Here is a 54,743-nt window from a genome sequence, read left to right as displayed (position 1 = left end):
GCGCTGTTCGTGCTGCTGCTCGTGCGGCGCTTCATCGTCGGCGCGGAAGTGCAAGGCGTGTTCACGCTGTTCGCGATCACGTTCTTCCTGCTCGGCGTGATCATCTTCGCGCTCGGCCTGCTCGGCGAATACGTCGGCCGCATCTACCAGCAGGTGCGCGCGCGGCCGCGCTACCTGATCCAGGCCGTGCTCGAGCAGCACGACGGCGTGCCGGCGGTGCCGGCCGGCGCGAACCGCGCGGGAGCCGCGCAATGAAGCCGCGCGCGGTCGTCTTCGCGTATCACAACGTCGGCGTGCGATGCCTGCAGGTGCTGCTCGCGCGCGGCGTCGACGTCGCGCTCGTCGTCACGCACGAGGACAACCCGAACGAGAACATCTGGTTCGGCAGCGTCGCATCCGTCGCGGCCGAGCACGGCATCCCGGTCGTCACGCCGGCCGATCCCGCGGATCCGGCGCTGCGCCGCGCGGTGTCCGACGCGCAGCCGGATTTCATCTTCTCGTTCTACTACCGCCACATGCTGCCGGTGGACCTGCTCGCGATCGCGCCGCGCGGCGCGTACAACATGCACGGTTCGCTGCTGCCGAAATACCGGGGTCGGGTACCGACCAACTGGGCCGTACTGAACGGCGAGACCGAAACCGGCGCGACGCTGCACGAAATGGCCGCGAAGCCCGACGCGGGCGCGATCATCGGCCAGACCGCGGTGCCGATCCTGCCGGACGACACGGCCACGCAGGTGTTCGACAAGGTCACGGTGGCCGCCGAGCAGACGCTCTGGCGCGTGCTGCCCGCGCTGCTCGCGGGCGAGGCGCCGCACCTGCCGAACGATCTCGCGACCGGCAGCTACTTCGGCGGGCGCAAGCCCGAGGACGGCCGCGTCGACTGGTCGAAGCCGGCCGCGCAGGTCTACAACCTGGTGCGAGCGGTCGCGCCGCCGTATCCGGGCGCGTTCACGGACGTCGACGGCACGCGTTTCGTGATCGCGCGCGCGCGCCTCGCGGCGCCCGGCAGCGCGGCGGCGGCTGCCGCGGCAGATTTGCCGCCTGGCCTGCACGTAAGCGATAATGCGCTATTCGGCGTCTGCGGCGACAGCCGCGCCCTATCCATTCTCGAGCTGTGGCAGCAGCGCGACGGCAGCGAAACCGTCGTGACGCCCGCGGAATTCGCGCAGTTCATTCATTCTTCCCGTCATTCATGAAAGCAAAAAAAGTCCTGATCCTGGGTGTGAACGGCTTCATCGGCCATCACCTGTCGAAGCGCATTCTTGAAACCACCGATTGGGAAGTGTTCGGCATGGACATGCAGACCGATCGGCTTGGCGATCTCGTCAACCACGAGCGGATGCATTTCTTCGAAGGCGACATCACGATCAACAAGGAGTGGGTCGAGTATCACGTGAAGAAGTGCGACGTGATCCTGCCGCTCGTCGCGATCGCGACGCCGGCCACCTACGTCCAGCAGCCGCTGCGCGTGTTCGAGCTCGACTTCGAGGCGAACCTGCCGATCGTGCGTTCGGCCGTCAAGTACGGCAAGCACCTCGTGTTCCCGTCGACCTCCGAGGTCTACGGCATGTGCTCGGACGAGCAGTTCGACCCGGATGCATCGGCGCTCACCTACGGCCCGATCAACAAGCCGCGCTGGATCTACGCCTGCTCGAAGCAGCTGATGGACCGCGTGATCTGGGGCTACGGGATGGAAGGCCTGAACTTCACGCTGTTCCGTCCGTTCAACTGGATCGGCCCGGGCCTCGACTCGATCTACACGCCGAAGGAAGGCAGCTCGCGCGTCGTCACGCAGTTCCTCGGCCACATCGTGCGCGGCGAGAACATCAGCCTCGTCGACGGCGGTTCGCAGAAGCGCGCGTTCACCGACATCGGCGACGGCATCAGCGCGCTGATGAAGATCATCGACAACGCGAACGGCGTCGCATCGGGCAAGATCTACAACATCGGCAATCCGAAGAACAACTTCTCGGTTCGCGAGCTCGCGCACAAGATGCTCGAACTGGCGGCGGAATACCCCGAGTACGCCGATTCGGCCAAGCAGGTGAAGCTCGTCGAAACGACGTCGGGCGCCTACTACGGCAACGGCTACCAGGACGTGCAGAACCGCGTGCCGAAGATCGACAACACGATGCAGGAGCTCAACTGGGCGCCGCAAGCGACGTTCGACGACGCGCTGCGCAACATCTTCGAAGCGTATCGCGGCCACGTCGCCGACGCGCGCGCGCTCGTCGAACAGCAAGGCTGATCGGGTCGTTCGCTTGGCTCGCATCGTTCTCAAGATCGACGTCGACACGCTGCGCGGCACGCGCGAAGGCGTGCCGAACCTCGCGCGCATCTTCGACCGCTTCAGTGCGCGCGCGACCTTCCTCTTCAGCCTCGGGCCCGATCACACGGGCTGGGCGCTGCGGCGCGTGTTCCGCCCCGGCTTCCTGAAGAAGGTGTCGCGCACGTCGGTGGTCGAGCACTACGGCGTGAAGCAGCTGATGTACGGCGTGCTGCTGCCGGCCCCCGACATCGGCCGCCGTGCGATCGCCGACATGCGCGCAATTCACGAGGCCGGCTTCGAATGCGGCATCCACACGTGGGATCACGTGTACTGGCAGGACAACGTCCGCGCGCGCGATCGCGACTGGACCGCGCGTGAAATGCAGAAGAGTCACGCGCGCTTCATCGAGATCTTCGGCGCGCCGCCCGTCACGCACGGCGCGGCCGGCTGGCAGATGAACGATTCCGCGTTCGAGCAGATCGACGCATGGGGGATGCGCTACGCATCCGACGGTCGCGGCCATTCGCCGTACCTGCCCGTCGTCGGCGGCCGCACGCTGTCGCACGTGCAGATGCCGACGACACTGCCCACGCTCGACGAAGTGCTCGGCATCGACGGCATCGACACGCACAACGTCGCCGCGCACATCCTCAAGTTCACCGAAACCAATCCGCACGACCAGGTGTTCACGCTGCATGCGGAACTGGAAGGCCAGAAGCTCGCGCCCGTGTTCGAACAACTGCTCGCCGGCTGGCGCGCGCAAGGCCACACGTTTGCGACGATGGGCGACTACCACGCGACGCTGGACCGCGACTCGCTGCCATCGTACCCTGTCACGTGGGGCGAAATCCCCGGCCGCTCCGGCGAACTGATCGTCCAGCCCGACTGAGTTCGCGCGCAAGCCGGCGTCGCCCGCTCCGCCCTTGCGGCGCACTGCCGCGACGCCCCGCCGAACCGCGCCGCCGCCGCGGCGCCTTTGCATAACAACAGGAGAAACACGTGTCTGTCGAAGTTGACCGTCAAGTTCCCGATTTCACCGCACCGGCCACGGGCGGCGACATTTCGCTGTCCGACCTGAAGGGCAAGAAGCTCGTGCTGTACTTCTATCCGAAGGACAACACGCCGGGCTGCACGACCGAAGGGCTGCAGTTCCGCGATCTCTATCCGAAGTTCAAGAAAGCCGGTGCGGAAGTCATCGGCGTGTCGCGCGACAGCCTGCGCTCGCATGACAATTTCAAGGCAAAACTCGAACTGCCGTTCCCGTTGATTTCCGATGCCGACGAAGCGCTGTGCGCGCTGTTCGATGTCATCAAGATGAAGAAAATGTATGGCAAGGAAGTACGCGGAATCGAGCGCTCGACGTTCCTGATCGACGCCGACGGCGTGCTCCGTCAGGCATGGCGCGGCATCAAGGTACCGGGGCATGTGGACGACGTGCTAAGTGCTGTACAAGCGCTTTGAGGCGCGTTATATTGGCCCGCAATGAATGCCAGTTCGCCCCATATTTCTCGTAGCTGCGCCGGTGCTCGTAGCGATGCTTGCCAGCACCTGACGCGCATTACGACGGTATCAGCCGAGCCGCATGCCCCTGTCGACGGGGCAGCGGCTTTTTTTATGGATTGCGCGCCGGCCCTCGGTCCGGCCCTCACCCCGTCAAGGAGCTGATCGACACTTAGGCGAACCGGCTAGACGAAATTCCTGTGCGCCACCGCGCGCAAACTGCATGCGTCTACGTCACGCAGGATGCGATCAGCGGCGCACGCCATGCGACACGATTCCTCCCGAGGGACACCATGCCTTTGCCTACTCCCCCCAGCAAGCTCGGCAGCCTTCTGCCGCCCGACGAATACAAGGCGAAAGCGCGGCCCGCGAAAGCCGCGAAGAAATCCGCCGAAGGGGACGCATCCACAGCCGGTGACTATGGCCCGGCCAGCGTGGCCCAACCGATGATCGAAGCCGCGAACACGGCCGCGCCGCTGCGCGCCGTCGCGCCTTCGGCGCAGGATGCCGCGAGCGCACCCGCCCGCGGCCGCAAGACCAAACAGACGGCTGCCCTGTTGCAGCCGATGCCGGCGCCCGCCGAACCCGCGGCACCGGTCGTCGCGCGCAACGACAAGCCGGCCGCCGACAAACCGGCCGCGGCACCCGCGCGCGATACCGGCGCGACGACGAAGTCGCGCAGCCGCAAGCCGGCCGAAGCCGAGCAGCAGAAACTGTTCGTGCTCGACACCAACGTGCTGATGCACGACCCGAGCAGCCTCTTCCGCTTCGAGGAACACGACGTCTATCTGCCGATGATGACGCTCGAGGAACTCGACAACCACAAGAAGGGGATGTCCGAGGTCGCACGCAATGCGCGTCAGGTCAGCCGCACGCTCGACGCGCTCGTCGCCGACGGCGGCCCGATCTCGGCCGGCATTCCGCTGTCGCGCCTCGGCAGCCGCGAGGCGCTCGGCCGCCTGTACTTCCAGACGAAGCTCACCGACATCGCCCCCGTCGAAGGGCTGCCCGAAGGCAAGGCCGACAACCAGATCCTCGGCGTCGTGCGCGCGCTGCAGCGCGACCGGCCCGACCGCCAGGTCGTGCTGGTGTCGAAAGACATCAACATGCGGATCAAGGCGCATGCGCTCGGCCTGCCCGCGGAAGACTACTTCAACGACCAGGTGCTCGAGGATTCGGATCTCCTCTACACCGGCGTGCGCGAACTGCCGCAGGACTTCTGGACCAAGCACGCGAAGGGCATGGAGAGCTGGCAGGACACGAAGACGGGCACCACGTACTACCGCGTGACGGGCCCGCTCGTCGCGTCGATGCTCGTCAACGAGTTCGTCTATCTCGAGCCGCAGAACGGTGAACCGACGTTCCATGCGATCGTCCGCGAACTGAACGGCAAGACGGCGCTGCTGCAGACGCTGCGCGACTACAGCCACCACAAGAACAACGTGTGGGGCATCACCGCGCGCAACCGCGAGCAGAACTTCGCGCTGAACCTGCTGATGAACCCGGAGATCGATTTCGTCACGCTGCTCGGCCAGGCCGGTACCGGCAAGACGCTCGTCGCGCTCGCGGCCGGCCTCGCGCAGGTACTCGACGACAAGCGCTACAACGAGATCATCGTGACGCGCGCGACCGTGCCCGTCGGCGAGGACATCGGTTTCCTGCCCGGTACCGAGGAAGAGAAGATGCAGCCGTGGATGGGTGCCTTCGACGACAACCTCGAAGTGCTGCAGAAGACCGACGACGCGGCCGGCGAATGGGGACGTGCCGCGACGCAGGAGCTGATCCGTTCGCGCCTGAAGGTGAAGAGCATGAACTTCATGCGCGGCCGCACGTTCGTCGACAAGTACCTGATCATCGACGAGGCGCAGAACCTGACGCCGAAGCAGATGAAGACGCTCGTCACGCGCGCGGGCCCTGGCACGAAGATCGTGTGCCTCGGCAACATCGCGCAGATCGACACGCCTTACCTGACCGAAGGCAGCTCGGGCCTGACCTACGTCGTCGACCGCTTCAAGGGCTGGGGCCACAGCGGCCACGTGACGCTCGCGCGCGGCGAACGCTCGCGGCTCGCCGACTACGCGTCGGACATCCTGTAACGCGGCAGGCCGGCCCGTCGGCCGGCTTTCGACGCATCGCGGCGCTTCGTTTCCGGAGCGCCGTTTTTATTTGGGGTCGAAAACGCAAGTAACGCATCGTCACGCAACAACCTCACTTACGCGCGAAACTTCAAGTAAATTCTCAGGAATGGTTGCTTAAGCCCCGCCGGAGCGTCTACCATCGGGTCTGTCTGTTGTCATACGATTCGCGAGCGCGCCGCACTCGCCCGCCTTGCCATGCTTCGAATCTGGGTTCCCGTCACCGTCGTTTCACTGCTTGCGGCCTGCTCGAGCGTGCCGCCGCAGTCGGCATCGCGCGACCCGGGAATGAAGATCACGACGCCGCGCGCATTCCCCGCGCCCGCCAATTTCCCGAAATTCGTCGATCACAGCGTCGGCCAGGAAGAAATCTCGATCCAGGCGATGAGCCTCGTCGGCGTTCCGTATCGCTGGGGCGGCAACACCCCGACGAGCGGCTTCGACTGCAGCGGGCTCGTGCGCTACGTGATCGGCCGCGCGGCCGACGTGAACCTGCCGCGCACGACCGCCGACATGAGCGGCCGCGGTGTGTCGATCGACCCCGACCAGGTCGCACCGGGCGACCTGATCTTCTTCAATACGACCGGACGGCCGCATTCGCACGTCGGCATCTATGTCGGCAAGCTGCGCTTCGTCAACGCACCGTCGACGGGCGGCACCGTGCGGCTCGACTACCTGACGAACCCGTACTGGGCCAAGCGCTTCGACGGCATTCGCCGCGTCGCGCCGCCGCGCACGGCGCCCGCACCGTTCGATGCGCCGACCTACGACGCACGGCGCGACGAGCCGCGCAACCCGCCGGCGGTCGCGCCCGCCCCCGTCGTGACTGCCGCCGCGCCGCGCCCGCCTGCGTATGCTTCGTCGCAAGCCGGAGCGCCCCAGTCGCCCGCTCGGGTCACGCCGGCCGTGTCGACCGCCGCAGTTGCGGTCGCACCCGCGGCCGCGCCCGCCGATCCGTACGAACCGCCGCCGCCGCGCGTTCAGGCGGCTCAGCAGCAGGCAACGTCTGTGAATGGCAGCGTAACCGCGATGACGGCAGATGCAGCGCCGGCCAGCCCGGCGGAGGTCGGTACACAGATTCCGACCACGACACTGACGGCCGCCCAGGCTGCCGCTTTCGATGCGGAACCGGCACCCGCCCCTGCCGCGACGGCTGCGCGCAGCACCGAGCCCGCCGCCGTGCAGGTACTGCGTGCATCGACACAATCCGCGCCCGTCGTCCCGCACACCGGCACGGCCGACGATCCGATCGCCCGGTTCGCGAACGGAAGTTACTAGCCCGTTTCGCCCTGCCTGCGGCCATACGGAACAGCACCCGCCGTTCGTCGCACACTCCCGCATCCTCAAAAGAAAATGCGCCGCAGCCTTTCGGCGTGCGGCGCATTTCATGTCGATCCTGCAGTGTCGGCGATCAGAAGATCCGGTGTCCGAGCCACCATCCACCGGCCGCGATCAGCGCGGATGCGGGAATCGTCAGCACCCACGCCCACACGATGTTGCCGGCAACGCCCCAGCGCACGGCCGACAGCTTGCGCGTCGCGCCGACGCCGACGATCGCGCCGGTGATCGTATGCGTGGTCGACACGGGAATGCCGAGGAACGACGCAATGAACAGCGTGATCGCACCACCACTTTCCGCGCAGAAACCGCCGACCGGCTTGAGCTTCGTGATCTTCTGGCCCATCGTGCGCACGATGCGCCAGCCGCCGAACAGCGTGCCGAGGCCCATCGACAGGTAACACGCGCCGATCACCCATGCGGGCGGCGCATCGGACGTCGCCGACGCATAACCCGACGCGATCAGCAGCATCCAGATGATGCCGATCGTCTTCTGCGCGTCGTTGCCGCCGTGGCCGAGGCTGTACAGGCCGGCCGACAGCAGCTGGAGCCGTCGGAAGCGCCGGTCGACCTTGCTTGGCGCGGTACGGAAATACAGCCACGACACGCCGAGCATGAACAGCGAACCGAGGATGAAGCCGAGCAGCGGCGAAATGAAGATGAACGCGACGGTCTTCATCAGCCCGTCCATGTTCAGCGAGCTCCAGCCCGACTTCGCGAGTGCCGCGCCGACGAGGCCGCCGATCAGCGCGTGCGACGAGCTCGACGGAATCCCGTAGTACCAGGTGATCACGTTCCAGCCGATCGCGCCGACCAGTGCGCCGAACACGACATAGTGGTCGACGATCTCGGGATCGATCGTGCCTTTACCGACGGTCTGCGCGACTTTCAGGTGGAAGATGAAATACGCGATGACGTTGAACGCGGCCGCGAACACCACGGCCTGCTGGGGCTTCAGCACCCCGGTGGACACGACGGTGGCGATCGAGTTCGCCGCGTCGTGGAAGCCGTTCATAAAGTCGAATACGAGCGCGACGAGCACCAGCGTCGCGACCATCCATAGGGCGAGTTGTATCGAATGCATCGTGGTCCGCTCAGGCGTTTTCCAGCACGATGCCTTCGATGATGTTCGCGACGTCCTCGCACTTGTCGGTGATCTCTTCGAGCAGCTCGTAGATCGCCTTCAGCTTGATGAGCGTCTTCACGTCGTCTTCTTCGCGGAACAGCTTCGACATCGCCGCGCGCAGCACGCGATCGGCCTCCGACTCCCAGCGGTCGATCTCCTCGCACTGCTTGAGGATCTGCCCCGACTGCTTCATGTCGGACAGCATGCCGACCGCCTGCTGCACGTGCTGGGCCGACTGCGTGACGATGTGCGCGAGCTGGCTCGCCTCCGACGTGACGGCACGCACGTCGTACAGCGAGACGGCCGTTGCGACGTCTTCCATCAGGTCGAGGATGTCGTCCATCGTCGTGATCAGCTTGTGGATCTCGTCGCGATCGAGCGGCGTGATGAAAGTCTTGTGCAGCAAATCGATCGCTTCGTGCGTGAGCTTGTCAGCGGCCTTCTCGGCGGTCTGCACGTTTTGCTTGTGAATCTCGGCGTCGGCGAGATTGTCGATCAGCAGTTCGAGCTCGCGGCCACCGGAAACGATGTGCTTCGCGTGCGCGTTGAAGAGTTCAAAGAACTTGCCCTCGGTGGGCATGAATCGACCGAACATGGGATTCCTGAGAGATTGTCAAACTACTGTCACGAAAACGGGCGACATTGTACCGTTTCCGGTCGCGACTCGGCGCGCGCATATACGCGCGCCGGGATTGAATACAACGTTTGGCGAAATAAGGGTTTACTTCCGGCGTTACTCGCCGTGGAAGTTCTGCGCCCCGGCGAAATTATCGAACTTCGTGTATTGCCCCAGGAACGTGAGTCGAACGGGTCCGATCGGACCGTTACGCTGCTTGCCGATGATAATCTCGGCCGTCCCTTTGTCCGGGCTGTCGGGATTGTAAACTTCATCGCGATAGATGAACAGGATCACGTCCGCATCCTGTTCGATTGCACCGGATTCGCGCAGGTCCGACATCACCGGACGCTTGTTCGGGCGCTGCTCGAGGCCACGGTTCAACTGCGACAGCGCGATCACCGGCACGTCGAGTTCCTTCGCGAGACTCTTCAGCGACCGTGAAATTTCCGAGATTTCGGTCGCGCGGTTCTCGCCCTGCGACGAGCCCGACATCAGCTGCAGGTAGTCGACGATGATGAGGCCGAGCTTGCCGCATTGCCGCGCGAGACGCCGCGCGCGCGAGCGCAATTCCATCGGGTTCAGGCCACCCGTCTCGTCGATGAAGAGTTGCGCCTCGCTCATCTTCTGCACCGCATGGGTCAGCTTCGGCCAGTCCTCGTCGGTCAGGCGACCCGTCCGCATCCGGTGCTGATCGAGCCGGCCGATCGAGCCGAGCATACGCATCACGAGCTGGGTACCCGGCATTTCCATCGAGAACACCGCGACGGGCAGCCCGTACTCGACCGCGACATATTCGCCGATGTTCATCGACAGCGCGGTCTTGCCCATCGACGGCCGCCCCGCGACGATGATCAGTTCACCACCGTGCATCCCGGAGGTCATCCGGTCGAGGTCGACGAAGCCCGTCGGCGTGCCCGTGACGTCGCTCGGGTTCGCGGTGTGGTACAGCGTGTCGATGCGTTCGACGACCTGCGTGAGCAGCGGGCCGACCTCGAGGAAGCCCTGGTTGCCGCGCGCGCCCTCTTCGGCGATCGAGAACACCTTCGACTCGGCTTCGTCGAGCAGCTGACGGACTTCCTTGCCCTGCGGATTGAACGCGTCGGCCGAGATTTCGTCGGCAACCGACACGAGCCGGCGCAGCACCGCGCGGTCGCGCACGATTTCGGCATAACGACGGATGTTCGCCGCGCTCGGCGTATTCTGCGCGAGCGCGTTCAGGTACGCGAGCCCGCCGACGTCGTCGGCCTTGCCGGACGTGACCATCGCTTCGTACACGGTCACGACGTCGGCCGGGCGTGTCGACGCGATCAGTCGGCCGATGTGCTCGTAGATGATCCGGTGGTCGTAGCGATAGAAATCGCCCTGCGACAGGAAGTCGGCAATCCGGTCCCATGCCGCGTTGTCGAGCAACAGGCCGCCGAGCACCGACTGTTCGGCTTCGACCGAATGCGGCGGGACTTTCAGCGATTCGATTTGGGGATCTTGCGGCGCGTTCATGGGTTGGGATTATCGCGAATTACACAGGACGGCGCCATACCGGCCGCCAGTGATGCGGCAATAAAAAAGGCAGGCCCCGGTTGCCCGGGCGCCTGCCCTTGTCCGGACAGCGGAAGCCGCCCGGGAAGCTTGCGTACGCTTACGCGTGGTCGCCGATCACGTTGACCGTGACGTCGACGATGACGTCCGTGTGCAGTGCGATCTGGACGTTGTGCTCGCCGATCATCTTCAGCGGGCCTTCCGGCATGCGAACTTGCAGCTTCTCGACTTCGTAACCTGCCTTCTTCAGCAGTTCAGCGACGTCGCCGTTCGTGACGGAGCCGAACAGACGGCCGTCAACGCCCGACTTCTGCGTGATTTCGAACGACTGGCCGTTCAGCTTCTCGCCGACTGCCTGCGATGCTGCCAGCTTTTCAGCGGCGACCTTTTCGAGTTCCGCGCGGCGGACTTCGAATTCAGCGATCGCTTCCTTCGTTGCACGACGAGCCTTGCGGTTCGGGATCAGGAAGTTGCGAGCGTAACCGTCCTTGACCTTGACGATGTCGCCGAGGTTGCCCAGGTTGGCGACTTTTTCCAACAGAATGATTTGCATTCGAATTCTCCTTATTGCGTCGCCTGATTACGCCTTGTGCTGATCGGTGTACGGCATCAGCGCGAGGAAACGCGCGCGCTTGATTGCCGTGTCCAGCTGACGCTGATAGTGCGCCTTCGTACCCGTCAGACGAGCCGGCGTGATCTTGCCGTTTTCGCCGATGAAGTCCTTCAGCGTTTCCGTGTCCTTGTAGTCGATCTGCTCGACGCCGGCAGCCGTGAAACGGCAGAACTTCTTGCGCTTGAAGAGCGGGTTTTGTTGCTGACGACGCTTGTCGAATTTCTTACCAGTCGGGCGGGGCATGATTTCAGTCCTTTCCAATGTCCTGCAATGCTGTGATGTGAAACACCAAGGTTCTCGCGTTGCGGCTTTTCTTTGCCAGGAAGCCCGTGAACAGCGTTTCGACGCCCATTTCACGGCTTTCCAGCTTGCCGCTCGCCTCACCGGCCGCCACCGCCTCGATCGTCATTTCGACCTGACGGGGAATGCCTGCTTCGACGACTTCCGTGCGGTGGTGCAACGTGGCGCTTGCGATCGGAACACCTGCCGGCGTATATCGCACCGGTGCGCGTTCGACGACGCTCGCCGTCAATTGCAACCTGTTCACGTGAGTGACGCGCTCCTTGATGGCTTAATGAATGACGAACTTAAGCCTGCGCTTCGGTCGGCTGAGCTGCAGCCGCCTTCTTGGCTTCTTCGCGCTGAACTTCCTTCATCATCGGCGACGGGCCGGTTTCGGCCTTCTTCATCTTGACGATGAGGTGGCGCAGCACGGCGTCGTTGAACTTGAACGCGTGTTCGAGTTCGTCGAGCGTCGTCTGGTCGCACTCGATGTTCATGCAGACGTAGTGAGCCTTCGCGAGTTTCTCGATCATGTAGGCCAGTTGGCGACGGCCCCAGTCTTCGACACGGTGGATCTGACCGCCGTGCGACGTGATCGTGGTCTTGTAACGCTCGATCATCGCGGGCACTTGCTCGCTCTGATCGGGGTGCACGATGAATACGATTTCGTAATGACGCATTACACACTCCTTGTGGATTAAAGCCACCCGGGCGTCTGAACCGGTGTGGCAAGTGAGAAGCCGAAGATTCTAACCCGGATACGGGGCTCGCGCAAGGCCAATCGACGGCTCGCGGCTGGATTCAGCCGTGTTTTCAAAGACTTGAAGGGCCGGGCCTGCGTAATCGGCTGCGTTGCGGCCTTTTTGAGATCGGGGCCGGATCCCGGGCGGACCCGTGCCCCGTCGCGCCGTCACTCGGTGCGCGTGCCGGCGAGCCGCGCGTCGAGCGCCGTCCTGAACGCCGCGAGCGCCGACGGCTCCGCATCGGTCACGGCCCACCACGTCATTCCGGCCGCGTCCCAGCGGTCGAGTGCATAACCCTGCGACACGGTCGTGTACGGCGCGTTTGCCTGCCCTTCGCCGGCCGGCCGCACGTAGACGTCGATGACGTGCTGCCGGTAGCGGTACACGAGCACCGCGACACGGCGACGCCCGACATAGTCGAGCCGGCCGCCGACCAGCGCGAAACCGCTCGCCGCAAGATCCTCGACCGGCGGCGCATAGTCGAGCCGGCCGTTGAACCACGGCTTGACCGTATGCCGGTCGGTCGAGATCACGTCGATGTCGCGCGCCGACAGGTCGGCCCGCACGTGGCTCGAGACGAGTTCGTCGACCGTGCGGTCGGTGTCGGCGTGGCGCGCGGACAGCGCCATCCCGGCCGCCGCGGCGAGCGCCACCAGCAGCGCGACGCCCCAGCCGAGCCCAGGCAGCGCAGCGACGCGCGGCCCCGTGCCGGCAGGCGCCGGGCGTGCCGGCACGCCACTGCCGGTCGGCCAGGAGAACCAGCGGCGGCCGCGCGGCGACGGTTTTGGTTGCGATTGCGGCGCGGGCCGCGGTTCCGCCCGCGATGGTTCGCTGGCCCGCCCGACGTCCGCCACCGGCAACGCCGCGAGGATGCTCGCCCGCAGCGCATCCGGCGCGCGGTGATAGTCGGCCTGCCGCACGGCCTGCACCAGCGTGACGATCCGCGCGCGTTCGCGGCGGCACGCGTCGCACCCTTCGACATGCTGCTGGACCCGCAACGCATCGGGCGCCGACAGCTCGCGGTCGACGTCCGCGTCCAGCAACGCTCGCGCTTCGTTACAGTCCATCGATAGCCTCCGATGCATTTCCACCCGCCGGCGTACGGCCCGGCTTGCCGCCGGCCGCCGGCGCCGGCGCGCCGCCCAGCAGCGCGGCCAACCTGCGACGGCCGCGCGCGAGCCGCGACATCACCGTGCCGACCGGCACGTCCGCGATCGCCGCGATCTCGCGGTAGCTCAAATCCTCCATCTCGCGCAGCACGAGCACCTCGCGGTATTCGGGCGGCAGCTTCGCGAGCGCCGCATTCACGAGCCGCACGTTCTCGCCGCGCAGCAGCTGCGCGAGCGGATCCTCGGTCGCGGGCTGCCAGTCGTCGAGCGCCTCGGTATCGTCGAGCGTGTCGGGCAGCGCGACCTCGTGCGCATGCGTGCGGCGTCGCCATTCGGTGTACCAGGTGTGGCGCACGATCGTCAGCAGCCACGGCCGCGCGTTGTCGCCGCGACACGAATCGACGAAGCGCAGCGCGCGCATGCACGCGTCCTGGACGACATCGTCCGCATCGCTGGCGCTGCCGCTCAGCCAGCGCGCGAGGTTGTACGCGGCGTCGAGATGCGGCAGCACGAGCGTGCGAAACCGCTCGCCGCGCGCTACCGCGTCGTCCGCCACCTGCTCATCGACCGCCTGTCCGGCTTGCCCCACATGACCTCCCTGGTCCCGGCGGCCGACGCCGCGCCCGTTCCGCGCACGGTGCCCGGACAGACCGGCAACGTGCACGCTCGATGACCTTACCGTCGTTGCGTCGAGTTTATTCCCGCGCCGCGCGCATGAAGCGTAAAAAATCGCCGGACGGCCTTGCGGCCCGGCCGCCCGCCCCTGCTACGGCGTGGTGCTCCAGTAGCCCGGAAGCGCGTATGCGGCGCGCAGATAGTCGATGAAATAGCGCACGCGCGCCGGCACGTAGCGCTGCTGCGGGTAGACCGCGAGGATGTCGTAGTCGGGCAGCGCGTACTCGTCGAGCACGGTCTCGAGCTCGCCCGTTTCGAGCTGCGCGGCGATTTCCCAGGTCGAGCGCCAGCCGAGCCCGAGGCCCTCGGCCACCCAGCGGTGCAGCAGTTCGCCGTCGTTGCAGTCGAGATTGCCCGCCACGCGCATCGTCGCGATCTTGCCGTGGCGCTGGAAATACCAGCCGCGGTTCTGCCCGCCCTGCAGGTTGAAGGCCAGGCAATTGTGCTTGAGCAGGTCGTCGAGCGACTTCGGCCGGCCATGCCGGCGGAAATAGTCGGGCGTACCGCACACGACGCGCCGGTTCGACGCGAGCTTCACCGCGACGAAGTTCGGATCGACGGCGCCGCCGATCCGGATCGACAGGTCATAGCCTTCGCGCACGAGATCGACGACCCGGTCGGTCAGGTTGAACGACAGCTGCATCTCGGGCTTGTCGGCGAGAAAGCCGGGCGCGTGCGGCGCGACGTGCTTGCGCCCGAACGCGGCCGGCGCGGACACGATCAGGTGCCCGCTGACCGCGCGCCGCCCGGCGGCCAGCTCGTTTTCGGCCTGGTCCCACTCGGACAGCAGCCCGCGGCAGCGCTCGAGGAACGCGGCGCCCTCCTCGCTGACCACCAGGCGCCGCGTCGAGCGGTACATCAGCTTCACGCCGAGGCGCTTCTCGAGCGCGTCGATGCGCCGCCCGAGCACCACCGGCGATACGCCCTCCTCGAGCGCCGCGGCCGCGAGGCTGCCGGCATCCGCGACCCGCACGAACGTCTCGATCTGCTTGAAGCGATCCATCTCCCGTCTCCGTCTCGGTTCCGACACCGGCGGGAAACCCCGTCCGGCCGTCATTCCATACTTTTAGTTTCGAAATAAGCGACTGCGGCTGATCTTATCAAACCTTTCCTGCATCCCTAGAGTGTTCCCAACAGACCCATTTGCAAGATCCACCCCATTCAAGGAGACATTCATGGCCAAGATGAGAGCCGTCGACGCAGCTGTGCTCGTGCTCGAGAAAGAAGGCATCCAGACCGCGTTCGGCGTGCCGGGTGCAGCCATCAACCCGTTCTACTCCGCCATGCGCAAGTCGGGTGGCATCAGCCACGTGCTGGCGCGCCACGTCGAAGGCGCATCGCACATGGCCGAAGGCTTCACGCGTGCCGCGCCGGGCAACATCGGCGTGTGTATCGGCACGTCGGGCCCCGCCGGCACCGACATGATCACGGGCCTCTACTCCGCATCGGCCGACTCGATTCCGATCCTCGCGATCACGGGCCAGGCACCGCGTGCCCGCCTGTACAAGGAAGATTTCCAGGCCGTCGACATCGAGTCGATCGCGAAGCCCGTCACCAAGTGGGCCGTCACCGTGCGCGAGCCGGCGCTCGTGCCGCGCGTGTTCCAGCAGGCTTTCCACCTGATGCGCTCGGGCCGTCCGGGCCCGGTGCTGGTCGACCTGCCGATCGACGTGCAGCTCGCCGAAATCGAATTCGACATCGACACGTATGAACCGCTGCCGATCTACAAGCCCGCGGCATCCCGCGCGCAGATCGAGAAGGCGCTCACGATGCTCAACGACGCGGACAAGCCGCTGATCGTGTCGGGCGGCGGCGTGCTCAACGCAGCGGCCGAAGACCTGCTGGTCCAGTTCGCCGAAACGATCGGCGTGCCGGTGATCCCGACGCTGATGTCGTGGGGCGCGATTCCGGACGACCATCCGCTGATGGCCGGCATGGTCGGCCTGCAGACGTCGCACCGCTACGGCAACGCAACGATGCTCGCGTCCGACTTCGTGCTCGGCATCGGCAACCGCTGGGCCAACCGCCACACGGGCAGCGTCGAGGTCTATACGAAGGGCCGCAAGTTCGTGCACGTCGACATCGAACCGACGCAGATCGGCCGCGTGTTCGGCCCGGATCTCGGCATCGTGTCCGATGCGAAGGCGGCACTCGAGCTGTTCGTCGCGGTCGCGCAGGAATGGAAGGCCGCCGGCAAGCTGAAGGACCGTAGCGCATGGGTGGCCGACTGCCAGGAACGCAAGCGCACGCTGCAGCGCAAGACGCACTTCGACAACGTGCCGGTCAAGCCGCAGCGCGTGTACGAAGAGATGAACAAGGTGTTCGGCCGCGATACGTGCTACGTCAGCACGATCGGCCTGTCGCAGATCGCCGCCGCGCAGTTCCTGCACGTGTTCAAGGCACGCAACTGGATCAACTGCGGCCAGGCCGGCCCGCTCGGCTGGACGATCCCCGCCGCGCTCGGCGTGCGTGCCGCCGATCCGAGCCGCCCGATCGTCGCGCTGTCCGGCGACTACGACTTCCAGTTCATGATCGAGGAACTGGCAGCGGGCGCGCAATTCAAGCTGCCGTACGTGCACGTCGTCGTGAACAACTCGTACCTCGGGCTGATCCGCCAGGCACAGCGCGCGTTCGACATGGACTACTGCGTGCAGCTCGCGTTCGACAACGTGAACGCACCGGAGCTGAACGGCTATGGCGTCGACCACGTGGCCGTTGCGGAAGGCCTCGGCTGCAAGGCGCTGCGCGTGTTCAAGCCGGAAGAGATCGAGCCGGCGCTGCGCCAGGCGCAATCGCTCGCAGAAGAGTTCAGCGTGCCGGTGGTCGTCGAAGTGATCCTCGAGCGCGTGACGAACATCTCGATGGGCACCGAAATCGACGCGATCAACGAGTTCGAAGATCTCGCCGAAAAGGCCGAGCACGCACCGACCGCCATCTCGATGCTCGACTGATCCGCAACACATTCCTGACTGACCGACCGAAGAGGCTTAGCTCATGCCGAAGTTTGCTGCAAACCTGACCATGCTGTTCAACGAAGTGCCGTTCCTCGACCGCTTCAAGGCGGCCGCGGACGCGGGCTTCGACGCCGTCGAGTTCCTGTTCCCGTATCCGTACGCGAAAGAGGAACTCGCCGAGCAACTCGAGACGCACCGCCTGCGCCTCGTGCTGCACAACCTGCCTGCCGGCAACTGGGATCAGGGCGAGCGCGGCATCGCGTGCCTGCCCGATCGCGTCGGCGAGTTCCAGGAGGGTGTGGGCCGTGCGATCGAGTACGCAAAGGCACTGAAGGTACCGCAGCTGAACTGCCTGGTCGGCATCCCGTCGGCCAGCACGGCGCGCGACAAGACGTTCGTCACGATCGTCGACAACCTGCGCTTTGCCGCCGATGCGCTGAAGCGCGAAGGCATCCGCCTGCTCGTCGAGCCGTGCAACAGCTTCGACATCCCGGGCTTCGCGCTGAACCGCTCGTCCGAAGGGCTCGACGTGATCCGCGCGGTCGGCTCGGACAACCTGTTCCTGCAGTACGACATCTATCACATGCAGCGCATGGAAGGCGAACTGGCCGCGACGATCGAACGCAACCTCGCATCGATCGGCCACGTCCAGCTCGCGGACAACCCGGGCCGTAACGAGCCGGGCACGGGCGAGATCAACTACGCGTTCCTGTTCGCCCTGCTCGACCGGCTCGGTTATGCCGGCTACGTCGGCTGCGAATACAAGCCCCGCACCACCACGACGGAAGGCCTCGGCTGGCTGCAAAGCGTCGCCGGCTGCGCACCGGGCTCGGCGCGCCGCGCCGCCTGAGATCCGCCCTTCCCGTTTTCGCCCCTATAGGAGACTTTCAACATGGCAACCATCGGTTTCATCGGCCTCGGCATCATGGGCGCGCACATGGCGCGCAACCTGCTCAAGGGCGACCACCAGCTCGTCGTGAACGGTGCGTTCCCGATTCCGGACGACCTGCGCACCAGCGCGAAGGTCGTCGCGAACTCGACCGAAGTCGCGCAGAACGCGGACGTCATCGTCGTGATGGTGCCGGACACGCCCGACGTGCGTAACGTGCTGTTCGCCGACGACGGCGTCGCCAAGGGCCTCACGGCCGGCAAGCTCGTGATCGACATGAGCTCGATCTCGCCGCTCGACACGCAGGAATTCGCGAAGCAGATCAACGCGCTCGGCTGCGACTACCTCGACGCGCCGGTGTCCGGCGGCGAAGTCGGTGCCCGCGAAGCCTCGCTGACGATCATGGTCGGCGGCCCGGAGCAGGCATTCGAGCGCGCGAAGCCGCTGTTCGAGAAGATGGGCAAGAACATCACGCTCGTCGGCGACAACGGCGCGGGCCAGACTTGCAAGGTCGCGAACCAGATCATCGTTGCGCTGAACATCGAAGCCGTCGGCGAAGCGCTGCTGTTCGCCGCACGCTCGGGCGCCGATCCGGAGCGCGTTCGCCAGGCGCTGATGGGCGGCTTTGCCGCGTCGCGCATCCTCGAAGTGCACGGCGCGCGGATGACCAAGCGCACGTTCGATCCGGGCTTCCGCATCGAGCTGCACCAGAAGGACCTGAACCTCGCGCTCGACGGCGCACGCAAGCTCGGCCTCGCGCTGCCGCACACCGCGAGCGCGCAGCAGCTGTTCAGCGTATGCGCGTCGCACGGCGGCAAGGCATGGGATCACTCGGCACTCGTGCGCGCGCTCGAGATCATGTCGAACTTCGAAATCGGCCAGACGCCGGCCGCGTAACGCGGGTGCAACGACGCGCGTTTCCGCTGCAATGGCGGAAACGCGCGACAGACATGCGCGATTCGGTCACGGCCGGTCGCATCGATGCGCGACGTGCTCGCGCATCACGGTGGGGCGCCCCGCCACGCATCGCCAACGGCATGCGGGACGGGGCGAAAAACGCCGCTCTGGGCTGAGAGCGGCGTGGTGGGGTCCGCAGCGGCACCCGGCGGCGCCGGGGAAGCCTTGGTCGGTCAGACGTCGTCGTCGGGTGTCCGCCTGTCGGATTTCGCGTATTACATTTCTTTACGTTCGAGCGTGCGATTTTTCATGCAATCGTCGCGTTGAACGCCTACACTTTCGCCACGCCTTTCGAGAAAACCGCCGCGCTTGCGCTCACCCCGGTGAACGCGCCCAGCGCGGTGTTTTTTTCGCCACTTCACGGCGCGTTTTCTTTTCAACCACCTAAGGAGTGCAACGATGGGTCTTCTTTCGTTTATCAAAGAGGCGGGTGAAAAACTGCTGGGTCATGCCGACGCGCAAGCGGCGGAAGATCCGAATGCCGCAAACCAGACCGCGGCCGATGCCATCAAGAACTACATCAGCACGCAAGGTCTCGACACGTCGAACCTGACCGTCGCGTTCGACGGCGCATCGCGCACCGTCACGCTGTCGGGCAGCGTCGCCGACCTCGACACGAAGGCCAAGGTCAAGGTCGCGGCCGGCAACGTGCAGGGCGTCGCGGGCGTCAACGACGACGACCTCCAGCCGGACGATCCGGAAGTGCAGTACCACGACGTGAAGCCGGGCGACACGCTGTCGGCGATCGCCAAGGAAGTGTATGGCGACGCGAACAAGTACCCGGCGATCTTCGAAGCGAACAAGCCGATGCTGTCGAGCCCGGACCGGATCTACCCGGGCCAGAAGCTCGTGATTCCGCCGCAGTCCTGAGCATTCTTGCCGGATTGACGCAAAAAAGGCAGGCCGATGGCCTGCCTTTTTTCATGGGTGCCGCGCGCGCCCGATCGGCGCGTATCGGTCACCGCGTCACTGCGTGTCGAACAGCCGCTGCAGTTCGTCGCGCACCCCGATACCGTTTGCCAGCGCGAGCATCAGCAGCACGCGCGCCTTGAACGGATTCAGCGAACCCGCACTCACGAAGCCGAGCGCATCGTCATTCGCGGCGCCGTTGCGCATCACGTGCCCCGAACCGACGCGCGACGCGCGAACCACGGCAACGCCCGCGTTCGCCGTGTCGGCCAGCGCCGCCTGCAGCGTCGCATGGATCGAGCCGTTGCCCGTGCCCGCGACGACCAGACCGCGCACGCCGGCCGCAACCAGCGCGTCGACGGCCGTGCGCGTCACGCCCGCATAACTCACGACGACTTCGACGGACGGCCAGGTTGTCGCAATCGCCAGTGGCGTGTCGCGCGAACGCGTGACGCGTCGTGCGAATTCGACGCGGCCGTCCTGCACCCAGCCGAGTGCGCCGAGCTCCGGCGACTGGAATGCGTCGACCGCATAGGTGCTCGTCTTCACGACGTCGCGTGCGCCATGGATCCGGTTGTTGAACGCGACCAGCACGCCCTGCCCGCGCGCCAACGGATGCGCGGCCACCGTCACCGCGTTCAGCAGGTTCAGCGGGCCGTCCGACGACAGCGCGGTCGCCGGGCGCATCGCGGCCGTCAGCACGACCGGCTTGTCGCCCCGGACGACCAGATGCAGCGCGTACGCGGTTTCCTCGAGCGTGTCGGTGCCGTGCGTGATCACGATGCCGTCGATCGCCGGATCGGCCATCAACGCGTCGATCCGCGTGGCGAGCGTGTTCCACAGCGGCAGCGCGAGATCCTTGCTGTCGATGCTGGCGATCTGCTCGGCGTCGATGCGTGCGACCGACGCAAGCGCCGGCACCGCGTCGACCAGGAAATTGACGCCGAGCGCGCCGGCCTGGTAGCCCGCCGTGCTGGCCGCGTCGGGTGCGGCGCCGGCGATCGTGCCGCCGGTGGCGAGCACGGCAATGCGCGGCAGCGCCGCCGTGGACGGAGAGGATGCGGGATTCGGAGTATTCATGGCCGGGATTGTAATGGCTCGCGACCGGGATCCGGCGGGTTCCGGCGCGGCGGGCGATACCGGCCGCCGCGCGTCATGGTTTGTCCCGATCGCCCTTTCGGGCGCGTCGTCAACGGCCGTGGCGCACGCAACGTTATAGAAAGTGCCGTTTTGGTGTTTTCACATTGATTTGCCATAATCGGAGCACGCAGCGCGATGCGACCCTATCCACATCGTGTCGTGCTGCGTGACGGCGTCGATAAAACGCAATTCACCCCATGGGAGTGTCGAAATGAAAATCCAATCGCTCGTAGCCGCAGTGCTTCTCGGCGGCATGCTGGCTTCCCCCGCGTTCGCGGCGAACAGCCAGCAGGACAAGATGAAGGCCTGTAACACCCAGGCAACCGGCAAGACGGGCGACGAACGCAAGGCGTTCATGAAGGACTGCCTGTCGGCGAAGCCCGCGAAGGCAATGTCGCAGCAGGACAAGATGAAGGCATGCAACACGCAGGCCACCGGCAAGAAGGGCGACGACCGCAAGGCGTTCATGAAGAGTTGCCTGAGCAACCAGCCGGCCGCCTGAGCCCCGGCGCTCCCGTATCGAATGCCGCGCACCGCTTCGGCGGGCGCGGCATTTTTGTTTTGGTTGCACGCGCATCGACGCACGCGTTCCGCCCTCTCCCGCCCCGCTTTCCCGTCCTGCCATACCGGCGCCGCCACATGGTGCGGCAATTCGCCGCGTTTTCTTCTATGATGGCTGCAACGCGGCCCACCCAAGTACAAGAAGCGCCATCGGGCCGCCCTCGAGACGAACGCGCATGCGCGTCAAACGGAGGCATGGATGGCATGGAGACAACACCGCTGGTTCCGCCGCTGGCTGATCGTGATCGTGTTCTGGGCCGTGCCCGTCGCGATCGTTGCCGTCCGCGAGATCCGCGAGGAAATGGCCTACAACAAGGCGGACCTGCAGCTCGCGCTGACCACTTGGCAGCTCACCGATGCGCAGCAGGCCGCCGGCGCCGCCGCGAAGTGCCACGGGGATCCTGACGAGGCGCGAGCGGCCGGCTGCCCGGCCGACGTGCTCGCCGCCAATGCGCCGCGCCAGCAGGCGGCCCGCGACGAATACGTGGTGCGCCGCAATACGCTCGCAGGCTACCTGTGGCATGCGTTCGTCGGCTACTGGGTCGTGCCGGCCGCGTTCCTGTTCGCCTGCGGCGTCGTGATCGCGTTGATCCGCCGCGCGCTGCGCCGCCCGCCGATCAAGCCGCCCGTCCCGCCGGTCCCGCACTGATGCGCCCCGCGGGCGCCGCCGCCCGATTCGTCGTCCCGCCCCCCTCGGACCGCCCGGTGCCCGGCGCGCGGGCGCCTGCCCGTCCGTTGGCGCGCCGCGACATACCCAAGCGATTTGTCGCCTTTTCATGCGGCGACGAAAAGGGGGTTGTAATCCACTGTGATATAACTGCCGACGTGATCCGCTCCTTGAGCGAGACTCACTCCGAACGTCATCCGATGGAGAAGAACGATGCAAAAACGGAATCTCGTGCTGAAAGCCGCCGCGGCGCTCATCGTCGGTAGCCTTGCGCTCACCGGTTGCACCACCACCCCGGACAAGCCGGACAACGCCGCGACCAACGCGTCGAAGCGTCAGGCGATCGACTCGAGCGTCGACGCAACGCTGTCGCGCCTGTATTCGACCGTCAAGGGTTCGCGTGAGCTCGTCGCGAAGTCGCGCGGCGTGCTGGTCTTCCCGGACGTGATCCAGGCAGGCTTCATCGTCGGCGGCCAGTCGGGCAACGGCTCGTTGCGCGTCGGCGGCAGCACGGTCGGCTACTACAACACGTCGTCGCTGTCGGTCGGCCTGCAGGCCGGCGCTCAGTCGAAGGCGATCGTGTTCCTGTTCATGACGCAGGAATCGCTCGACGAATTCCGCGGCTCGGACGGCTGGGCCGCCGGCGCCGGCGCATCGGTCGCGCTCGTGAAGATGGGCGCGAACGGCGCGATCGACACGACCACGGCCACCGCACCGGTCCAGGTCGTCGTGCTGACGAACGCCGGCCTGATGGGCGACGTGTCGATCAACGGCACGAAGGTCACGAAGCTCAAGATCTGACGCTGACGCACCGCCCGTGCGCACCGCGCGCGGGCCATGCGCAAACGGCGATGTCCTTGCGGGCATCGCCGTTTTTTTATCCGCCCGCGTCCGACGTCAGGTCGTCGAATCGATCACCTTGAAGCGCGAGCGCTTCTGCGCGCGGATCACCGACTGGTAGACGTCGACGTACTGCTGCGCCATCCGGCGCGACGTGAAGCGCGCCTCGAAGCGCTGCCGCACGCGCGCACGCGGCAGCAGGTGCAGCCGGTTCACGGCGGCCACCGCGCTGATCTCGTCCTCGACGATGAAACCCGACACGCCCTCATCCACCACTTCGGGCACCGCGCCGCGATTGAAGGCGATCACCGGCGTGCCGCACGACATCGCCTCGATCATCACGAGGCCGAACGGCTCCGGCCAGTCGATCGGAAACAGCAGTGCATGCGCGCCCGACAGGAATTCGGCCTTCTGGTGATCGGCGATCTCGCCGATGAATTCGACGTGCGGCAGCGCGAAGAGCGGCTTGATCTCGCGGTCGAAGTACTCCTGGTCGGCCGCATCGATCTTCGCGGCGATCCTGATCGGCAGTCCGCACTGGGCAGCGATGCGGATCGCCGTGTCGACCCGCTTTTCCGGCGAGATGCGGCCGAGGAACGCGAGATAGCGCGGCTCGACGGGCTGCGGCATGTACAGCGTGTCGGGCAGCCCGTGGTAGACGGTCGTCAGCCATTTCGCCTGCGGCAGCGGCTGGCGCTGCGAGTTCGATATCGAGATCACCGGCGCCGTGTTGAACGTGTCGAACACCGGCTGCTGCTCGGGCAGGTCGAGCCGGCCGTGCAGCGTCGTCACGTAAGGCGTTTCCTGCCGGTTGAAGACCGAGAACGAGTAGTAGTCCATGTGGAAATGGAGCACGTCGAAGTCCTTCGCGCGGCGCGCGACCGTCTCCATCAGCAGCATGTGCGGCGCGACCCGGTCGCGGATCGACGAGTCGAGCCGCAGCGCGCGCGGCCAGACGGGCTCGAGCTTCGCCCGCGTCGTGGAATCACCGCTGGCGAACAGCGTCACATCATGGCCGAGATCGACGAGCGCCTCGGTGATGTAGGACACGACGCGCTCCGTGCCGCCGTACAGCTTCGGCGGTACGGATTCGGTCAGCGGGGCGATCTGCGCAATTCTCATGGTCCACGTCTCCAGTGTCCTGTCCGTTGCCGCACGGCCGGCGGGCGGATGCGCTTGCGCGCTCACCGCGCCTCCATGCGGCGCTGGCCGGCACGGCGCCAGCCGGTTATCTCATTATTATTCGCGATCCCGACGCCCGGAACCGCCCGTCTTTCATTTTATGGGCGTTGTTACAGACAGGATACATTCCGCCCGTCGAGTCCGATCGCCGCGCATCGGGTACCACCGGGCCGATTCGACCCTCGACGCGCCGCTCGCGGCGACCGCGCGCCGCGCCGCCCGTCAACGCGACGGCCACTTCCATGCCGGCAGGTCGCGCGTGTCGGCATCGACCAGCGCGGTCGCGCCGAGCCGCTTGTCGAGTACCAGCGATTCGCAGCCGGCCTCGCGCTCGAGCGTCGCGATGAGCCGCGCCGCATGCGACACGACGAGCACCTGCGAGCGCTGCGCCGCCTGCGCGATCAGGCGGCCGAGTGCCGGCAGCAGATCGGGATGCAGGCTCGTCTCCGGTTCGTTCAGCACCATCAGCGCCGGCGGCCGCGGCGTCAGCAGCGCGGCCGCGAGCAGCAGGTAGCGCAGCGTGCCGTCGGACAGCTCGGCCGCCGCGAGCGGCCGCAGCAGCCCCGGCTGGCGCATCAGCACGTCGAAACGGCCGCGGCCGCCCGGATTGTCGATCTCGACCGACGCGCCGGGAAATGCGTCGTCGATCGCCGCATCGAGTGCCGCGCTGTCGCCGATTTCGCGGATCGTCTGCAGCGCGGCGGCCAGGTCGGCACCGTCGTCGGCCAGCACCGGCGTATGGGTGCCGATGTGCGACTGCCGTGCCGGCGCCTGCGCATCGGTCCGGAAATGGTCGTAGAAGCGCCACGAGCGGATCCGCTCACGCACCGCGATCATCTCGGGCGCGCCGGTCGGATCGGCAAACTCGGTCATCATGCTGTCGAAGCTCGCGACCGGCTGCGGAATCGTCTGCCAGTCGCCCGACGCGGTGCGCGCGCGGATCTGCGCGCCCTGCCGGTCGACCAGCAGCGTCGACGGGCGCAGCAGCGCGCCGCCCCAGATGCATTCGCGCTTGACCACCGGATCGAGCGCGAACTGCGAGTGGCTCGGCAGCGGCAGGCCGAGATCGATCGAATAGCCGAAATCGTCGCACGCGAAGCCGAGTTTCAGGCTCACGGGCCCCTTGCGCACCGTGCCGGTCACCGGCACATCGCCGGCCAGCATCGCCCGCGAGAAGCGCTCGGGGCCGGCCCACAGCGTCGACGGCAACCCGCCCTCGCGGGCGAGCGACGGGATCACACGGCCCAGCGCGGTGTCGGCGAGCAGCCGCAGCGCACGGTACACGCTCGACTTGCCGCTGCCGTTCGGCCCGGTGACGACGTTGAGCGCCGCGAGCGGCACGATCAGCTCGCGCAGCGAGCGGTAATTGGCGATGGCGAGCGTTTTCAGCGCGGTCATGACAAGGGATGGCGGGCAGGCATGCGGGCCGGCGTTCAGCGGCCTTCGCCGGCCTGCGGATCGGCTGCGGTGTTGGCCGCCGTGCTGGCGGCGGGCGGCCGCGCATGCGGCCGTTCGGGATTCGGCGCGTCGGGCGCGGAATCATGCGGATACAGCTCCATCCGGCTGCGCGGCAGGCATTGCGGATAGCGGTCCTGCAGGTACGCGATCAGCCCTTCGCGCACGCGGCAGCGCAGATCCCAGCACGACGATGAATCGGCCGCGCTGACGAGCGCGCGCAACTGCATCGCGCGCTCCGTCGCGTCGGTCACCTGCAGCACCTGCACGCGACCGTCCCACTCGGGCGCCGCATGGACGAGCCGCGCGAGTTCCTCGCGCAGCGGCGCGAGCGGCGTGCGGTAGTCGACCGACAGGAAGACCGTGCCGATGATCTCCGAACTGTTGCGCGTCCAGTTCGTAAATGGATTCTCGATGATCCATTGCAGCGGCACGACGAGGCGCCGCTGGTCCCACAACCGCACCGACACGAACGAACCGGTGATTTCCTCGATGCGGCCCCACTCGCCCTGGATCACGACCACGTCGTCGAGCCGGATCGGCTGCGTGAGCGCGATCTGCAGCCCGGCGATCAGGTTGCCGAGCACCGGCCGCGCGGCGATACCGGCGACCAGGCCCGCGACGCCGGCCGATGCAAGCAGGCTCGCGCCCACCTGGCGCACATTCGGGAACGTCATCAGCGCGGCACCGGTGCCGATGATCACGATCAGCACCATCACGGTCCGCACGAGCACCCTGGCCTGCGTATGGATGCGCCGCGCCTGGAGGTTGTCGGCCGTATCGATCGGATGCGCCTGGATGATCGCGTCGCCGACGCCGGCCGCGAGCCGCACCAGCAGCCATGTGAGCGACACGATGGAGCCGACCGCCGCCGCGGTGCGCATGCCGCGCACGAACGACATGCCGTCGTCCGCCTGGACCCACAGGAATTCGAGCGCCAGCAGCGCGAGCACGACGAGCGATGGCTTGTCGATGTAGCGCAGCATCACGCTCATCAGCGGATACGGCTGCGCGACACGCTTGACGATGCGTGCGCCGAGACGGTGCACGATCGTGACGACCAGTACGACGATGACCGACACGCCCAGCGTGCCGAGCCACGAATGCAGCGGCGCATCGGCGATGCGCTGCAGTTCCTCGATTGAAATCATCGGCGCCCGGGATGTCTAGGTTATGAGGCGCACACGCCTCGTCCTGGATGCGTCGGCGACATCCGGGCAACGCACGCGCCCGGACATGGCGTCAAATCAGTTGCCGCTCCTGCAGGGAAACGCCTTGCCGAGACCGAGCGACACCGCGGTGCTCGCGTTGTAGTCGGCCAGCTTCGGATTTTCCGCGATGTACTTGCGCACCGCGTCGGTCATCTGCTGCGCCCGGATGTCGGGCGGCAGGCAGAAATACTGGCCGACACGCGGCCCCGTGGTGCCGCCGATCGCGTCGATGGTGTTGTAGACGCCGTCGGCGGCGCCTTCGATGTAGGCCGCGCACGACGCCCGCGACTTGACGTCCGTCTTCGCGCACAGCCGGTCGAGATCCGCGCCCGTGAAAGCCGCCGCCGACAACGGCACGGCAAACGCCACGGCACAAAACATTGCGCGCAACATGGTGTTCCTTATGTCAATGCGGCCCGAGGCCGCCTGCTGCCTTGGCCGGCGCGGCGCCGGGGCACGCTGTTCCGGCCGGAAACCGGCCGGGCGCGCTCCGCCTGCCACGCCGAAAACCGTCATTTTGCACTCTTTTGCGCATCGGCCGGCGCCGACCCGCCGACGCGTACCGTCCGCTTGCTCAGGATCTCGATCGCGTCCGGTGCCTTGTAGTGCTTCGCGAACTCGAGCGCGGTGATGCCGAGCTGGTTCTTCACCTGCGGATCGGCACCCTGGTCGAGCAGCAGGGTGACCGTCGTCGCATGGTTGCCGCGCGCGGCCATCATCAGCGGCGTCGTGCCGTTCGGCGATGCGGTATCGATATAGGCGTCGTGATCGAGCAGCAGCTTGACGACCGCGTCCTGGCCGTTGGTTGCCGCGTAGTGCAGCGGCGCCCAGCCCTTCTTGCTGACTTCCGCGCCCTTGTCGATCAGCAGCTTGGCGAGGCCGACATCGCCGTTCAGCGACGCGAGCATCAGCGCGTTCTCGCCGGCCTTGTCTTCCTTCTCGAGGTCGACGTTCGGCGTCGTGGCGATCGCCGCCGCGACCTTGTCGGACTTCTCGCGCGCGGCGATCACCAGCAGCGGATCGCCGTTCGGCGCGAGCGTGTTCGGATCGAGGCCGTTCTTCAGTTGCTTGCCGATGTCGGCGATGTCGTCGAACTTGACCGCCTTGACGATCGCGTCGAGCGACTCGGCATGCGCGCCGGCCGCGGCGAACAGGCTGCTCGCGACGAGTGCGGCGGCAACGAGTGCGCGTTTGGGCAGATGGTTGGTCGGCTTCGTCATTGTTGTGGGCTCCTTCCCTGGGTTGTCGGCTGCGCGCGCGTCGTTAGCGGGCGATCTTGAACAGCCGGAAAAAGTTCTGCGTCGTCGCGTCGGCAAGCGCCTCGACGGCGATCCCGCGCTCGGATGCGATAAAGCGTCCGACATGGCTGACGTACGCAGGTTCATTCGGCTTGCCGCGATACGGCACCGGCGCGAGGTACGGCGAGTCGGTCTCGATCAGCAGCCGGTCGAGCGGCACGCGCCGCGCGACGTCCTGCACGTCGGTCGCGCTCTTGAACGTGACGATGCCCGACAGCGAGATATGGAAGTTCTGCGCGAGCGCCTGCTCGGCGACCGGCCACGGCTCGGTGAAGCAGTGCATCACACCGCCCGGCACGTCCGCGCGCTCCTCGGCCATGATCCGCAGCGTGTCCTCCGACGACGACCGCGTGTGGACGATCAGCGGCTTCATCGTCGCGGTCGCGGCGCGGATGTGCGTGCGAAAGCGTTCGCGCTGCCACTCCATGTCGGCGATCGAACGGCCTTCGAGACGGTAGTAGTCGAGGCCCGTTTCGCCGATCGCGACGACCTTCGGGTGCGCGGCCAGCTCGACGAGCTCCGCGAGCGTCGGCTCCCGTGCGTCCTCGTGATCGGGATGCACGCCAACCGACGCGTAGACGTTGTCGTGCGCATCCGCGATCGCGAGGACCTCCGGCAGCGTCTCGAAATCGACGGACACGCACAGCGCGTGCGTGACGTCATGCTCGCGCATGTTCTCGAGAACGGCCGGCAGGCGGTCGGCCAAGCCCTTGAAATTGATATGGCAGTGAGAATCGACGAACATCGTGTTTCCTGAATACGTAAGGCCAGCGCTCATGCGCTCGCCGGCATGCGGCAACGGGCGGCGTTCGCGGGCCGGCCGGCCACGGTCGCGTCGCTGCGTGAGCCGTTCATCGTTTCGCAACCCACGCGAAACAATGCCGGATCACGCGAATATTTCTCGATATCCGAGAAACAATTCCTCGAATACGAGCCGCGCGTTGAGCGGATGGTTCTCGACCGTCCGCTGGCGCGTCACGGCTTTCATGAAGCGCGCGAACGCGTTCGCGTCGACCGACTCCGCGCAGCGCGCGAGCGCCGCCGCGTGCATCGGGAAGTAGCGCGGCGCACCCGCCATCCGCTGCGCAAGCAGATCGTACAACCAGCGCTGCAGCCAGCCGAGCACCAGCGGCACCGGCAGCTTCTGCAACGTCTCGCCGCACGCGAACGGGTCGCATGCCGCACCGGCCGCGAGCTGCCCGAGCGTGTAGTCGCGCAGCGGGCGGTTCTCGTCGCTTGCGAGCGCCAGCGCGGCGAGCGGTGCGCCGCCGGCTTCGGCGAGCAGCGCGCTCGCATGATCGACGCCCTGCGCGGCGAGCCACGCCGCGGCCGCGTCGGGCGCCGGCACGGACATCGGCCACTGGCGGCAGCGGCTGATGATGGTCGGCAACAGGCGGTCGATACGCGCCGACACGAGCAGGAACACAACGCCGGACGGCGGTTCCTCCAGCGTTTTCAGCAGCGCATTCGACGCGGCGACGTTGAGCGCCTCGGCCGGATACAGCACGACGACGCGCGCGCCGCCGCGGTGCGAACCGACCCCGCAGAAGTCGAGCAGCGCGCGCACCTGCTCGATCTTGATTTCCTTGCTCGGCGCGCGCGTTTTCTTGCCGCCTTCGTCCGCGTCGGCCGGCTTCGCGTCGTCTGCAGCGCCCGGCGCCTCGCCGGCCAGCGCCTCGGGCAGCACGATCCGGTAATCCGGATGGTTGCCCTGCGAGAACCAGTTGCAGGCCGCGCAAGCGCCGCACGGCTCGCCGTTCGGTTTCGGCGATTCGCACAGGAAGCCCTGCGCGAGATGCTGCGCGAACTGCAGCTTGCCGATCCCGGCCTGGCCATGCAGCAGCAGCGCATGCGGCCATTGCGCGCGCAGTTGCTGCAGGCGGTTCCAGTCGTCGGTCTGCCACGGATAGATCATGTGGTGCGTTCCTTGCGTGTTACAGCGCGGCGAGCACGCGTTCGAGCTGCTGGCGGATCTCGGGAATCGACTGCGTCGCGTCGACGATCGCGAAACGGTGCGGCGCTTCTTCCGCACGCCGCAAGTATTCGCCGCGCGTGCGCGTGAAGAACGCGTCGGACTCGCTTTCGAACTTGTCGGGCATGCGCGCGGCGCCGCGGCGCTCGCTCGCGACCTGCGGCGCGACGTCGAACAGCACAGTGAGATCGGGCTGGAAGCCCCCCTGCACCCAGCGCTCGAGCGCCTCGAGCTTGTCGCGCGGCAGCCCGCGGCCACCGCCCTGGTACGCGAACGTCGCGTCGGTGAAGCGATCGGACACGACCCAGTCGCCGCGCGCGAGCGCGGGCTCGATCACGAGCGCCAGATGCTCGCGACGCGCGGCGAACATCAGCAGCGCTTCCGTCTCGAGATCCATCGGCTGGTTCAGCAGGATCTCGCGCAGTTTCTCGCCGAGCTGCGTGCCGCCCGGCTCGCGGGTGACGACGACCTGCCGGCCGGCCGCGGCCAGCTTGCCCTGGAGGCGTTCGCAGAACCACTGCAGGTGGGTGGTCTTCCCCGCCCCGTCGATCCCTTCGAACGTGATGAATTTACCGCTCGCCATTATTGACCTCGTATGTACTTGTCCACGGCCTTGTTGTGGTCGCCGAGCGTGTCCGAGAACACACTCGTGCCGTCGCCCTTCGCGACGAAATAGAGCGCGCTCGTCTGCGCCGGATTGATCGCCGCCTGCAGCGCGGCAACGCCCGGCAACGCGATCGGCGTCGGCGGCAGCCCGCGTCGGGTGTAGGTATTGTAAGGAGTGTCGGCCTGCAGGTCGCGCTTGCGCAGACGGCCGTCGTACGTATCGCCGAGCCCGTAGATCACCGACGGATCGGTCTGCAGCGGCATGCCGATGCGCAACCGGTTCGCGAACACGGCCGCGACGAACGCGCGGTCGGCCGCGTGGCCTGTTTCCTTCTCGATGATCGACGCGATCGTCAGCGCTTCGTAAGGCGACTTGTACGGCAACCCCGGCACGCGTGCGACCCAGGCTTCGTCGAGACGCGTCTGCATCAGGTGGTACGCGCGCCGGTAGATGTTCAGGTCGCTCGTGCCCTTGTCGAACAGGTAGGTGTCGGGGAAGAACAGCCCCTCGCCGCTGCCGCGCTGCACGGCGTTGTCCGACGCGCCGATCGCGCGCAACAGCTCGGCGTCGCTCATGCCGGCCGTCGAATGCGCGAGATCGGGGTTCGCGTCGAGTTCCGCGCGCATCCGCTTGAAGGTCCAGCCTTCGATGACCGTCGCGACGTATTCGTTCACGTCGCCGCGCGCGATCTTCTGCAGCACCTCGTAAGGCGTGATGCCGGTCTTGAATTCGTAGTTGCCGGACTTGAGCCGGCTCGACAGCCCGAGCACGCGCGTCATCGCGACGAAACCGAGCGACTCGACCGGCACGCCGCCGCGCCGCAATTGCAGCGCGACGCTCTTCACGCTGCTGCGCGGCTTGATCGTGACGTCGAGCGATGCCGAACCCAGCAACAGCGGCCGGGTTGCCCAGTAATACCCGCCGCCCGCGCCGGCAGCGGCCACAACGACGGCCAGCGCCACGATCGTCGCGGCGCATTTCTTCAGTAGGGACATGGAAACGTGACTCAGGTAAGACCCATATAATACTTGCTCGCCTTCGTCAAAGTCAGGGTTGACTGTTCCCTCATTCCATGAGCACACCGTTCGCTTCACCGGCTGCCCAGGCCGCACCCGCCTCGCTCCCCGTTTTCCCCCGCCCGTCCGCCGCCGATTTCGACGCGCCGGGCGCCTGCATGCCGCTGCCGCAGTTCGGCGTGATCGACGTGGCCGGCGACGACGCCGCGACGTTCCTGCACAGCCAGTTGACCAACGACATCGAGCATCTCGATGCCGCGACCGCACGGCTGTCCGGTTATTGCTCGCCGAAGGGGCGCCTCCTCGGGTCGTTTCTCACGTGGCGTGCCGGCCACGGCGTGCGCCTGCTGGTGTCGAAGGACGTGCAGCCTGCCGTGCAAAAGCGGCTGTCGATGTTCGTACTGCGCGCGAAGGCGAAGCTCACCGACGCGAGCGACGCGCTCGCCGTGGTCGGCTTCGCGGGCGACGTGCGCGACGCGCTCTCGGGCATCTTCGATGCGCTGCCGGACGGCGTGCACGTGAAGGTCGACGGCCCGGCCGGCGCGCTGATCCGCGTGCCCGATGCGGCCGGCCGCAAGCGCTATCTGTGGATCGGCCCGCGCGCGGAAGTCGATGCGCGCGTCGCCGCGCTCGCCGGCACGCTGCCGATCGTGTCGCCGGCCGTGTGGGACTGGCTCGACGTTCGCGCGGGCGAGCCGCGCATCACGCAGCCGGCTGTCGAGCAGTTCGTGCCGCAGATGGTCAACTTCGACGTGATCGGCGCCGTTAACTTTCGCAAGGGGTGCTACCCGGGCCAGGAAATCGTCGCGCGCAGCCAGTACCGCGGCACGATCAAGCGCCGCACCGCGCTCGCGCACGTCGCCGGCGAGACCGATACCGTGCATGCCGGCGTCGAGCTGTTCCACAGCGACGATCCCGGCCAGCCGTGCGGGATGATCGTCAACGCGGCAGCCGCGCCCGCCGGCGGCGTTGACGCGCTCGTCGAGATCAAGCTCGCCGCGCTCGACAACGGCACCGTGCACCTCGGTTCGGCCGACGGCCCGGTGCTCGCGTTCGACGCGCTCCCGTACGCATGGCCGACGGAAGCGTGACGCACTGACAACCCGTTCGCGCGCCGGCTCGCAAGTCGCCGGCGCCCGATGTTTCCTGCGAGAGATTCGCCTGATGTGTCTGATCGCTTTCGACTGGCAGCCTGATACCGCAGCCGGTCCCGTCTTTACCCTGGCCGCCAACCGCGACGAGTTCTTTCGCCGCACGAGCGCACCGCTCACCTGGTGGGAAGATGTACCGGGCGTGCTGGCCGGCCGCGATCTCGAAGCGGGCGGCACGTGGCTCGGCGTATCGCGCGATGGCCGCTTCGCGGCGCTGACGAACTACCGCGCGCCGTTCGACATCCGCGCGGGCGCGCCGACCCGCGGCAAGCTCGTGTCCGATTTCCTCGGCGGTCCGTCCGTCGCGCCGCTCGACTATCTCGGGCAGCTTGCCGAGCATGCGGCCGTGTACAACGGCTTCAACCTGCTCGTCGGCGACTGGAAGCGGCGCGAACTCGCGTGGTTCTGCAACCGCGCACCGGAGGGCGAAAGCAGTGTCGCCGCGCCCGTCACGATCACGCCCGGCGTGCATGCGCTGTCGAATGCGCGGCTCGATACGCCCTGGCCGAAAGTGGTGCGCAAGCGCGCGGAGCTCGGCACGCTGCTCACCGACAACCCGACTCCGTCGCTCGACGAACTGATCGATCTGATGCGCGACCCGCATGTCGCGGACGACGAAGCCCTGCCGCACACGGGCATTCCGATCGAGCGCGAGCGTGCGTTGTCGGCCGCGTTCATCGAGACGCCCGAGTACGGCACGCGCGGCACGACCGCGCTGCGCGTCACGATGAAGGAAGGCGTGCGGCTGACGGTCGAGATCAAGGAGCGTTGCGACGACGACGGCTCGCACCGGACCGTCCGCCCGGGCACGTTCGAGCGCGCGTTCACGTTCGATATCGACGCGACGCGGCCGCGCTGAACGCGCGTTCAGCGCTACGGCGCGCGGGCCATCTCGACGTGCGGCACGCCGGCTTCGACGAACGGTTCGCCAACCGCCGCGAAACCGTGTTGCACGTAAAACGACACCGCCGACGCCTGCGCATAGAGCCGTACAACGGTTTCGCCGCGGCGCCGCGCGGCATCGAGCAGCGCGTCCAGCACCGCTGACCCGACGCCCTGCCCGCGCGCATCGGCCAGCACGGCGACGCGGCCGATCGTGCCGGACGGCAGCAACCGCCCCGTCGCGACCGCGCGGCGGACTCCCGTCACCGCATCGATCCGGTACGCAACCGCATGGAGCGACAGCGGATCGTCGTCGTCGAGCTCCCATTCCGGCGGAATCCGCTGCTCGCGCACGAACACCGCATCGCGGATCCGCGCGGCGTCGCCGCCCAGGACCGTCCAGTCGCCCGTTTCCACCACGCCGTCCGTCATCGCTGCCCTCCATGCGGCGCGCACGCCGTCAAACGCCAGTCGTCAAACGTCGTCGAATGCGGTCTTCAGCGCCGCGACCGCGTCGGCATGCGCGGCTCGCACTTCCGGCACGTAGCCGCCCATCTTGAAGAATTCGTGGATCATCCCCGGATAGCAGACCAGCGTAACCGCGTTGCCGGCCGCACGCAGCTTGTCCGCGTACGCGGCACCCTCGTCGCTCAGCGGATCGTACTCGGCCGTCGCGATCCAGGCCGGCGCGACGCCCGCGAACGACGGCGCACCGCGCGTGCCGTCGAGCGGCGCGAAGCGCCAGTCGTCGCGGTCCCCGGAATCGCGCACGTATTGCGCGAAGAACCACTGGATCGTGTCCTGCGACAGCAGGTAGCCGTTCGCGAGCCGCACGTGCGACTCGGTGTCCTGGTGGCCCGTCACGCCCGGGTAGATCAGCATTTGCAGCGCGAGGTGAATGCCGGCGTCGCGCGCGAGCACCGCGCAGACGGTCGCGAGCGTGCCGCCCGCGCTGTCGCCGCCGACCGCCAGCCGTGCTGCGTCGATGCCGAACGCGGCGGCCTCGCGATGCAGCCATCGCAATGCGTCGTCGGCGTCGTTCACCGCGGTCGGGAACCGGTGTTCGGGCGCGAGCCGGTAGCCGACCGACAGCACCGCACATTGCGCATCGCGCGCGAACATCCGGCACAGCGCATCGTGCGTGTCGACGCTGCCGACCGTGAAGCCGCCGCCGTGGTAGTAGACGAGCGCGGGCAGCGGCTCCGCGAGGCTCGGCGCGACCGGCAAGTACAGCCGCGCGCCGATCGTGCGGCCGTCGCGCGTCGGCACGACGCATTCCTCGACCGAATGCATCGTCGCCGGTGCGACGTCGAGAATCGGCGCGCTCTTCTCGTACGCGGCGCGCGCCTGCTGCGGCGTCTGGTGATGATAGGACGGACGTTTCGCGCGCTCGATCATGTCGAGCACCTGGGCGATCTTCGGATTCAGCGGCATCGGTGAGGACGGCGCGTGCGCGGCGCCGTGAGCGGACAAGCGTCACATGATGCCACGCCCGCGGCGGACGGGCGGTACGCGCTGCTCGCCGAAATTACGGCGCTTCGGCGTTCCGTGAAACGCGTCCGGCGCGCGAATCCGCGACACCAAACAAAACGGCCCTGCCTCGGGAAAGGCAGGGCCGTGCGTCGGGGCGCTTACGCGTCGCTCGGGCCGGGCTGCGCGTCCGGCGCGGTGCGCGAGCGTTGCCGCTTGATGTCGCGGCCCACCGCGATCCGCCGCATGTACTTGAACGTACCGAGCGCCTTCGCGACGAAATTGCCGTCGCTGTCGCGCACTTCGCCTTCGCAGTAGGCCATCGTCGTCGAGCGATGCATCACGCGCCCGTAGGCGCGCAGCTCGCCACGACCCGGCTGCATGAAGTTCACCTTCATCTCGACCGTCACGACGCCGATACCGTCGTCGGTCAGGCTGCGCGCGGCCATCGCGAGCGCGATGTCCGCAAGCGTCATCGTCACGCCACCGTGCGCGATGCTCCACGTGTTCATGTGCCGCTCTTCGAGCGGCAGCACGATCTCGCTCGCACCGTCCTTCGCGGACACGAGTCGCACGCCGAGCAGGTCGACGAACGGGCTTTCGATCGACGGGACGTCCGCCGGGGATGCCGCGTCGCTCATCGTGCGCTGTCGACGATGTAGTCAACGCACTCGCGCGATTCGGCCACCGCGACGACGAATTTCTTCACTTCCTGGTGAACCGGGTGCACCTGGTACGCGTCGAGCGCGGCCTTGTCCGTGAAATCGGACACGAGCACGATGTCGGAGGTCGCATCGAGGCCAGGTGTCGCCACGCCGACATCGATCTGCAGGATGCCCGGCACGAGATCGCGGCAGCCTTCGAGCTTTTCCTTCAGCTTCAGCGCGTTCTGCGCGCGCGTCGCGCCTTCTGCCGATTCCTTTAACTTCCACATGACAATATGTCTGATCACTTCGTTCGCTCCAGTTCGTGTTGGTTCGGCGATTTGCCATGAACCCTTACCAGCCGGGCGTTACACGCCCTTCCACCGTTCGCTAACGTTCGCCGGAAATCGTGTTCAGCCGAGAAAATTGGGGGTATAAATAGGGGTATCATTTCGACCACTCAAAGACGATACCCCTTTTTACCGTGCCACTTACCGACATCAAGATCCGACAAGCAAAGGCAGGCAACAAGCCTACCAAACTTACCGACGGCAATGGACTGTATCTGTTGGTGAATCCGTCCGGCTCGAAGCTCTGGCGATACAAGTACAGAATTGCTGGGAAAGAGAATGTCTTCGCGATCGGCGAATATCCCACCATCAGCCTCCAAGACGCGCGCACGGCACGCGACGATGCCCGTGAACTCGTCAAGAAGGGACTGCATCCGTCCCACGCGCGGCAGGAAGTGCTGTCCGCGCGCATCAACGAAGGCAAAGCAACTTTCCGCGCCGTCAGTGACGAGTGGCTGGAGAAGAAGCGGAAGACGTGGACTGAGCGGCACTTTGGCGAGATCCTGCGCATGCTTGAGACCGACGCGTACCCCTTTATTGGTAGCCGACCGATGCGCTCAATAACCGCACATGACGTTCTGTCCTTGGTGCGCCGAGTCGAAGAGCGTGGATCTCCTTCCGTCGCGATCAAACTGCGGCAGTACGTGTCGAATGTGTTTCAGTACGCCGTTATCACTTTGCGGGCCGATTCGGACCCCGCGTCAGTGTTGCGTGGAGCGGTCGTAAAACCACCGACTGAGAACGCACGTGCGCTGAGTCGCGACGAGTTGAAGGCGATATTCCGGCAGCTCCCAACCTACAAGAGCAAGCGAACCGTGATCGCGATACGGTTACTGATGATGCTCTTTCCCCGCACGATCGAGCTTTGTCGGGCGCGATGGGAAGAGATTGACCTGGGCGCTGCTGAATGGAAGGTCCCGGCGGAAAAGATCAAGTCTCGGCGGCTGCACATCGTTCCGTTGCCTCGACAAGCACTGAGCCTGCTGCGCGAGTTGCAGGAGATGTATGGTAATCGCGGATACGTCCTGCCGATTCTTCATAGCAACCGGAAGCTACCCCATATGAGTCGAGCGACAATCAACAGAGCGATCGACTACATGGTCCCTGATAACCCTCAACCGATTACGGGTCACGACTTTCGAGCGACCGCGTCCACACAGCTTCACGAAATGGGTTGGAAAGACGAAGTTGTCGAGATGCAGCTTTCACACAAGGACAAAGACAAGACGCGCTCGACATACAATCACGCGAAATATCTGCCGGACCGCCGAGAAATGATGCAAGTTTGGGCTGACTGGCTTACTCAGCTCGAAACAGAGGCATTGGACGGCGCGGCACTCCACGAGACGATCGGCAATGCCCGATGATGCAGCAGTACCTGCACCTTATCTGACAAAGCCCCGCGCTCAAAGCTACGCCGCAACCTACGCCGACGAATTTCTAGAATGCCCGCTCCTCTTAAGGAGCGGGCCAACACCTCACAGCAGAATCGCTGGCCTAGCGATTTAGAAGTGGCGTGACAATGCGCTCAAGGCGCTCGGCAGTCCATGCGGGCGTCGGATCGTCCCAGCCATTGTTGACGAGGAGCCCGCTCCGATCGATCGTGAAGTTGACCGGGATACGCCAAATCCGGCCATAGCCGCCTGCGTACGCACTGCCAAGCAGACCAACCGGAAAGCTCAAACCAGCCGCAACCTGTCGAACAGCGGCAAGATCCTCCTGCCCATCCAGACTGAAACCAAGAACACGCAAGCCTTTCGTCGCATGGCGTGCAGCGTACTCGGACAACAGCGGAAGCTCAGTTCGGCATGGCTCACACCACGTGGCCCAGAACGTCAGGATGACGACATCCCCGCGCAAATCGTCGCTTGCCACGCTTTGCCCGTTGAGCGTATGCAAGACAAGGCTCGGGGCGGGGCGACCGATGGCCAGGCTGCTCGCTTGCACAGGCACCACCCACCCACCGATAGCGGCGCCTAACGCCAATCCCGTAGTCGTGCGCAGCCAGTCGCGCCTTGACCTAGTAAGTCCGACGCGCTGCAACTCATTGACATCAGAATGCATAGCTCGCGCCCACCGTACCTGCCCAGCGGGGGAACAGCTGATACCCACTGAGCCGGCTGTATAGCGCCTTCTGGACAAACGCGTACACGTTGAGATTCTTCACAACGCTCACCGTCACGCCCGGCGACAGATACACCACAGTCCCGGCAGTGTTAGCGGTGTCTGCGAGTGCTCCCTGATCTGCGCTTTTACGAGTCACGTTGATCTGAAGCTGCGGGACAATTCTCGGGTTCGCTTCGTAGCGCAAGCCGACACTCACCGTGGCCAGATTGCCCGGTCGGTAGTCCTCGCCAACACCGCGTAGATTCTCGATCACGGCCGACTGAAACTGACCATTGATGAATGCGTCGAAATCCTGGCTGACTGGTTGGTAGTAGTACGCACCGACGATCAGGTCCGTGCTGCCGGTGCCAGGCTGCAGACTGGTATCCAGAGTCTGCCCATTAGCGCTGTTCGGACCCGACGAGAAGAATACCGGACTACGACCGACCGTCGCCCCCGTCAACACGTTCTGACCTCCATATTTTCCGGTGGGCAGCTTGACGCCAAGCTGCACACCGAGATTGTGAGTCGGCAGGAAGCCTTGGTAGTTGGCGATAAGTTTGATGTCGCCCAACCCCTTGCTCGTGACGCCGCTCAGATTGTCCGGAGTCAATTGATCAGGTGTGGCGTTGCCGTACGTCGAGTGGCTGCGATCAACGAATGGAACGATCGCACTGAAGTTCCATTTGGCGTTCGGGCTGTAGTTGATGCCGAGGTTCCAGTAACGGTTAATCGTCTGGTTTTCGACCTCCTGGCTACCGCCCGCGGCATTAATAGCCGCCGGCACGTTGCCTGATACTGCGCTCCTTCCGCTCCGCAGCTGATTCTGCGGAAGGAAAGTGTAGTCAAGGCTAAGGCGCCAACCTGGCATTGCCGAATAGCCCGTCGCAGCATCGGTGCTTAATGAGCACCCGCACGTTGCACACGCTTGAGCAGTTACGGGTAAGGTCAAGCTGATCAGGCATACGAACGTGGCGATGGAAACATCATTCGTTCTCTTTGGTTCGAATCGCATGCGACTCCCCTTTCATGTCTCGTGGGCGCGCACGAACGCGACCGCTCTGGCGGACGCACGGTGTGGAGCACCCCAATAGTTAGTTCTCGGCAACGACGAGCCCTTGTGATTGGGCGGGCTCGCTTGCGTGGCCGATGTTCATCGATTCAGAAGACGAGGAGCGGCGAATCCCGTGGGCGTGCTGACGGAAAAATGTCCCGATGCACGAGCGCAGGCGAAGCGGAGGGTTGTACGATGCCGAAGCCCCCCGCCGTCTGCAACTGTGGCAAAACGGGGGAAGGAGCCGGCACATGATGCGCGAGCAAGTCGCAATATGCACACGCATCGAGGTGGGCCGCGAGCGCGTGGCCACCTGCGTCAGGCTGACCGTCAGCCGAGCAGATCGACGCGAAAGGTGTATTTCGATCGTAAGCTTCCAAGCCCTGACTCACGATCGGCGCAAAGACGATGAGCCACATGGCGAACAGGCCAAGCCATGCGGTCATTCGATTGCGGGGGCGATCGGTCATGATGTCGAGGGTATGCGGGCGGCAGCATTCTAGCTGAAACCGGCTACAACACCGGAGAAATACACGACATACTTGGAATCACAGGATGATGTGATCATCCACTCATGGCCGGTAGCTGTCACTCATGATCATCACCAACTTGCCGAACTGACCTGCCTGGTTCAGGGTCAAGTTTGCCGCAAAACTCGCACTCGGATTGGTCCAGAATTCCTAAAGCGGATCACACACTGCCCGCCCCCATTTTTGAGACTTGACGGCTCCATCTTACCGCGCGATAAACTGTATATTCATACAGTGCTTCGCGCGCATCATGATATTGCCCCCATTTGACCCGCCTCGGTTCGACGCCATGTCGGAATGGTGGAACACGTGCACATACGCCGAGGTTCATCGGCTGATTCTAGAGGTGCTACACCTGCGGATTTCGCTGACCGAGATGAGTTCCCTTACCGGCGACGCCACTCGTATGATCGCGTACCTCGACCGGGCCGACGAGTTGAAGTACGCAGCGCCGCTGCGCCGCTTGTCGAACATGATCGACAGGGAGATCACGCGTGCCGGCCGAATGGGCAACCCACGTGCGCCCGTCGCGCCCTTCTCCGACGAGTGGCGCGCACGTGAAGCAATGAAATGCAGGCTCCACGACGTCCCTGGCGAACCAGATCCCGGTTCCGACAAGGCAACAAAGTTGCCTGAGTTCCAGCGCCTGACATGGTCCGAATTGCGCGACGCGTGGAGCGCGGCCAATTTCAAGAAAAATCGATCGCTGACTCTAGAGCAGCGCTTCGTGTTGGAAGTCGTGCATGTGCGCCGAACACTGCGGCTAATGGAAAAAATGGTCTGTGCCGCCGAGCTGGAATCGAAGAAGAACGGCTCGCCCGACTTGTTCGCACTTGACCAGCTCCGCCGCATGATCGACGGCGCTCGCTTCGATTGACAATAGTTGACTGAATGCGAGATAGCCAAGGGCCGGCCTCTCCCCCGGAAATGGTAAATTCATACGAAAACCACACCTACGAGAGAACATATGGCCCGAGCCATGATCTGCGTCGGCGACACGACGACGCATGGCGGCCGCGTGCTGGAGGGCAGCGCGACCGCGACCATTGACGGGAAACCCATTGCCGGCGTCGGGCACAAGGTACTTTGCCCGCAATGCAAGGGAGTCTTTCCGATCCTGCCCGCGACGGGGCGGCGGTATCCACACACCTTTGACGGGCGCGAAACCGCCATCGAGGGCATGAAGACCGCGTGCGGGGCGACACTGATCGCATCGCAGTCGTCTGCCACGCTCGACGACGTCGGGTCTGGCGAAGCAACGACTGGCGGCGCAGCCGCAGCCGCTGCAGCAGCGCTCGCCCCCTCGCCGACGCTCTGTCTCGAATGTCTGAAAGCTGCGGCCGAGAACGCCGCGACGATGATCGCGCGCGGGTAGGACATGACCGAAAATTCGATCGAAGCTTTCTTCTTCAAGCGGCAACAGCAGTTGACCATGCAGGTGCATCTCTATGCGCTTGTCGACGGCCTGCTTTACGCGAACACAACCAATGGGGCAGCCCCTCGACGATCTCGGTCGGCCATAGCTGTATTCGACGGCACGCAGGACGCGTCACTCGCCGACGCTGGACCGTGGCTTTTTCCCTACGAGGCTGCAGCTAGCAATATCCGGCGAACTCTCTCCACAATGGCCAGCAGCTCCACCGGCGTGTCCTGGCTGATCAGCGCATATCCGATCGAATCACTCGCTGACGAGCTGCGCAGCCGCCTCGACGTACGCTTGCCGGACGGAAGCACGGCCCTGCTCCGCTTCTACGATGCCCGCATCATGGCCGACATGGCGTCGCTGATGGAATTCACGCAGCGCATGCAGTTCTTCGTCTCGACATTTGACTGGCTCGTCGAAGTGAATGGAACACTGAAGGGAGTACACCCGCATGCTTGAGCTGACAAGCGAACAGGTCGCCGGCCTTGCCGAGATCGACGCGCGCGGATACGTCGAGCGCGTCAGACAGGATCTCGTCAAAGCCGATCCGAAACTTGCCGATGACAGCACGCTGCCCATGCGACTCCGGAATGCTTATGTCGCGGCCCGACAGATCGGCATCCAATCGGACGAAAACGTCGAGGCGTTTCTGCGAATCGAAGCGTACGCACCGAGCTTCTACACGAAGCCAGCCACGCGAGCGTGGCTCACGCGGCCCGGCCGATCACCAGACGAACGGTTTCACGATTACTTTCGCGTCATAAAGTGGCGCGTCGAACATCCGGAATACAACGGGGGACTTGAGAATGGCAGCAGCACTTCCACTACTGGAGGGGGTATTGGCGGAGCTTGGACCGGTCTTGGCGCGAGCTGGCGCCGCCTTGTTGGGCGGGGTCGGACTGGCGGGGACAGCGAGCCTGTCTAGTGACACGCCGAAGGACGAAAGCAAGGCAAAGACCGACGCCAAGGCAGTGCCGCGGACCGGCGAAAAGTGTAAGAAGTGCCCTCCGGAGGAAACCGGCAAGGCTGAGAACAAGAGGCACCATATGTCCAACCACTCTCGCGAGTATCAAGGCCGGATCACGGGACGGCCGTACAGCAACGAGGGCGGATGGAACGAAGAATGGTTGTTCGCAGGCGTTTATTTCGACGGCTTTCTGCCGGCAGACTGCATGCTCCAAGAAGCCAAGTCACGCTATGCCAGCTTCCTTCAGCGCGATGACGACGGCGAACTTGAACCTGCTGATTGGTTCAAAGGCTGGCCAACGACCATCTCAGACATTTCGCGACAGGCCAACGCGATCAAGCCGTTCCCACCAACGCGATTGAAGTGGTACTTTGAAGAACCAGAGCCGCGAGAATACCTGCTCAAAGAGTTGATGCGAAACTCGGTCCTTTCCGTCGTACAACCGTAATCCGAGATCAAGATGGACTTCAGCCTTCAGTTCAGAGACACGTCACTTGCTCCGACAGACTTCGAACAGATCCTGTCGCGCATACACTTGGTCACGTCCACGATGGGTGCAATCGAACCCAACCTAGGGACATGGTTTGCCCAAGGTGAGAGCGTAGACGAAGCACTCCTCTACCCGGCATTCGAAGACGGCAAACCGTCGACTGCCCTCCTCGCCGTCCTAAAGCAAGAGTTTTCAGCCGATCCGTCGCTCACGTTCGTTGCGCTGTGGAATGGGAATCAGAACAAGGGGCAAGGCGCGTCTCTTGCGTGCCATGTCGGTGAGAATGTCGGCCCGAACTCATTCGATGCAAAAATTTCGGACGATACGGTGCTCACAAACGCTGCATCAGTTCAGCAAATTGTGAAAGCCACGGTCGCCGCATTCAACCCTGCTTACGTTTCCGTCTCACCAAGGAGCTACGTCACTAAGCAGGTATTCGACGACAAGCCGGGAGTCGGCTGGATGATCTATTTGCCAACGGTCATCACGCAACAGCAAGTGCCAGAAGCCCGCGATCTCATCCCGGTTCCGGAGGCAGGAAAACTGCAGACCGGCACCATCATCGTCAGCACGACAGACGCTCCTTTCTCGATGAAGAACCCCGAGCACATCGAGACGGCAAACCGGATCGAGATCCGACTCGTCGAGCAAGACCTCCTCCCCGCCTTCAAGGATCTGTAAGCGCTATGCCGGCGCGATAGTCCGCGCCGGCATCGTCGATTAGAACAGTCCCACAGGCTGCGCCGCGTCGTCCCAACTGAAAATGATCAGCTCGTTCCGGTCGACGGCTTCAACCCCGACCGTGTACTGGATCGGCACGGTCTCGATGTAGAACCCATCGAACACGCGCCGGATGTCAGGGTGATCGTTGAGGCTCACAATCGCGCGCCCCTTGAGACGGCGCAGTCGCTCGGCCATCTTCTCGTACTCGGCAAACGGAAACGGCACGCCATACCCCTGCGTCCCGTGATACGGCGGATCGAGATAGAACAGCGTATGCGGTCGGTCGTATCGGTCGATACAGGCCGCCCAATCCAAGCGCTCGATGAAGGCGTTCGCCAGCCGCTGATGCGCCGTAGACAGCTCCTCTTTGAGACGAATGGGATTCAATCCCGGCGGGGCCAACGTCTTTGAGCCGAATGTCTGCCCTTCGAGCTTCCCGCCAAAGCAACTTTTCTGCAGGTAGTAGAAACGTGCAGCACGCTGGATATCGGTGAGCGTTTCCGGGATCGTTTGTTTCAACCAGGCGAACAGCTCGCGACTCGTAAACGCCCAATTGAACTGGCGCACAAACTCGTCGACGTGATGCTGCACGACACGGTATAGGTTGATCAGTTCTCCGTTGATATCGTTGACTACCTCGACCTTTGCCGGCGGACGCATGAAGTACAGTGCGGCCCCGCCCGCGAACACTTCGACATAGCAGTCGTGCGCCGGGAAACGCGGAATAAGATGGTCTGCCAGACGGCGCTTTCCGCCGATCCAAGGAATGATGGGATTTGCCATTGTGAAAGCCGTTTTTAAACTTGGTGTAGAATCCGGCCCGCCTACGTAGGTAAGCAGGGCCTTGGCTGATTCACTGGCACAAGCAGTGGAAAGGCGGCCGGGGACAATGCTCGAACATTTTCCCGGTCGCCCTGTTTCTCTCGAAGCCGCGAGGCTTCGATTGCCGCGTTACTGCGGCAGATTGGTTTGTGCGTCGCCGATCAACGCGTCGTAACTGCGTTCGCACTGCTGGCCGGCGATACCGCGCTCGTCAGCGATCTTCGCCAGCTCTCCCGCGCGCTCGTCAGCCCGGCCGAACAAGTCGGCAAGCAAATCGAGGGCATCGACGGCTGACGCGCTTCCGGCCGAAGCACCGGCACGCCGGACGTCTGCAACGAGTGCGACGACCTGCCTGCGCAGGCCGTCAGCAGCACCATCGGCAACAGCAGCATCAGCGCGTGCCTGATCACGTTCTTTCGCAGCATCAGTTGCGATCTCCTGTTGTGCCGCCAACCGGCGGCGAATTTCGTTACGCTCGGTCTTCAGGTCATCGATCTGCCGTGCCTGATCCGCGACTCTCGCGGACCGGTCGGCGTCACGGTGCCCCTTCGAATAGCCAGTGGCAGCGCCAACGAAAATTGCGACGATGACCGCGAGCCAGATACGAGGATCGAGCCAGGTCATGCCCCGCTCCTCATCATTGATGCGAGTCGCTTCGCTCGATCCCCGACCTGTCGCGCCCACAGGCTGTCGAGCATTTCAGCCGCAGCCGTGCTCCAGTCGCTGCGTTGCGCTGCGCCGAGGAAGTTACGAAACCCGAGCAGCTTCCCTTGCATGTTGAACGCCATGTTCATCAGCACGCGCTGACGGACCGGGTCGAGGGACCGCCACCACGACAGATTGCGATCAAGCCACGCCTCGGTTTCCGCGATGTCGTTCTGGTACATCAGATCGATCTCGTTATCGCGGAACCCCTTGTCGGTCAGGTTGCGGCCAATGCCTCCCGACACTTTGCCAACGGTATCGGTATAGATCCGATACCGCCGATCTTCGTCGCGCGTCAGTTCGGCTTTCAGCTTCAACGCGTCGTAGTTACCCATTCTTGCTACCTCCAAAAAGTTGCTTTGCTTTACTACGCAGCAGCACCTCAAGGTACTGCGACCCAACGATGCCGAGCGCGCTCCCGAGGCCGAGCAGCGCGATCGGCGGCAGATCCGGGATCTGCAGCAGTGCGATGCCCGCGACCATTGATGTCGCGGACCCCAGAACGGCGCGACCGACAACCAGCCGAAACGACAACGGCTCGCTACCGACCAACACCTTCGCGATGCCGATCAATCCGCCCATGATGATCAGCTCCAGAATCGTCTTTTCGTGGTCTTGCATCGGTTCCCCTTAGCCCGATAAAAAGAAAGGCCGCTCCGGTTGCCCGTGAGCGGCCTGCAAATACAGTGCGTGACGCGTTACTGCGGCGCCGGCACCACCAGATTGATTTTCTTGCCCGACTTCTTCTTGTGCCCCACCCTCGCTTTCCCCTTGTTCCCTCCGTTCAACGTAACGACCGAGATCCACCCGCGCGACGCGTAGGTGTGTTCGACCGACTCGATCAGAAAATCGCCGTCCACGCCCTTCTTGAACCCCTTCAGCGCTATCGTCTTCTCTGCCGACAGATCTGCGCGGCCGCGCATCGTGAGCCGGCTCGCCGACGTGTGCCGGTTGAGCGTCGCCATTCGCGACGTCGCACCGGCCTTTGCGGCTTCCGGACTGGCGAACGCATGGCGTTCGGTATGCACCGCGGACGCACCTGGCGGCGCATCCGGATTTGGGATCGTCAGATCGATCTTCTTCCCTGACTTGCGATCGTGCACCTTCGTGCGAACGGCCGCGAAGCTCGCACGGTCCGGGAAGTTGATGTCATAGTCGAGCAGATCGCCGGGCGTAAGCGTCACGACCGGCAGCGGCTTGCCGCTCGCACTCTTGCCGCCGCCGCGCGGCAGGACGATCAGCTTGCCGGCCTTGACCGTCGCCGTCGCTCCGTACTGGCGAGCCACGCGCGTGATGAAGTGCAGATCGCTCTCGCCGAACTGATCGATACGCGGCACGACGACGTCGACGTCGCACGCGGCCGCCCACTTATTGCGACGCGCGACGTCGCCGACGATGTCGGCCAGCTTCGCGTTCGACCAGCTCCCGTACCGCTGCGTTTTCGACGTCGCGCGCATGTTCGCAGGCTTCCCCCGGATCACGACGCTGGCCGGCGGCCCGCGCAGTCCGACCTCGTCGACGGCGTACTCGCCGAGCATCGACAGCCCCTGCCCGTCCCATCCGATTGACACCTTCAACGTCGCGCCCTTCGGCGGGAATTCGATGCGGCCGTCGCGATCGTCGAGCGTGATCGTGCACTCGTCTGCGTCTAGACCGGGTTTGTCGATGGCCCGGATCTCCAGCACGCGATCCTGAATAACCTTCGTCACGTCCGAGCCGTTCGCGACAACCTGAAAAATCGCTTCCATCGCCCCTCACTATGTCCAAAGCTGGACCGACTCGACACGCGGCGCATCGAGATCCGGCATCAGGATCTCGACACCGGACGCGAACGGCTGCCGTTGATTCGCCAGCCCCGGATTCGCCTCGTACACCGCCTCGACGGTTCCCTGCAGCGTCCCGTAGTACCGATAGCAAAGCGTGTCGAGCACGTCGCCGTCAGACGTTCTTAAAGTCTTCGCCATAGCGCCCGAACTCCACCGAGAATGTTTGTTTGCGCGGCATGCCGTCCACGAGCAGCGCGTCCTGTTCCTCCTCGATCGCCTGCAACAGCCAGCGGCCGAGCACTTCGCCGTCGCCCGTCGTGAGTTGCACGGGCTTCATCCGGCCACCGATTGCACGGAGCCGACTGATCTGCTTCGTGCCGGCCCCGAGCGACGGGAACACGACGCCCGACAACGTGATCGTCTCGCCCCCCTCGCTGACCGGCTGCAGCGCCTCCTGACGATTCAGGCGCTCCTGGGACGCGACGCGATACCGCGTCGCCCGTCGCAGCTTGTCGTGAGCCGCCGTCGACAGGTTGAAGTGGAACGCGTCGCCGGCATCCGTCGTCATCGTCATCAGGTGCGGCGTGCTCGACGACGCACCGTCGACCAGACCCGACAGCATCGAGCCGACACCCGTCGACTTGATCACGTCGAGCACCGCCGAATCTTTCAGGCCAACCGCCGCGTTGAACTGATTCCACGCCCCGCCCAATGCAGACTTGACGCTGTCGGCGGCGGCCCGCACAAGGGGGAAATTCGATCCGTCGACGGCCTTCAGAATCGAGCCTATCGACGCCTGTGTCGCGTTGAAGCTACGCACGATCGCGCCGACCTGCGGAAACAGATCCGACGCCACCGACAGCGCGCTCGTCGCGCCTGTCAGCAGCTCGGCCGCACTGCTCAGGTTGCCGGTCGCGAGACGCTGCAGCACGTCTACCGTCGCCATGCTCGCCGCACGGTTCCGATCGAAGATGCGAACCATCTGCCGCACCCGCTCCGTCGCGATCCCCGCCTGCGTTGCTGCTCCCGTGATCTGTCGAAACACATCCATAGAGCCTCCCTTACATATGTGGCGAGTCGAACATTGCTGTCCGGCTGTTCGCCTTGCGTTGCTGCTCCTCCATCATCCGCGTCAACTGCGGACTGACCTGCGCGAGGAACTTGTTAGCCATGTCGGTATCGCTCGCTTCGATCTTCACGTTGAAGACCGGCGCGAACGTGTTCTTCTGATCGATACGCGGCCCGAAACGAGCATCTGCCGCCGGACTCTCTGCCGCCTTCGCCGCCTTGGCGACCGCCTCGACATTCGCGGGCGTCTCGTCCGGCTTCTTGTTCAGGAGCTTGCTCGCGATGGCACTGAATGCCTTTTCGCCAACAAACGTACCAACCGCTCCACCAATGACACCCACGATGGCCGAGCCGATCGGGCCACCAAGCATCCCGATCGTCGCCCCGACCTTCGCGCCGATCACCCCACCCGCGAGACTGCCGGCGATACCCGCAAAGCGGCTTGCCTTCCGATCGTTCGTATCCGTGCTCGACGCGACGGCGTACGCCTCGCGTGCCGCCAGTCCGAACTTCAGCACCGTCGCCCCCAAGGCCAGTTTTCCGGCGTACGGCGCAACCCGACCGAAAAGCGAACGCCCCGCACTGAAGATCCTGCCAATCCTCCCGAACCGCCCGCCACGAGCTGCCGCACGACGCGCGGCTCGACCGGCTCGACTCGCACGCCCACCGCTCCCCGGATCGCCAAACCCGCCACCATCGCCCCCACCACCGGGCATGTTCACGACAAACACCTGCTGCACACCACCAACAGCACCGGCAACCCCACCGAGCGCGTCCAGCGCACGCCCGACTGCGCCCCCTGCGCCGCCCGCACTACCGGCACGCCCCGCACCCCGCGCCAGCAGCGTGCCGCGCGCGAAATCGAACATGCCGCGACCGATGCTCCAAAGTGCCTTTGCTCCGCGCACCGCAAGCACCGTGCCGGCGACGCCGACAACAGCAGCGGTCGCCTTCGGAGCGCTATCTGCTGCGGACTGAATGCCGCTCCCGGCTCCCTTCGCCGCCTCGCCAACGCGATCGGTGACGGGACGCAGGGCGTCGCCGATGCTGCGCATCGCGTCGTCCCATTGCTGCCCTACCTCGCTCCAGATCTGCTTGGACGTCTCGCGACGCGCCTCCAGATCCTTCTCGATCTCACCGCTCGCCTGCTGCGCGTTGCGCTTCAGGTTCGAATACAGCTCGGCGTTCTGCATGTATGCCGTCAGCGCCGCCTTGACCTGCATGTCGTTGAACAGGTCGCCGGTCTTCATCGTCTCGGCGAATGCGGCCATCTGCGTCTGACGCTTGGCCGGGTCCATTTCGGAATTGAACTGCTTCGCCGCAGCCGCGAGTTGCTTCGCCTTGGCCGGGTCGGCACGCTCGATGTACGCGCGGGCGAGCACGAACGACGCCTCCAGCGTCGACCAGCCCTTGCCGATCGCCTCGCGCATCTTTCCCTGATAGTCGACGCCGGCCTTCGCATAGTTGCGTTCGGTCTCGCCGGAGCCGATCTTCGAGAACCAGTTTTTGAGGTTGTTCGCCGCCTCGTCCGAGCTGCCGGCCGTCTTCATCTGCACCTGGAGCATCGCCCCGAGCTGCGTCACCGAATCCTGCCCCGTGATGCCGACCTTCTTCATTTCGGCGAGCAGCACCGGGAACCACCGCGCCATGTCGACAGACTCGAACGACCCCTCCTTGCCGAGATACGCGATCGCTTCGAGTGCCTTCGACATCTGCTGCGGGTCGACGATCTCGGCGTTCTGCTGCAACGCTTGGATCATCTTCGCGGTCTCGACCGTCGTCGCACCCTGACCGATCGAGAACTTTGCAACCAGGGGCGCGAAGTTGAGCGCGCGATCGAGATCCATGCCGCCTGCAACCATCTGGTTGACGGCCTCGGCCAGCTCGTTGCGACCGATCCCGTTCGACCCTGCATCGCGCCGGATACGCGAACCCATCGCCGCCTCTTCCTGCGTACGGGCGATACCGGCCTTGAGCGCGATGTCGCGAATGATCGCCTGATAGTTCGCGGCGATCGTCGCAGGCACCGCAACCGCCCCCGCCACTTTCACCACATCGCCGATCACGCCACGTCCGGCCTCTTGCCCGGCCGTCATGCGTTCGCGCCCGGTCACCTTCAGATCCAGCCCGCGAGCGGTCCGCCCGAGCTGCGCATACGCGCGATCGAGCCGGCCGACCTCGATGCCGGCATCTCGCAGCGACTTCAAATTGCTGTCGAGCTTGCGACGGATGCCATCCGCCGCGCTGTCGCCCGCCAAATGCAGCCGGCGGAACTCATCCTGCAGCCGCATCGTCTCGCCGATCTGGCGCTGCCAGAGCCGCGAGTCGTTCGCCCGCTTCTTCATCGCGTCGATCTTCGACGACGTGTCGGAGATCGCTTTCCCGAACGTCGCCGAGACGGCACCGCCGATCACGATCCCAAGCGCTAAATCTTTCGCCATCCCGGCCCCCTCAATCCGTCAGCCACCAGAGCATGTCGTCGACCGTCATCTCGTCGATCGATGTCGGCGACATGCTGTATTCACGCACCAGCCGTTTCGCCAGTGCCTTGAGCGTCTTTCGGTCCAGCTTTGCGTACGGGTCGAAAAGAGTAGTACGCGTCTTGCACGCGCTCGTAATCGGCCATATCCATCGCGTCGAGATCGCTCGGTGCGATGTCGGCGAGCGACGCGAACAGGATCAGTTCCTGTTCCTCGGTATCGTTCGGCGCGAGCTTCTGCGCACCGCGCATGTCGCGCACCTTCGGTCGGCGCATCGTGAAGGTGTCGCACTCGACGCCGTTGAGGTGGATCGGATAGTCGAGCTTGATCGAAACTTTTTCCATGACGGTTCCTGAAACGAAAAATGGCGAGCCGTCGGCTCGCCATTGATTAAACAAAGTAGCTTTGCTACATGTCCGTCGAATGACGAACGCGAGGCACTTACATGCCGAGACCCTTGCGCACTTCGGCGAGCTGATCGACACCGTTGATCACGCGCTTGCACGCGAAGATATCGATCTCGTGCACGATCGCACCGGCGACTTCCAGCTTGTAGTAGTCGCACGACACGCTGAACTTCGCGTCGACCTTGTCGCCGGGCTTCCATTCGCCCGGATCGACTTCGTACATCATGCCGCGCAGATACACGGCGACGCTCTTCGCCTTGCCGCTGCGGTCCATGAACACCGCGCGAAAGACGCCGTTAAACGCGCCCTGATCGACCAGCCCGAAGAAGCGCAGCACTTCGTAGTCCATCGTCGACATCGCAAACGATGCATCGAGCGCTTCCATGCCCTGATCGACCTTCGTCGTGCCATCCATGCCACCCGCGCGGAAGTCGTCCGTCTTGATCTTCAACTTCGGCGGCGTCATGCTCGTTGCGCGGCCCGCGTATCCGCGCCCATCGATGAACGCATTGCAGTTGTGCAGTGTTTCCGGAATCATCGTTCCTCCCTTAGATCTGGTTGTCCAGCACTTCGGTCAGCCACTGATTCGTGACCTCGAAGCGGAAAATCGGGTTTTCGGCCGGCGGGACATCCGTGAATCGGATGTTCCAGTACACCTTGCCGTCTTCGAGCTGGCTCGCCGTGTTCAGCAGCGGGTCCGGATAGACCTCGAAGTTGATCAACGCGCCCTGACGCTTCAGATCACGCATAAACGCCTGCAGCCCTTCAGTCACGTCGCTGACGTACGTCGCCGTGATGCCGCGATCGACCGCCCACTTGTGACCGGCCTGCACAGCGTCCATGACGATGTCGAGCGTGCGCACGCGCGTGACGAACTTCCACTTCGGGTCGGCCGACAGCGTGCGGTTCCCCCACAAGCGGAACCCGCCGTCGCGAATGATCGTCGTGATGTTCGCGTTGTTGAGCAGGTTCGCGCGGCACGTCTCGTCGCCGTCGAGGTATTCGATCGGCCGTCCCGTGCCCGTGATCTCGACGATCTCCTTGTTCGACGGCGACGCCCAGAAGCCGATCTTCGCGTCGGTCTGACAGAACAGACCCGCTGCGTACGTCGACGCCGGCAGCGAAATCTCGCTGTTCGTCGCGTTGTTCCATGCCTTCGCGCCGGGGTCGACCATGTACAGGCGCTTGCTGCCGAAATTCCTCGCGTATGCAATCGCCGCCTCGTCGTCGACGTTCGGGCCGTCGATCACAGCCATCGCGCGCAGCTTGCCGGCGAGCGCGTCCGCCGCCGTCGCGACCGGCTGCTTGGACGTGTGCCCAGGTGCGACCAGCAGACGCGGCTGTGCGTTGAAACGCGACTTCGCGTCGAGCAGCGCCTGCATGCCGGTGCGTGCGCCACCGGCCGACACACCACCGATGATCGCCGACGTGAGCTGCGCCGCATCGGTCACTGCGGGCACGCCAACCGCGATCACAATCGCGCTGCTCTGCGCATAGATTGCGCGGGCAGCCCGTGCGATCGCGCTGTTCTCCCCGAACGCACGCACCGCTTCGCCGTGGCTGGTCAATTGCACCGGGACATTCGGCTGCGCCAGATCAGGCCCGGGCGTGTAAGTGTCGGCCATGCCAACGACCGACGACGACGGCACCGCAATCGTGCGCGGGCCGCTATCGACGATCGTCGTCGTGATGCCGTGAAAGAAAGAAGTCGCTGCCATGCGGATCTCCGGATATAAAAAAAGCCGCTCATCGGAGCGGCTTGAAACGAAACGACGCCAGCAACACATGCGGCGTCGGCAAAGTTACTTTTTGGCGGGCGTATCGGGTGCCTTCGGTTGCTCCGGATCGGCGACGATGTCGGTCGCGGCCGAGCCTTCAGCCCGACGCTGCATTTCCGCCTCGGCCGCAGCTCGATCCGCTTCGGCCTGCTTCTCCGCAGCCGCACGCTGCGCGGCTTCTTCGGCTTCACGAGCTGCTTTCTCCGCTCGCGCTGCCTCGACCTTCGCGAGAATCGCGGCCGGATTGGGTTCGGCCGGCCACGTGATCTCCACCGGGAAAGTCGGCGACTCGACGACCCGCACCAGCGCGACCTGATAGTCAGCCCACGCGTCGAACGTCGCTTCTTCGAGATCCGACAGCCGCCCCGTCATCCGCGCGTCCGATTTGCCGCGATTCTGCTGACGGGCATTTTCAAGTCGCGCAAAGAAGTCATTCATCGCTGACTCACGCGCGCGGTCCGCGACGATCTTCTCGTCGACGGCCCACGTCCCATCCCGCCAAACGTGCGTATCGGACGGACGCGGTTTCTCGGTCAGTCCCGCGTCGTCGGGCGTCACACCCGCCACGGTAATTTCCGCCGCCACACCTGACTCCGTTCGATAAAGGCGCACGCCGCGATAGTCGGGCAGCATCTTCCATTTTTCGTCACGCCAGAACGGCCAGGTGCGCGGCTCACGCTCAGGCAGCGGTTCAAACGTACAGAATGCAGGGACCAGAAAGCGGCTCGAATTCATCGGATCGACATCGGCAAGAAAGCTCACGACGTACTGCCCGGTCAAACTATCGTATTGGTTGCAAAGCATGCTCTACCTCTCGAATTAATATGCTCGGATCATGGCGAGCACGGCGACGTTGCGCATACGTGCTTCCGCACCACCGTCAGCCGCGACGCTGATCGCGTGGGCGTGACCACCCACACCGCGGACACCAATGGCGTGCGTATGCGTCCCGCTTCCGTCTATACCGATCGGGATCGTTGCGCCATCCGTACCCAAGTTGTTCGCACGACCGTTGTCCATACCGTAACCACGTCCGGTGCTCGTCGAAAACGCACCGTTCGAACCGAGACCGAACCCGTGCGAGTGGGGCTGTTGCGAAACGCCGTGTCCGTGCCAGCCATTTCCTTCGGCCCATGCTTCGTGCGAGTGGTCCCCAGCATCACTTGATGAGGCGCCGTGTGCGTGAGATCGGTTCTGACTGTCCTGCCAAGAACCGACACCCCGACCAGCATCGACACCACGCCCGCCGTCAGCACACCGGATACCTTCGCCCCGAAACTCGGGAATGCGGAATGTCGTCTCCCCGTCGCCGATCGAGAAGCACGCCCACCAACCAGCAGCCCAATCCTTTTCTGTTGCAAGCGCACCACTTGCCTGCGCGTACGCCCAGAGCTGCGGATAGTCAACTCGCTTTAGCACAGCGCCGTCCAGCTTCAGACAGCCCGCCCGGACACTGTTTCGCACCTCGAAAATGATCTGGCCGATCGCCGCCGATGCGATCGCGTCAACCACGAATGCCGTCGACGCGGCGTTATTCGATCTGTCGCCTGCCGCCGGCGTCGGAACTTGCACGGCACGATCAAAGATCGTGCCCTTGTCTGCCGTGAATCGAACCGTAACCCTGCCGTCACAGGTCACGCCAAAAGCACCGTCCGCGTAGTGATACAGGCCGGTATCTGCTGCACCCTCATTGTTAAACGTCAGCGACGGATTCTGTGGCGTGCCTTCCGACAGGAAAATGCGTGCACTCGGCGCAAGCCAAAGCGGCCCCTTGAGCGTGCCGCCATTGTTCATGTCCAGCGGCACCAGATTGCCGGTATGCCAAACCACACCACCGGCGATCTTGATCGTCCCGTTAGAAATCGCGATATCACCCGTGACTTGCATCGCACTAGCTCCGTCGTCGGCCCCGTTCCCAACGACCATACGCCCGAAAAGACGTAGCATCCGCGATACACGATCCAGCGATAGCGCCGTCGTCTGCGTCGTGCCGTCATCGCTCCACGCTGACACCATCAGATTACCCGCCGCGTTATCGCTCTTGTAGACGGTCCAGCGGCGTTTGCCACCATCACCGAAATAGAGGGTCGCAAATGCGTTCGCGCCTGAGTCGACCGTCAGTGATTTCGTGCTTACGTCAGCATCGATGCGTCCACCGCGCGCCTTATCGAAGGGATCGACGTTGCCTGCATACCACACGGTCTTGCCGTCAATCTTCAGCACGCGATCAGCGAACGTAAACTCGACTTGACCCGAGTCGGGCGAATAGAAGCCCCACGCCTTTGCATTCGCGTAGAAGTATCCGTTGTTTCTCCCGAGAC

Annotated in this window: 63 protein-coding genes and 1 pseudogene (1 of these 64 running past the window's edge); 23 read left to right on the top strand and 41 right to left on the bottom strand. The window is 64.8% G+C overall.

What is annotated here, in order from left to right; translation table 11 throughout:
• From VL15_RS16510 to VL15_RS16490, 5 genes are all read left to right on the top strand, one after another.
• On the top strand, positions 1–255 hold the 3' end of the coding sequence (locus tag VL15_RS16510; protein ID WP_048246850.1) for a glycosyltransferase. The gene continues 783 nt to the left of window position 1, outside the view; 255 of the gene's 1,038 nt are visible here — the last part of the coding sequence; its start codon lies off the left edge, out of view; its stop codon occupies positions 253–255.
• Positions 252–1,199 (top strand): formyltransferase, encoded by a 948-nt coding sequence (locus VL15_RS16505; RefSeq protein WP_048246848.1) that lies wholly within the window; start codon positions 252–254, stop codon positions 1,197–1,199. The genes VL15_RS16510 and VL15_RS16505 overlap by 4 nt, the downstream gene beginning before the upstream one ends.
• Positions 1,196–2,251 (top strand): bifunctional UDP-4-keto-pentose/UDP-xylose synthase, encoded by a 1,056-nt coding sequence (locus VL15_RS16500; RefSeq protein ID WP_053077665.1) that lies wholly within the window; start codon positions 1,196–1,198, stop codon positions 2,249–2,251. The genes VL15_RS16505 and VL15_RS16500 overlap by 4 nt, the downstream gene beginning before the upstream one ends.
• Positions 2,252–2,264: 13 nt before the next feature.
• Positions 2,265–3,161, top strand: coding sequence for a polysaccharide deacetylase family protein (locus tag VL15_RS16495; protein ID WP_048246846.1), 897 nt, complete (start codon positions 2,265–2,267; stop codon positions 3,159–3,161).
• Positions 3,162–3,271: 110 nt separating this feature from the next.
• Positions 3,272–3,733 carry a peroxiredoxin gene (locus VL15_RS16490; protein WP_006756046.1) on the top strand — a complete coding sequence of 154 codons (462 nt, stop codon included), beginning with the start codon at positions 3,272–3,274 and terminating at the stop codon, positions 3,731–3,733.
• Positions 3,734–3,925: 192 nt separating this feature from the next.
• On the opposite strand, the pseudogene VL15_RS43200 reads toward VL15_RS16490, so the two are convergent.
• A pseudogene (locus VL15_RS43200) lies at positions 3,926–4,170 on the bottom strand (hypothetical protein); the annotation flags it as partial.
• Between VL15_RS43200 and VL15_RS16485 the strand changes: the two are divergent.
• Together VL15_RS16485 and VL15_RS16480 are read left to right on the top strand one after the other, a co-directional pair.
• Complete coding sequence (locus VL15_RS16485; RefSeq protein ID WP_048246844.1) at positions 4,066–5,868, top strand: PhoH family protein; 1,803 nt, start codon at positions 4,066–4,068, stop codon at positions 5,866–5,868. The pseudogene VL15_RS43200 and the gene VL15_RS16485 sit on opposite strands and share 105 nt — an antisense overlap.
• Positions 5,869–6,105: 237 nt before the next feature.
• Positions 6,106–7,185 (top strand): C40 family peptidase, encoded by a 1,080-nt coding sequence (locus VL15_RS16480; protein WP_048246842.1) that lies wholly within the window; start codon positions 6,106–6,108, stop codon positions 7,183–7,185.
• Between the two features lie 133 nt (positions 7,186–7,318).
• Here the strand turns inward: VL15_RS16480 and VL15_RS16475 are convergent, their stop codons facing one another.
• The 10 genes from VL15_RS16475 to VL15_RS16430 all read right to left on the bottom strand — a co-directional run bounded on the left by VL15_RS16475 (position 7,319) and on the right by VL15_RS16430 (position 14,951).
• Positions 7,319–8,329 (bottom strand): inorganic phosphate transporter, encoded by a 1,011-nt coding sequence (locus VL15_RS16475; protein ID WP_048246841.1) that lies wholly within the window; start codon positions 8,327–8,329, stop codon positions 7,319–7,321.
• A gap of 10 nt (positions 8,330–8,339) precedes the next feature.
• Positions 8,340–8,966, bottom strand: coding sequence for a DUF47 domain-containing protein (locus VL15_RS16470; protein ID WP_048246839.1), 627 nt, complete (start codon positions 8,964–8,966; stop codon positions 8,340–8,342).
• Between the two features lie 138 nt (positions 8,967–9,104).
• On the bottom strand, positions 9,105–10,487 hold the full coding sequence (locus VL15_RS16465) for a replicative DNA helicase (RefSeq protein ID WP_048246838.1): 1,383 nt from the start codon (positions 10,485–10,487) through the stop codon (positions 9,105–9,107).
• Between the two features lie 139 nt (positions 10,488–10,626).
• Positions 10,627–11,079, bottom strand: a complete 453-nt coding sequence (gene rplI, locus VL15_RS16460) for a 50S ribosomal protein L9 (protein ID WP_048246836.1) — start codon at positions 11,077–11,079, stop codon at positions 10,627–10,629.
• A 27-nt stretch (positions 11,080–11,106) separates the two neighbouring features.
• On the bottom strand, positions 11,107–11,382 hold the full coding sequence (gene rpsR / locus VL15_RS16455; RefSeq protein ID WP_047900883.1) for a 30S ribosomal protein S18: 276 nt from the start codon (positions 11,380–11,382) through the stop codon (positions 11,107–11,109).
• Positions 11,383–11,386: 4 nt separating this feature from the next.
• On the bottom strand, positions 11,387–11,686 hold the full coding sequence (priB, locus tag VL15_RS16450; protein WP_006486250.1) for a primosomal replication protein N: 300 nt from the start codon (positions 11,684–11,686) through the stop codon (positions 11,387–11,389).
• Between the two features lie 40 nt (positions 11,687–11,726).
• Positions 11,727–12,101, bottom strand: coding sequence for a 30S ribosomal protein S6 (gene rpsF, locus VL15_RS16445; protein ID WP_006402295.1), 375 nt, complete (start codon positions 12,099–12,101; stop codon positions 11,727–11,729).
• Between the two features lie 230 nt (positions 12,102–12,331).
• A complete protein-coding gene (locus VL15_RS16440; RefSeq protein WP_048246833.1) occupies positions 12,332–13,231 on the bottom strand; it encodes an anti-sigma factor family protein in 900 nt (299 codons plus the stop codon).
• Entirely contained in the window at positions 13,221–13,862 is a 642-nt protein-coding gene (locus VL15_RS16435; protein ID WP_048246832.1) for an RNA polymerase sigma factor, read from the bottom strand. The genes VL15_RS16440 and VL15_RS16435 overlap by 11 nt, the downstream gene beginning before the upstream one ends.
• A 177-nt stretch (positions 13,863–14,039) precedes the next feature.
• Positions 14,040–14,951 (bottom strand): LysR family transcriptional regulator, encoded by a 912-nt coding sequence (locus VL15_RS16430; RefSeq protein WP_048246830.1) that lies wholly within the window; start codon positions 14,949–14,951, stop codon positions 14,040–14,042.
• A 172-nt stretch (positions 14,952–15,123) separates the two neighbouring features.
• Between VL15_RS16430 and gcl the strand changes: the two genes are divergently transcribed.
• The 4 genes from gcl to lysM all read left to right on the top strand — a co-directional run bounded on the left by gcl (position 15,124) and on the right by lysM (position 19,618).
• Positions 15,124–16,899 carry a glyoxylate carboligase gene (gene gcl, locus VL15_RS16425; RefSeq protein ID WP_048246828.1) on the top strand — a complete coding sequence of 592 codons (1,776 nt, stop codon included), beginning with the start codon at positions 15,124–15,126 and terminating at the stop codon, positions 16,897–16,899.
• Between the two features lie 43 nt (positions 16,900–16,942).
• Positions 16,943–17,752: a hydroxypyruvate isomerase gene (gene hyi, locus VL15_RS16420; RefSeq protein WP_048246826.1), complete on the top strand. Its 810-nt coding sequence runs from the start codon at positions 16,943–16,945 to the stop codon at positions 17,750–17,752.
• A gap of 42 nt (positions 17,753–17,794) precedes the next feature.
• Positions 17,795–18,688, top strand: coding sequence for a 2-hydroxy-3-oxopropionate reductase (locus VL15_RS16415; protein ID WP_048246825.1), 894 nt, complete (start codon positions 17,795–17,797; stop codon positions 18,686–18,688).
• A gap of 459 nt (positions 18,689–19,147) precedes the next feature.
• Positions 19,148–19,618, top strand: coding sequence for a peptidoglycan-binding protein LysM (lysM, locus tag VL15_RS16410; protein ID WP_034181228.1), 471 nt, complete (start codon positions 19,148–19,150; stop codon positions 19,616–19,618).
• A gap of 96 nt (positions 19,619–19,714) precedes the next feature.
• Here the strand turns inward: lysM and VL15_RS16405 are convergent, their stop codons facing one another.
• Positions 19,715–20,737, bottom strand: a complete 1,023-nt coding sequence (locus VL15_RS16405; protein ID WP_048246823.1) for an asparaginase — start codon at positions 20,735–20,737, stop codon at positions 19,715–19,717.
• Between the two features lie 271 nt (positions 20,738–21,008).
• Between VL15_RS16405 and VL15_RS16400 the strand changes: the two genes are divergently transcribed.
• From VL15_RS16400 to VL15_RS16390, 3 genes are all read left to right on the top strand, one after another.
• A complete protein-coding gene (locus VL15_RS16400; protein WP_048246821.1) occupies positions 21,009–21,299 on the top strand; it encodes a PsiF family protein in 291 nt (96 codons plus the stop codon).
• 258 nt (positions 21,300–21,557) lie between these two features.
• The gene (locus VL15_RS16395) at positions 21,558–22,007 is read left to right on the top strand and encodes a membrane protein (protein ID WP_048246819.1); all 450 of its coding nucleotides are present in this window, start codon (positions 21,558–21,560) and stop codon (positions 22,005–22,007) included.
• Between the two features lie 231 nt (positions 22,008–22,238).
• Entirely contained in the window at positions 22,239–22,826 is a 588-nt protein-coding gene (locus VL15_RS16390) for a YSC84-related protein (RefSeq protein ID WP_048246817.1), read from the top strand.
• A gap of 96 nt (positions 22,827–22,922) precedes the next feature.
• On the opposite strand, the gene VL15_RS16385 is transcribed toward VL15_RS16390, so the two are convergent.
• The 9 genes from VL15_RS16385 to mltG form a co-directional block, all read right to left on the bottom strand.
• The gene (locus VL15_RS16385; RefSeq protein ID WP_048246815.1) at positions 22,923–23,987 is read right to left on the bottom strand and encodes a glycosyltransferase family 4 protein; all 1,065 of its coding nucleotides are present in this window, start codon (positions 23,985–23,987) and stop codon (positions 22,923–22,925) included.
• 282 nt (positions 23,988–24,269) lie between these two features.
• The gene (locus VL15_RS16380) at positions 24,270–25,445 is read right to left on the bottom strand and encodes an AAA family ATPase (RefSeq protein WP_048246813.1); all 1,176 of its coding nucleotides are present in this window, start codon (positions 25,443–25,445) and stop codon (positions 24,270–24,272) included.
• Positions 25,446–25,480: 35 nt separating this feature from the next.
• Complete coding sequence (locus VL15_RS16375) at positions 25,481–26,653, bottom strand: mechanosensitive ion channel family protein (RefSeq protein ID WP_048246811.1); 1,173 nt, start codon at positions 26,651–26,653, stop codon at positions 25,481–25,483.
• 96 nt (positions 26,654–26,749) lie between these two features.
• Positions 26,750–27,106, bottom strand: a complete 357-nt coding sequence (locus VL15_RS16370; protein ID WP_048246810.1) for a Rap1a/Tai family immunity protein — start codon at positions 27,104–27,106, stop codon at positions 26,750–26,752.
• A gap of 119 nt (positions 27,107–27,225) precedes the next feature.
• The gene (locus VL15_RS16365) at positions 27,226–27,933 is read right to left on the bottom strand and encodes an ankyrin repeat domain-containing protein (RefSeq protein WP_048246808.1); all 708 of its coding nucleotides are present in this window, start codon (positions 27,931–27,933) and stop codon (positions 27,226–27,228) included.
• A gap of 43 nt (positions 27,934–27,976) precedes the next feature.
• A complete protein-coding gene (locus VL15_RS16360; protein ID WP_048246806.1) occupies positions 27,977–28,756 on the bottom strand; it encodes a TatD family hydrolase in 780 nt (259 codons plus the stop codon).
• 141 nt (positions 28,757–28,897) lie between these two features.
• Positions 28,898–29,926 (bottom strand): DNA polymerase III subunit delta', encoded by a 1,029-nt coding sequence (locus tag VL15_RS16355; protein WP_048246805.1) that lies wholly within the window; start codon positions 29,924–29,926, stop codon positions 28,898–28,900.
• Positions 29,927–29,945: 19 nt separating this feature from the next.
• Positions 29,946–30,566 carry a dTMP kinase gene (tmk, locus tag VL15_RS16350; protein WP_048246804.1) on the bottom strand — a complete coding sequence of 207 codons (621 nt, stop codon included), beginning with the start codon at positions 30,564–30,566 and terminating at the stop codon, positions 29,946–29,948.
• Entirely contained in the window at positions 30,566–31,585 is a 1,020-nt protein-coding gene (gene mltG / locus VL15_RS16345) for an endolytic transglycosylase MltG (RefSeq protein ID WP_048246802.1), read from the bottom strand. Before mltG ends, tmk begins: the two co-directional genes overlap by 1 nt.
• A gap of 77 nt (positions 31,586–31,662) precedes the next feature.
• On the opposite strand from mltG, the gene VL15_RS16340 reads away from it, so the two are divergent.
• Complete coding sequence (locus VL15_RS16340) at positions 31,663–32,697, top strand: YgfZ/GcvT domain-containing protein (RefSeq protein WP_048246800.1); 1,035 nt, start codon at positions 31,663–31,665, stop codon at positions 32,695–32,697.
• Between the two features lie 73 nt (positions 32,698–32,770).
• Positions 32,771–33,616 (top strand): NRDE family protein, encoded by an 846-nt coding sequence (locus VL15_RS16335; RefSeq protein ID WP_048246798.1) that lies wholly within the window; start codon positions 32,771–32,773, stop codon positions 33,614–33,616.
• Between the two features lie 14 nt (positions 33,617–33,630).
• On the opposite strand, the gene VL15_RS16330 is transcribed toward VL15_RS16335, so the two are convergent.
• From VL15_RS16330 to VL15_RS16315, 4 genes are all read right to left on the bottom strand, one after another.
• Positions 33,631–34,071: a GNAT family N-acetyltransferase gene (locus VL15_RS16330; protein ID WP_048246796.1), complete on the bottom strand. Its 441-nt coding sequence runs from the start codon at positions 34,069–34,071 to the stop codon at positions 33,631–33,633.
• A 42-nt stretch (positions 34,072–34,113) separates the two neighbouring features.
• The gene (locus VL15_RS16325; protein WP_048246794.1) at positions 34,114–35,073 is read right to left on the bottom strand and encodes an alpha/beta hydrolase; all 960 of its coding nucleotides are present in this window, start codon (positions 35,071–35,073) and stop codon (positions 34,114–34,116) included.
• Between the two features lie 197 nt (positions 35,074–35,270).
• Positions 35,271–35,750 (bottom strand): PaaI family thioesterase, encoded by a 480-nt coding sequence (locus VL15_RS16320; RefSeq protein ID WP_048246791.1) that lies wholly within the window; start codon positions 35,748–35,750, stop codon positions 35,271–35,273.
• Complete coding sequence (locus VL15_RS16315; RefSeq protein ID WP_047900905.1) at positions 35,747–36,061, bottom strand: Dabb family protein; 315 nt, start codon at positions 36,059–36,061, stop codon at positions 35,747–35,749. Before VL15_RS16315 ends, VL15_RS16320 begins: the two co-directional genes overlap by 4 nt.
• 176 nt (positions 36,062–36,237) lie before the next feature.
• On the opposite strand from VL15_RS16315, the gene VL15_RS16310 reads away from it, so the two are divergent.
• Positions 36,238–37,470: a tyrosine-type recombinase/integrase gene (locus VL15_RS16310; RefSeq protein ID WP_048246789.1), complete on the top strand. Its 1,233-nt coding sequence runs from the start codon at positions 36,238–36,240 to the stop codon at positions 37,468–37,470.
• A gap of 130 nt (positions 37,471–37,600) precedes the next feature.
• Here VL15_RS16310 and VL15_RS16305 read toward each other — a convergent pair whose 3' ends face one another.
• The 3 genes from VL15_RS16305 to VL15_RS16295 all read right to left on the bottom strand — a co-directional run bounded on the left by VL15_RS16305 (position 37,601) and on the right by VL15_RS16295 (position 39,709).
• Positions 37,601–38,167 carry a TlpA family protein disulfide reductase gene (locus VL15_RS16305; RefSeq protein WP_048246787.1) on the bottom strand — a complete coding sequence of 189 codons (567 nt, stop codon included), beginning with the start codon at positions 38,165–38,167 and terminating at the stop codon, positions 37,601–37,603.
• On the bottom strand, positions 38,157–39,224 hold the full coding sequence (locus VL15_RS16300) for a lipoprotein (protein WP_048246785.1): 1,068 nt from the start codon (positions 39,222–39,224) through the stop codon (positions 38,157–38,159). Before VL15_RS16300 ends, VL15_RS16305 begins: the two co-directional genes overlap by 11 nt.
• A gap of 146 nt (positions 39,225–39,370) precedes the next feature.
• Positions 39,371–39,709, bottom strand: coding sequence for a DUF2946 domain-containing protein (locus tag VL15_RS16295; RefSeq protein WP_053077664.1), 339 nt, complete (start codon positions 39,707–39,709; stop codon positions 39,371–39,373).
• A 373-nt stretch (positions 39,710–40,082) separates the two neighbouring features.
• On the opposite strand from VL15_RS16295, the gene VL15_RS16290 reads away from it, so the two are divergent.
• The 6 genes from VL15_RS16290 to VL15_RS16265 all read left to right on the top strand — a co-directional run bounded on the left by VL15_RS16290 (position 40,083) and on the right by VL15_RS16265 (position 43,354).
• Positions 40,083–40,670, top strand: a complete 588-nt coding sequence (locus VL15_RS16290; RefSeq protein WP_053077663.1) for a hypothetical protein — start codon at positions 40,083–40,085, stop codon at positions 40,668–40,670.
• A 90-nt stretch (positions 40,671–40,760) separates the two neighbouring features.
• Positions 40,761–41,168, top strand: a complete 408-nt coding sequence (locus tag VL15_RS16285) for a PAAR domain-containing protein (protein WP_048246780.1) — start codon at positions 40,761–40,763, stop codon at positions 41,166–41,168.
• 3 nt (positions 41,169–41,171) lie between these two features.
• Complete coding sequence (locus VL15_RS16280) at positions 41,172–41,675, top strand: DUF4123 domain-containing protein (RefSeq protein ID WP_048246778.1); 504 nt, start codon at positions 41,172–41,174, stop codon at positions 41,673–41,675.
• Positions 41,668–42,141: a hypothetical protein gene (locus VL15_RS43195; RefSeq protein ID WP_048246776.1), complete on the top strand. Its 474-nt coding sequence runs from the start codon at positions 41,668–41,670 to the stop codon at positions 42,139–42,141. The genes VL15_RS16280 and VL15_RS43195 overlap by 8 nt, the downstream gene beginning before the upstream one ends.
• Positions 42,023–42,631, top strand: coding sequence for a restriction endonuclease fold toxin 5 domain-containing protein (locus tag VL15_RS16270; RefSeq protein WP_080970858.1), 609 nt, complete (start codon positions 42,023–42,025; stop codon positions 42,629–42,631). Before VL15_RS43195 ends, VL15_RS16270 begins: the two co-directional genes overlap by 119 nt.
• 12 nt (positions 42,632–42,643) lie before the next feature.
• A complete protein-coding gene (locus VL15_RS16265; RefSeq protein ID WP_048246772.1) occupies positions 42,644–43,354 on the top strand; it encodes an immunity 52 family protein in 711 nt (236 codons plus the stop codon).
• A 39-nt stretch (positions 43,355–43,393) separates the two neighbouring features.
• Here VL15_RS16265 and VL15_RS16260 read toward each other — a convergent pair whose 3' ends face one another.
• The 13 genes from VL15_RS16260 to VL15_RS42730 form a co-directional block, all read right to left on the bottom strand.
• Positions 43,394–44,179, bottom strand: a complete 786-nt coding sequence (locus tag VL15_RS16260) for a DNA adenine methylase (protein WP_048246770.1) — start codon at positions 44,177–44,179, stop codon at positions 43,394–43,396.
• Between the two features lie 168 nt (positions 44,180–44,347).
• A complete protein-coding gene (locus VL15_RS16255; RefSeq protein ID WP_048246768.1) occupies positions 44,348–44,842 on the bottom strand; it encodes a DUF2514 family protein in 495 nt (164 codons plus the stop codon).
• Positions 44,839–45,258 (bottom strand): glycoside hydrolase family protein, encoded by a 420-nt coding sequence (locus VL15_RS16250; RefSeq protein WP_048246766.1) that lies wholly within the window; start codon positions 45,256–45,258, stop codon positions 44,839–44,841. Before VL15_RS16250 ends, VL15_RS16255 begins: the two co-directional genes overlap by 4 nt.
• Positions 45,251–45,544, bottom strand: a complete 294-nt coding sequence (locus VL15_RS16245; protein ID WP_048246764.1) for a phage holin family protein — start codon at positions 45,542–45,544, stop codon at positions 45,251–45,253. Before VL15_RS16245 ends, VL15_RS16250 begins: the two co-directional genes overlap by 8 nt.
• A 77-nt stretch (positions 45,545–45,621) precedes the next feature.
• The gene (locus tag VL15_RS16240; RefSeq protein WP_048246762.1) at positions 45,622–46,671 is read right to left on the bottom strand and encodes a phage late control D family protein; all 1,050 of its coding nucleotides are present in this window, start codon (positions 46,669–46,671) and stop codon (positions 45,622–45,624) included.
• A 9-nt stretch (positions 46,672–46,680) separates the two neighbouring features.
• Positions 46,681–46,887 (bottom strand): tail protein X, encoded by a 207-nt coding sequence (locus VL15_RS16235; RefSeq protein WP_048246928.1) that lies wholly within the window; start codon positions 46,885–46,887, stop codon positions 46,681–46,683.
• Positions 46,862–47,740, bottom strand: a complete 879-nt coding sequence (locus VL15_RS16230; RefSeq protein ID WP_048246760.1) for a phage tail protein — start codon at positions 47,738–47,740, stop codon at positions 46,862–46,864. The genes VL15_RS16235 and VL15_RS16230 overlap by 26 nt, the downstream gene beginning before the upstream one ends.
• A 10-nt stretch (positions 47,741–47,750) precedes the next feature.
• Complete coding sequence (locus VL15_RS16225) at positions 47,751–50,198, bottom strand: phage tail tape measure protein (protein ID WP_048246758.1); 2,448 nt, start codon at positions 50,196–50,198, stop codon at positions 47,751–47,753.
• Positions 50,199–50,278: 80 nt separating this feature from the next.
• The gene (locus tag VL15_RS16220) at positions 50,279–50,581 is read right to left on the bottom strand and encodes a phage tail assembly protein (RefSeq protein ID WP_048246756.1); all 303 of its coding nucleotides are present in this window, start codon (positions 50,579–50,581) and stop codon (positions 50,279–50,281) included.
• A gap of 97 nt (positions 50,582–50,678) precedes the next feature.
• Entirely contained in the window at positions 50,679–51,182 is a 504-nt protein-coding gene (locus tag VL15_RS16215; protein ID WP_048246754.1) for a phage major tail tube protein, read from the bottom strand.
• Between the two features lie 10 nt (positions 51,183–51,192).
• Positions 51,193–52,362 carry a phage tail sheath family protein gene (locus tag VL15_RS16210; protein WP_048246751.1) on the bottom strand — a complete coding sequence of 390 codons (1,170 nt, stop codon included), beginning with the start codon at positions 52,360–52,362 and terminating at the stop codon, positions 51,193–51,195.
• An 84-nt stretch (positions 52,363–52,446) separates the two neighbouring features.
• On the bottom strand, positions 52,447–53,226 hold the full coding sequence (locus VL15_RS16205; RefSeq protein ID WP_048246749.1) for a tail fiber assembly protein: 780 nt from the start codon (positions 53,224–53,226) through the stop codon (positions 52,447–52,449).
• A gap of 15 nt (positions 53,227–53,241) precedes the next feature.
• The coding region (locus VL15_RS42730) for a hypothetical protein (RefSeq protein WP_048246747.1) at positions 53,242–54,743 on the bottom strand (1,502 nt) is incomplete at its 5' end.

Source organism: Burkholderia cepacia (genome assembly GCF_001039005.1).
Lineage (GTDB): Bacteria > Pseudomonadota > Gammaproteobacteria > Burkholderiales > Burkholderiaceae > Burkholderia > Burkholderia theae.
Note: the sequence above shows the minus strand (reverse complement) of the source record. Positions and strands in the feature narration are given on the sequence as shown.

What these genes read in the sequence shown, in the direction of transcription:
- VL15_RS16505 (WP_048246848.1), top strand. Translation starts at nt 252, where the DNA reads ATGAAGCCGCGCGCGGTCGTCTTCGCGTATCACAACGTCGGCGTGCGA.
- VL15_RS16500 (WP_053077665.1), top strand. Translation starts at nt 1,196, where the DNA reads ATGAAAGCAAAAAAAGTCCTGATCCTGGGTGTGAACGGCTTCATCGGC.
- VL15_RS16485 (WP_048246844.1), top strand. Translation starts at nt 4,066, where the DNA reads ATGCCTTTGCCTACTCCCCCCAGCAAGCTCGGCAGCCTTCTGCCGCCC.
- VL15_RS16480 (WP_048246842.1), top strand. Translation starts at nt 6,106, where the DNA reads ATGCTTCGAATCTGGGTTCCCGTCACCGTCGTTTCACTGCTTGCGGCC.
- VL15_RS16475 (WP_048246841.1), bottom strand. Translation starts at nt 8,329, where the DNA reads ATGCATTCGATACAACTCGCCCTATGGATGGTCGCGACGCTGGTGCTC.
- VL15_RS16470 (WP_048246839.1), bottom strand. Translation starts at nt 8,966, where the DNA reads ATGTTCGGTCGATTCATGCCCACCGAGGGCAAGTTCTTTGAACTCTTC.
- VL15_RS16465 (WP_048246838.1), bottom strand. Translation starts at nt 10,487, where the DNA reads ATGAACGCGCCGCAAGATCCCCAAATCGAATCGCTGAAAGTCCCGCCG.
- rplI (WP_048246836.1), bottom strand. Translation starts at nt 11,079, where the DNA reads ATGCAAATCATTCTGTTGGAAAAAGTCGCCAACCTGGGCAACCTCGGC.
- rpsR (WP_047900883.1), bottom strand. Translation starts at nt 11,382, where the DNA reads ATGCCCCGCCCGACTGGTAAGAAATTCGACAAGCGTCGTCAGCAACAA.
- rpsF (WP_006402295.1), bottom strand. Translation starts at nt 12,101, where the DNA reads ATGCGTCATTACGAAATCGTATTCATCGTGCACCCCGATCAGAGCGAG.
- VL15_RS16440 (WP_048246833.1), bottom strand. Translation starts at nt 13,231, where the DNA reads ATGGACTGTAACGAAGCGCGAGCGTTGCTGGACGCGGACGTCGACCGC.
- VL15_RS16430 (WP_048246830.1), bottom strand. Translation starts at nt 14,951, where the DNA reads ATGGATCGCTTCAAGCAGATCGAGACGTTCGTGCGGGTCGCGGATGCC.
- gcl (WP_048246828.1), top strand. Translation starts at nt 15,124, where the DNA reads ATGGCCAAGATGAGAGCCGTCGACGCAGCTGTGCTCGTGCTCGAGAAA.
- hyi (WP_048246826.1), top strand. Translation starts at nt 16,943, where the DNA reads ATGCCGAAGTTTGCTGCAAACCTGACCATGCTGTTCAACGAAGTGCCG.
- VL15_RS16415 (WP_048246825.1), top strand. Translation starts at nt 17,795, where the DNA reads ATGGCAACCATCGGTTTCATCGGCCTCGGCATCATGGGCGCGCACATG.
- lysM (WP_034181228.1), top strand. Translation starts at nt 19,148, where the DNA reads ATGGGTCTTCTTTCGTTTATCAAAGAGGCGGGTGAAAAACTGCTGGGT.
- VL15_RS16405 (WP_048246823.1), bottom strand. Translation starts at nt 20,737, where the DNA reads ATGAATACTCCGAATCCCGCATCCTCTCCGTCCACGGCGGCGCTGCCG.
- VL15_RS16400 (WP_048246821.1), top strand. Translation starts at nt 21,009, where the DNA reads ATGAAAATCCAATCGCTCGTAGCCGCAGTGCTTCTCGGCGGCATGCTG.
- VL15_RS16395 (WP_048246819.1), top strand. Translation starts at nt 21,558, where the DNA reads ATGGCATGGAGACAACACCGCTGGTTCCGCCGCTGGCTGATCGTGATC.
- VL15_RS16390 (WP_048246817.1), top strand. Translation starts at nt 22,239, where the DNA reads ATGCAAAAACGGAATCTCGTGCTGAAAGCCGCCGCGGCGCTCATCGTC.
- VL15_RS16385 (WP_048246815.1), bottom strand. Translation starts at nt 23,987, where the DNA reads ATGAGAATTGCGCAGATCGCCCCGCTGACCGAATCCGTACCGCCGAAG.
- VL15_RS16380 (WP_048246813.1), bottom strand. Translation starts at nt 25,445, where the DNA reads ATGACCGCGCTGAAAACGCTCGCCATCGCCAATTACCGCTCGCTGCGC.
- VL15_RS16375 (WP_048246811.1), bottom strand. Translation starts at nt 26,653, where the DNA reads ATGATTTCAATCGAGGAACTGCAGCGCATCGCCGATGCGCCGCTGCAT.
- VL15_RS16370 (WP_048246810.1), bottom strand. Translation starts at nt 27,106, where the DNA reads ATGTTGCGCGCAATGTTTTGTGCCGTGGCGTTTGCCGTGCCGTTGTCG.
- VL15_RS16365 (WP_048246808.1), bottom strand. Translation starts at nt 27,933, where the DNA reads ATGACGAAGCCGACCAACCATCTGCCCAAACGCGCACTCGTTGCCGCC.
- VL15_RS16360 (WP_048246806.1), bottom strand. Translation starts at nt 28,756, where the DNA reads ATGTTCGTCGATTCTCACTGCCATATCAATTTCAAGGGCTTGGCCGAC.
- VL15_RS16355 (WP_048246805.1), bottom strand. Translation starts at nt 29,926, where the DNA reads ATGATCTATCCGTGGCAGACCGACGACTGGAACCGCCTGCAGCAACTG.
- tmk (WP_048246804.1), bottom strand. Translation starts at nt 30,566, where the DNA reads ATGGCGAGCGGTAAATTCATCACGTTCGAAGGGATCGACGGGGCGGGG.
- mltG (WP_048246802.1), bottom strand. Translation starts at nt 31,585, where the DNA reads ATGTCCCTACTGAAGAAATGCGCCGCGACGATCGTGGCGCTGGCCGTC.
- VL15_RS16340 (WP_048246800.1), top strand. Translation starts at nt 31,663, where the DNA reads ATGAGCACACCGTTCGCTTCACCGGCTGCCCAGGCCGCACCCGCCTCG.
- VL15_RS16335 (WP_048246798.1), top strand. Translation starts at nt 32,771, where the DNA reads ATGTGTCTGATCGCTTTCGACTGGCAGCCTGATACCGCAGCCGGTCCC.
- VL15_RS16330 (WP_048246796.1), bottom strand. Translation starts at nt 34,071, where the DNA reads ATGACGGACGGCGTGGTGGAAACGGGCGACTGGACGGTCCTGGGCGGC.
- VL15_RS16325 (WP_048246794.1), bottom strand. Translation starts at nt 35,073, where the DNA reads ATGCCGCTGAATCCGAAGATCGCCCAGGTGCTCGACATGATCGAGCGC.
- VL15_RS16320 (WP_048246791.1), bottom strand. Translation starts at nt 35,750, where the DNA reads ATGAGCGACGCGGCATCCCCGGCGGACGTCCCGTCGATCGAAAGCCCG.
- VL15_RS16305 (WP_048246787.1), bottom strand. Translation starts at nt 38,167, where the DNA reads ATGCATTCTGATGTCAATGAGTTGCAGCGCGTCGGACTTACTAGGTCA.
- VL15_RS16300 (WP_048246785.1), bottom strand. Translation starts at nt 39,224, where the DNA reads ATGCGATTCGAACCAAAGAGAACGAATGATGTTTCCATCGCCACGTTC.
- VL15_RS16295 (WP_053077664.1), bottom strand. Translation starts at nt 39,709, where the DNA reads ATGACCGCATGGCTTGGCCTGTTCGCCATGTGGCTCATCGTCTTTGCG.
- VL15_RS16290 (WP_053077663.1), top strand. Translation starts at nt 40,083, where the DNA reads ATGTCGGAATGGTGGAACACGTGCACATACGCCGAGGTTCATCGGCTG.
- VL15_RS16285 (WP_048246780.1), top strand. Translation starts at nt 40,761, where the DNA reads ATGGCCCGAGCCATGATCTGCGTCGGCGACACGACGACGCATGGCGGC.
- VL15_RS16280 (WP_048246778.1), top strand. Translation starts at nt 41,172, where the DNA reads ATGACCGAAAATTCGATCGAAGCTTTCTTCTTCAAGCGGCAACAGCAG.
- VL15_RS43195 (WP_048246776.1), top strand. Translation starts at nt 41,668, where the DNA reads ATGCTTGAGCTGACAAGCGAACAGGTCGCCGGCCTTGCCGAGATCGAC.
- VL15_RS16270 (WP_080970858.1), top strand. Translation starts at nt 42,023, where the DNA reads ATGGCAGCAGCACTTCCACTACTGGAGGGGGTATTGGCGGAGCTTGGA.
- VL15_RS16265 (WP_048246772.1), top strand. Translation starts at nt 42,644, where the DNA reads ATGGACTTCAGCCTTCAGTTCAGAGACACGTCACTTGCTCCGACAGAC.
- VL15_RS16260 (WP_048246770.1), bottom strand. Translation starts at nt 44,179, where the DNA reads ATGGCAAATCCCATCATTCCTTGGATCGGCGGAAAGCGCCGTCTGGCA.
- VL15_RS16255 (WP_048246768.1), bottom strand. Translation starts at nt 44,842, where the DNA reads ATGACCTGGCTCGATCCTCGTATCTGGCTCGCGGTCATCGTCGCAATT.
- VL15_RS16250 (WP_048246766.1), bottom strand. Translation starts at nt 45,258, where the DNA reads ATGGGTAACTACGACGCGTTGAAGCTGAAAGCCGAACTGACGCGCGAC.
- VL15_RS16245 (WP_048246764.1), bottom strand. Translation starts at nt 45,544, where the DNA reads ATGCAAGACCACGAAAAGACGATTCTGGAGCTGATCATCATGGGCGGA.
- VL15_RS16240 (WP_048246762.1), bottom strand. Translation starts at nt 46,671, where the DNA reads ATGGAAGCGATTTTTCAGGTTGTCGCGAACGGCTCGGACGTGACGAAG.
- VL15_RS16235 (WP_048246928.1), bottom strand. Translation starts at nt 46,887, where the DNA reads ATGGCGAAGACTTTAAGAACGTCTGACGGCGACGTGCTCGACACGCTT.
- VL15_RS16230 (WP_048246760.1), bottom strand. Translation starts at nt 47,740, where the DNA reads ATGGATGTGTTTCGACAGATCACGGGAGCAGCAACGCAGGCGGGGATC.
- VL15_RS16225 (WP_048246758.1), bottom strand. Translation starts at nt 50,198, where the DNA reads ATGGCGAAAGATTTAGCGCTTGGGATCGTGATCGGCGGTGCCGTCTCG.
- VL15_RS16220 (WP_048246756.1), bottom strand. Translation starts at nt 50,581, where the DNA reads ATGGAAAAAGTTTCGATCAAGCTCGACTATCCGATCCACCTCAACGGC.
- VL15_RS16215 (WP_048246754.1), bottom strand. Translation starts at nt 51,182, where the DNA reads ATGATTCCGGAAACACTGCACAACTGCAATGCGTTCATCGATGGGCGC.
- VL15_RS16210 (WP_048246751.1), bottom strand. Translation starts at nt 52,362, where the DNA reads ATGGCAGCGACTTCTTTCTTTCACGGCATCACGACGACGATCGTCGAT.
- VL15_RS16205 (WP_048246749.1), bottom strand. Translation starts at nt 53,226, where the DNA reads ATGCTTTGCAACCAATACGATAGTTTGACCGGGCAGTACGTCGTGAGC.